Source organism: Guptibacillus hwajinpoensis (assembly GCF_001039475.1).
In the GTDB taxonomy this organism is placed as follows: Bacteria; Bacillota; Bacilli; order Bacillales; family Guptibacillaceae; genus Guptibacillus; species Guptibacillus hwajinpoensis.
Genome location: NZ_LELK01000001.1, coordinates 1784182 through 1841852, shown reverse-complemented (window position 1 = coordinate 1841852; position 57671 = coordinate 1784182). Strand labels below are relative to the sequence as shown.

The following is a 57671-nucleotide window of genomic DNA, read 5'->3' as shown; positions in this document are numbered from 1 at the left end:
TTGCACTGGCTCCCAGTGGTATTTAACGAGTACGGCTTTGCCTTCTTTATTCACCCATTTATACGCGTGAACACCTGATCCTTGCATGTGACGGAAATTCGCTGGAATTCCCCAGGGTGAGAAGAGGAATGTAACCATGTGCATAGATTCTGGAGTTTGGCATAGAAAATCAAACATTCGCTCCATATCTTGAATATTTGTAACAGGGTCTGGCTTAAAGGAGTGGACCATATCAGGAAATTTTAAAGGATCACGAATGAAAAACACTTTTAAATTATTCCCAACTAAATCCCAGTTCCCGTCCTCCGTATAGAACTTCACAGCAAAACCTCTAGGATCTCGTAACGTTTCTGGAGAATGGTTGCCGTGGACGACTGTTGAGAATCTCACGAAGACGGGTGTTTGTTTACCTACCTCAGTAAATACCTTTGCGCGTGTGTAATTCGATATAGGCTCATTTCCTATTTTTCCATACGACTCGAAATACCCGTGAGCACCAGCACCCCTTGCATGAACAACACGTTCAGGCGTTCTTTCACGATCAAAATGACTGATTTTCTCAAGAAAGTCATAATTCTCAAGTGTTGTTGGACCACGATTGCCTACCGTTCTCACATTTTGATTGTCAGTGACTGGGTGTCCCTGTCGATTGGTTAAAGTCTCATCTGATTCATGTTCTTCATTTAACTGTTCATCTTTCATGATTGACCTCCTTTGCATACTCGCTACAAGTTATTCCCAATATAAATTGGCGTATTCAGATAGATGAGTTAAAATTTGGGAAGAAGGAATACGATGATTAGATGGAAGGGCGCATGGATTTTGGAGGAGGTTTCTACATGCACAATAAAAAGAGTAAATTGATTATTATGATGAGTTTGCTTGTTAGCTTAACGGCAGTCAGCGTGACAGTGATTTATTACATTGCTAGTGGAGGTGGGGTGCTTTATAGCGATGTTGCGATATCAATGGGTGTTGGGGCGGCATTTGTAATCTTCTATTCTCTGAAATTAAAAGGAAGACAGTCTAATAAGAGTTAGTGCTGTTTCATCACAAAAAAAGGCGCCCGGCATTTTGCTGGACGCTTTTTCTTCAGTTTTCCAATAAAGAGAGAAATTGCTTCAATGGTGGTGAAATCCATTTTTTCTGCTGATACACAACCTGAGTATAGACTTTAATGGTATTTTGATGAAATGGGAGCGCCACAACATTGCCGTTACGAACGTCTCGTTCAACGGCAATTCTAGGTAGCAGTGCGATGCCAAGGTCATCTGCGACACATTGTTTAATCGCTTCTAAGCTACTGAACGAAATCACGGATTTGGCTTGTACCTCTTCTTCTTGCAATAGTTGTTCAAGGAGGACACGATAAGAGCAGCCTTCTTCCGTTAGAATGAGTGTTTCCGTTTCGAGTCTTTTTAACGTTACTTCATCTAGTTTCGTTAGTGGATGGTCGGGAGGCGCAATTAGCACCATTTCTTCCTGTCGAATCGGAATCGTTGTTAATTCAGGGTGATTTTGAAGACGATCCAGGAGAAGGGCAATATCGTAAGTACCATCCATTGTACCTTCTATTAAATTTGGACAAAGACCTGATTCTAACAAGATTCTCAATTCAGGATGCTGTTGCTTCAATGATTTAATGAAAGGAGTAATAAAATACGCTGCAAGAGATTCAACTGTACCGATTCGAACAGTTCCTTTTAAATTCGAATCACTCCTCATCTGTTCTTCAGCTTCGTCTGCTAGTTTAGTAATGCCTTTCACATAGTCATAAAGCTGTTCTCCTGATTGAGTTAATCTCATCTTTCTTCCAACACGTTCAAAAAGCTTAACCTGGTAGTGCTCTTCAAGCTTTTTAATTTGTGTCGTTACGCTTGATTGGGCATAGCCAAGCTCTTCAGCCGTCTGGGTGTAGCTCCCCCATCTCACAACTTCTTTAAACGTATAGAAATAATTTAAGTCCATTATGCTCCTCCATCAATATTATTGATTATATGTATCGATAATTATAGATAACTTCAATGGTGTGTGCGGTGGTATACTGTATTTCAGAAGCACCGAAAAGAAATGGTTAAGTAATCGTTGCTGATAGCGCTATCCACAAAATAGTTCCTTATTCAGTAAAGCGCTTCTTAATACAGGGCTAGTGTCATTAGTATTATTGCGCTTTTTATTTCAATCACAAGCATTCATGCATATAGTAATGTAGGATTGCGATTTAGATGACATATAACCACGTTGTGGCAAAGTTATTTGCACGAGTGAAAACAAAACCGTCTGAGAAGAGATACTATTATTGGAGCAATCTATGGAATGATCTTAACACGACTACAGGAATAGAAACGAACTAACAGTTAAATCACATGCGGGTTTGTAAAGGAGAGGTCATACTTGAAAATCTTAGCTCTATTAGGAAGCACCCGACAAAATGGAAATTCACAATACCTGACTGAAAGAATTCTAGAAGGAACGGATCACACGATTGTGTCGCTTTCCGATAAACAAATTAATCCAATTATTGATAAAAGACATTCCGAAGGTGGTTTTTCACCAGTAGATGATGATTATGAAGAATTACTTCACTTGCTGTTAACCCATGATACGCTTATTTTTACCACACCTCTTTACTGGTACGGAATGACTGGACCGATGAAGAACTTCTTTGATCGGTGGTCCCAGTACTTACGAGATGAGAATCTTAATTTGAAAGAAGAACTAACGAAGAAACAAGCGTATGTGGTTGTAACTGGTGGCAGTAGTGCAAAAGTGAAAGGCCTACCACTCATTCAACAGTTTAACTACATTTTTGAATTCGTGAATATGGAGTTTGTCGACTACATTATTGGTAGTGGAGTAAAGCCTGGTGAAGTAAAAGAAGATATCATGGCACTTGAGAAAGCAGAACAGTGGAGACGAAACTTCGAATCCTTACAAAGATAATTTATAATCAAAAAAACGAGAGAACTAAGTGAGACTTAGTTCTCTCGTTTCTTTATACTTACTAACAGATAACATACACATCTGAGAATTGATCAACCCATAGACCTACAACGACGACAGGCAAGCACCAAGATCGGACTGTTTGGACGGATGCTTGAATATCTTTAAAATGTTGCTCGTCACTCACTGGATTTGCAGCACAATCATAATGTCCTACAACTACGATCACCTTTGAATGGTGAGCTTCTATCGAAATCACTGCATTCTTTCGTATCCTATCCAACTCAATATACGTCGCCTGAGATAACACTCGATCCATTCCAGGCTCTGTTATTAAATCTACATAATCTACACCAAAATGTCTTTTTAACCACTTTGTGACCGGTATTTGCGTTCTCCCATCAATGCAGTTTAAAGCAGTTCCGAATGTTTTTGTCATTGTGCACCTTCAGTTGTTTTCTATTAAATTATGAAGGTGCATAGAGATGAGTGAAAAGATTAAAAGTACATTATTCCATATGAGTTCAATGGATCTATGCTTTATAAATAAATGAAATAAAGGATGAAAAGAAAGCCTAGCGAATACATAATTGGATGAACTTGTTTCCAATCTTTTTTCGCAATCATTGCAAATGGGTAAAGAATGAAACCAAGTGCAATTCCTGTTGCCACGCTGAATGTAAGTGGCATCATGATGATCGTCACAAATGCTGGGATGACAATTTCTAAGCGATTCCAGTTAATGTGTTTTACCTCTGTAGCCATAAGAGCACCAACGATGATCAGTGCGGGTGCTGTGACTTCTGGTGTAATAACACCAAGAATTGGCGAGAAGAAGAGGGCGATAAAGAAACAAATTGAAATCACAACAGACGTAAATCCTGTTCGTCCACCCACTGCAACACCAGCTGACGATTCAACGAAAGAAGCAGTTGTGGATGTACCAAAGATCGCTCCGATGACGCCGGAAGTTGAGTCAGCAAGTAAAGCACGACCCGCGTTCGGAATTCGATTGTTCTTCATTAGACCAGCTTGACTCGCTACTGCAATCAGAGCACCAGCTGTGTCGAAGAAAGCAACGAATAAGAATGTGAAAATAACTGCAAGAATCTCCGGTGTAAAGATGTCACCAAGGTGCTGAAACACAACTCCAAATGTTGGCTCAAGGCTCGGAACCTGACCTACGATAGAAGTAGGAACCTGCACAAGTCCAATAATCATTCCAATGATCGTTGAGATGACAATACCATAGAAAATTCCTCCACGTATGCCTCTGATGAGCATCATTAATGTAATAATAAACCCGAAAGCAGAAAGGGCAGTGGTAGGTGTTGTAAGCTGTCCAATAGAGATGAAGGTAGCTTCATTACTTACGACAATCCCAGCATTCTTCAATCCAATGAAGGCAATGAAAAAGCCGATTCCACCTGCGATCGCATGTTTCAGGTCTTGCGGTATAACATTAATGATTTTCTCGCGAATTTTGAGTAAACTAAGAATCATAAAAATAATTCCTGCGATAAACACACCTGTTAGCGCAATTTCCCAATCAATCCCCATTCCAATTACGACTGAAAAGGTAAAGAATGAATTGAGTCCCATGCTCGGTGCAATACCGACTGGAAAATTAGCAAGTAGTCCGATTAGAAGTGAACCAACGATGGCTGACAAAGCGGTAGCTGTAAAGAGTGCCCCCTTATCAATTCCTGCTTCACTTAGGATAATCGGGTTAACGACAAGTATATAAGCCATAGATAGAAACGTCGTAATACCTGCGAGCGTCTCTTTTCTATAAGTCGTTTCTCTTTCCGTGAACTGGAAGAAATTTCTCATGATGTACCCTCCTGTTTTTCAACAAAAAAAGACTCCCGCTACAAGCCGGAGTCAAATCACAAGGAATATGAAGTATTCATCATTCCTTGTAGACAAGCCATTCTCGGTAGCTAGTAGAAACGTTCAGGCCATATTCCTGAACTTATACAAGGTGGAGCTTTTAGGTTAAATTTATAACGAGAATCATAACAGTCAACAAAAGGGTGGTCAATCTTTTCAAGTAATGTTCAAGTATTCAATGTTTTCAAATTTTCATTGGGAATGGATTGTATCTTTTAAAAGGCTCTATTCTAAAGACTATGTTAATGAACAGTGTTGATTTTTGGCTCATTTACGCCCTGTTGTGCCCAATCGTTTCGAGCAAATTCATTTGCTCAGACGATTGGGCACAACAGGGCGACCTTTCAGCTATGCTGAAAGGCGAGTGAAACTGAAGTTTCACTCGAATGAGCCAAAAATCGAGAAATCAACAATATGAGCTAACATTGCCATCTTTTTAAAAGAATTTTTTCTAAAAGATTGATGGATTTTAACGAATTCTTGTATTTAAAACCATACTCAGCTAATTGGAGCGGAAGGAGGCTCACCGCCCGCCCCGCGGAAAGCGAGCATCCTGTAGCGCACATCAACCACAATTTTAATTGCAACAATACCCACGAAAAAACCTTTTGAATGTAAAAAACTATGTAAAATGTAAAAAAATGAAATTAATACTGGGGTTTTGTGTTACTCTAAAAAAAAGACATACAAAAAGGGAGAGCGCTATGTTATTGCAGCGTCTTGAACATGAAATTAATAATTTGCGAATGGTGCTTTATGATCTTGGAAAAGAAGTAGATGATTATTCAAGTGGTAAAATCCTTCTTCTAAGTAAACGATTAGATGAGAAAATCATTCTTTACCAGAAGCTTAAAGACTGCAAACGAAAGCATGGATCACCAATATAGAACAAATAGAAGAGCTGCCTCATTCTGAGGCAGCTCTTCTATTTGTATTATTTATTCATATAGCGATCGATTTCCCACTGACTTACATTCAGAGAGTACTCAATCCATTCTTTTTCTTTTTCTTCAATGTAAACTTTTGAAGTGTGATCACCTAGTGCTTCCATAACAACTTTGTCTTCTTGAAGAGCTTTAATTGCTTCTTTCAAGTTCGTTGGAAGTGTTGGAACGTCTTCCGTTGATACTTCATATAAGTTACGTGTTTCTGGTGCTCCAGCATCAAGCTCATGACGAATTCCTTCAAGTCCTGCGTGAATAACAGCAGCAAGAGTTAGGTAAGGGTTAGCTGTTGGATCCGGGTTACGGATTTCGAAACGAGTACCCATTCCACGAGTTGTCGGAACGCGAATCATACAGCTACGGTTAGAGTGAGACCAAGCAACACTTACAGGTGCTTCATAGCCAGGAACGAGACGCTTATAAGAGTTAACGTTCGGGTTGGTAATCGCTGCAAGTCCATTTGCATGAGAAAGGATACCAGCCATAAATTGTTTCATTGTTGTTGAAATGCCTTCGGGATCGTTCTCATCGAAAAATGCACTTTCGCCATTTGTGAAAAGGGAAAGGTGGCAATGCATACCAGATCCGTTTTCGCCTGCGATTGGCTTCGGCATAAATGTTGCATGATAGTCATGGCCAGTTGCAACATCTTTTACAACGTTTTTAAACGTCTGGATGTTATCAGCTGCTTTAATAACACTATCAAAACGGAAGTTAATTTCATGCTGTCCCTGTGCTACTTCGTGGTGGGAAGCTTCCATTTGGAATCCAAATTTCTTAAGCGTACGTACGATATCACGACGAACTTGATCACCTTTATCTTTAGGTGATGCATCGAAGTAACCAGCACGGTCATTCATTTTACGAATTGGGTAACCTTCTTTATCTAATTTAAATAGGAAGAATTCAGGCTCTGGACCAACGTTAACGGTATAACCCATGTCTTCCGCTTCTTTCATAGCTCTTTTTAGGATGTAGCGTGGGTCGCCTTCGAATGGCTCGCCATCTGGTGTATGAATGTCACAAACAAAGCGAGCGATACAATCCTGATCAACAGCGTCTGGAAGAACTTTAAATGTTTCAAGATCAGGGAAAAGGTACATATCACTTTCCTGAATATCAGAGAAGCCTGCAATGGAAGAGCTGTCAAACATAGCTTCGTTATTCATAACGCTTTCCAATTCTTCAATTGGTAGTTCTACGTTTTTCGTTTCGCCAAGCATGTCAGTAAATTCAAGGCGAATAAATTCGACTTTCTTTTCTTTTGCTTCCTTCATGATGTCTTGTTGAATACTATTCTTCGTTAGAGTCATGGATTAAATAACCTCACCTTTAATTTTTTTTGTTAGTGTTCATTCTAATGATATTCACAGATAATTGTGTTTTTATGTAAGGATACCTAACATAAAACTTTATAACAAAAATCGTTAAATGATTATGTGAGTATTAATAACCTTACAACCTTCAGGATAAACCACTTTTTGATTTGAAAATATTTCTATCTTATAAAGAAAACGCTACCACAACCCGCTCTTATAGTATTCCTTAAATTTTATTTTTTAGAAAGAATATAGACAACTAGTAGAGATAATGCTAAGCTTCTAAATGATAATGAATCTCAATATCACTTAGGGGGTATATACATTGAAAAAAAATAGAATGAAAACACAACTCATTCTATTGTTCATGTTCGTTCTTATTTTAGGAGCATGTGCAAATGAAGAATCGAACGGAGAAAGTAAATCCGGTCAAAATGATTCAGGGAGTGATATGAAGACATTTACATTGCCGGATGGTCAGGAATTCGAAATTCCTACTAATCCTGAACGTATTGTAGCAACGGATTACGTTGGTTATTTCCTAGCGCTTGGGATTACGCCAGTAGGAGCTCCAGATCAATTTGTTCTTGATAATCCTTATCTTGCTGAAGAACAAATTAAAGACATAGAAGATATAGGGACGCCACCATCCGTTGAGAAAGTAACGTCGCTAAATCCAGATTTGATTGTCGTTACAGATCAGGAACAATATGATCTTCTTTCCAAAATTGCGCCGACTGTTCTTATGCCATTTGGAGCATATGACTCACTTGACGAAGAAGTAACGGCAATGGGAGAAATTGTTGGTAAGGAAGCCGAAGCAAAAGGGTGGATCGAACAATTTGACGAAAAGGCTGCAGCCGCTCGTGAAGAACTAGACGGTGTGATTAGTGAAGATGAGACGGTTGGTATTTATGAAGTACAAACGAAGGATTTCTACGTTTTCGGTGATAACTTCGGCCGTGGTGGTCAAGTAATTTATGATGCGCTTCAGTTAAAAGCACCTGAAAAGATTCAAAAGGAAGTAATCGAAGGTGACAACTGGAAACAGATTTCACTAGAAGTATTACCTGAATATGCAGCAGATCACATGTTTTATACCGAGTATGCCGCTGAGGATAATCAAGATGTGTTGAAAGAGACAAAGGAAAGTGCTCTATGGCAGAATCTTGAGGCTGTGAAGAATGATCAACTTTATGAAATGAAGTTCGAGGACATGTATTACTATGATCCAATTGCAGTCGAAGGACAGCTTGATTTAATCGTAGATAAATTAAAAGGAAAATAAGAAGTCCTGGCGCTTTGCGCCGGGGTTTCTTTTAAAATGACTCTTTTCGTAAACATTGTTGCTATAGCGGGTTAATTTCCGCTCTAATCACTAAGTGTGGTCTTATTCAATATTTGTCGAGCAAATTCATTTGCTCAGACGATTGGTCACCACAGGGCGACCTTTCACTCGAATGAGCCAAAAATCGAGAAATCAACAATATGAGCTAACATAGCCTTTGAAAAGAGCCTTTACAATACATAAACTAAGGGGTAGTCACATGTTAAAGAAAGTTGAGCCGATGGCAAATAAAATAGAAGATCAGCTAGCTGTTCAATCAAGACCTATCACGGCTGTGCTCATTCTAGTTGCAGGAAGTGCGGCTCTCATTCTAAGTCTTGGACTATCAATCGCGTTAGGTGCTGCGGATATTCAGTTGATGACGGTCTGGCAGGCGGTTTTTCAATTTGATCCAACGTCAACAGAACATTCGATTATTCGAGAATTTAGGATGCCCCGTTCTGTTGCTGACATATTAATTGGTGCAAGTTTTGCTGTAGCCGGTGCCATCATGCAAGGGGTCACTCGTAATCCACTTGCTGACTCTGGGTTACTTGGATTGAATGCAGGTGCAACGTTAATGATTGCCCTCAGTTTTGCTTTCTTTCCAGGTCTCTCTTATACCAATCTTATGTTTTTTTCATTCATAGGAGCTGGGATTGGTGCCACACTGGTTTTTGGTATCAGCTCATTATCAAGAAATGGTCTTTCTCCAGTCCGGCTCGTGCTTGCTGGTGCTGCTGTTAGTGCTCTTTTCACAGCGGTTAGTGAAGGGATTGCGATTCATTTTCAACTTTCGCAAGATCTTGCCTTCTGGTTTGCTGGAGGAACGGCAGGTCTGAAATGGCCCCAAATTCAAATTCTACTTCCTTGGATCATCATAGCACTTGTTGTTGCGCTGTTTCTTTCCAAATCGATTTCATTGTTAAGTCTTGGAGAAGATGTCGCAGTGGGGCTAGGACAGCGTACGAAAGTAATCAAGGCTCTATCCGCTATTGTTGTACTTGTGCTTGCTGGTGCTGCTGTATCCGCCGTTGGTCCGATTGGATTTGTAGGGCTCGTGATTCCTCATATTGCGAGGTTTCTTGTTGGTGTTGACTACCGTTGGATTGTTCCATGTTCAGCTGTTCTCGGAGGATTGTTCATGATCATCGCTGACATGGGAGCGAGATTGGTAAACGCACCTTATGAAACGCCAATTGGTGCTATATTTGCACTTGTTGGTGTCCCGTTCTTTCTCTTTGTGGCGAGGCGTGAAGGGAGGGAACTATAATGAATCTTGATTCTTTATTTGATGTTCAGCGGAAAAGAAACCGTCATCGTTATCTTATTATAGGAATCTTCTTCTTTCTAATCGTCGTCACCTTCTTTATTAGTCTTAACACTGGACTAACCAAATTAAGTCCTTTAGAGGTATTGAAGACGTTAGTAGGAAGTGGAACAGAGCAGCAATCGTTGATTCTATTTGAGTTTCGTTTGCCTCGAATTGTGATCGCCGTTCTCGTCGGTGCTGGGCTTGCTCTATCAGGCTGCATTTTGCAGGGCATTTCTCGTAATGCTCTCGCTGATCCTGGGATACTCGGTATTAATAGTGGCGCGGCATTAATGGTTGTTGTGTTTATCTCTTTCTTTCCGAAAACCACGGATGCGCCTATTCTCTTAATGCCATTCCTTGCATTAATTGGTGGTTGTGCAACGGCGATTGTCATCTATGCACTTTCTTATAGTAAAAGAGAAGGGTTAATGCCTCAGCGTTTGATTCTAAATGGAATCGCGGTCGCAGCGGGTATTAGTGCACTCATTACAATTCTAACGCTTCGAATGGACCCTTTTGATTATCAGTTCATAGCCGTTTGGCTTGCAGGTAAAATATGGGGAACAACTTGGATTCATGTGCTCACGTTAGTGCCATGGGTGATCGTGTTGTTTACGTTCATTTTCTACAAAGCTAGAATGCTTGATGGATTGAATTTCGGTGAAAAGCTTGCGATTGGAATGGGTGTGAAAGTAGAGAAAGAGCGATTCTTGCTGCTTGGTGCATCGGTTGCGCTTGCGTCAGCCTGCGTATCGGTAAGTGGTGGAATCGGGTTTGTTGGACTTGTTGGTCCTCATCTTGCACGCCAATTTGTTGGAAATGATCATCGTTTCCTTCTACCATTATCAGCTCTCGCTGGTGGCCTTATCCTTTTAGTCGCTGATACGATTGGCAGAACTATCCTCGCACCATCTGAAATTCACGCTGGTATTATGGTGGCAATTATAGGCGCACCTTACTTTTTATATTTACTTGCTAGAGCAAAAGCTTAGGAGGGTAATGATATGGAGAAGAACGAAATGTATGACGTGACGATTATCGGAGGAGGTCCTATCGGTTTATTTACCGCATTTTATAGTGGTATGCGGGAACTGAAGACGAAAGTCATTGAATACCTTCCGCAAGTTGGTGGAAAAGTGACCTACTTCTATCCAGAGAAAGTTCTAAGAGATATTGGGGCGCTTCCTGCTATCTCTGGGAGCGACTTAATTAAGCAACTTAAAGAACAGGCTAGTACGTTTAGTCCCGAAATGGTGTTCGGTGAACGAGTAGACGATCTTGAGCGAGCCGAGGACGGAACGTATGTCTTAACGAGTCACAATGGACAACGCCATTTTACAAAAACGGTGATTCTAGCAATAGGTCACGGCACCCTTGGTGTGAAGAAGTTGCCTATAGTTGGTGCTAATCATTTTGAAGGGAAGAATCTCCACTATGCAGTTGATCGAGTGGAGAACTTCAGAGGCAAGCACGTTCTTATTTCTGGAGGAGGCGATTCAGCGATTGATTGGGCGAATCGTCTCGAACCGATTGCAGAAAAAGTGACGATTGTTCACAGACGCGAAGCGTTTAGTGGACATGAGAGTAGTATCACAGAGATGAACAATTCAGAAACACATGTTAAATGTTCATGCTATGTATCGGACCTGATTGGTAAAGATCATATAGAGAAAGTCGTTTTGACTCATGTAGATACCGGAGAAAAAGAAGAAGTTGAAATAGATGCGCTACTTGTGAACCATGGCTTTGACCTTGATTTAGGCGGAATTCAGAATTGGGGTATGACAACGAGCGATGGAAAGGTTGTGACCGATGCGAAAATGGAAACGAGTATTCCTGGCATTTTTGCAGCCGGAGATATCGTGACCTATCCACATCGATTAACGCTAATTGCCGGAGGTCTTGCGGAAGGACCAAAAGCACTTAATAGTGCAAAAGCCTTTCTCGATCCTGATGCAGAAGCTATGGCGATGTATTCGACGCATCATAAAGAATTTGTAGAAGCATAAGCGAAAGGAATGAGCGCGGTGATTCAAACAGAGGACCTTAGGATTGGATATCAAGAGAATATCATTGTTGATCAGTTAAATCTGACGATACCAGAAGGAGAAATAACCGCTCTTGTTGGAGCAAATGGATCAGGAAAATCAACGATTCTTAAAACGCTCTCCAGATTAATGAAGCCTAAAAGCGGAACGGTGTACCTTGATGGACGTGCCATTCATGAGCAGAAAACACGCGATCTAGCAAAGGAGTTAGCTATTCTACCTCAGAATCCTACGGCTCCAGAAGGGCTAACAGTGCTTGAGCTTGTCACATACGGTCGCTTTCCACATCAGAAAGGATTAAAGGCCTTAACGATAGAAGATAAAGAGAAGATTGCCTGGGCAATTGAGAAAACTGGAATTGGAGAGTTTGCCAACCGTCCGATTGATCAACTTTCTGGTGGTCAACGTCAGCGCGCATGGATTGCGATGGCGCTTGCGCAGGATACGAAAATTCTTTTTCTAGATGAGCCGACAACTTTTCTAGATATGGCGCATCAGCTTGAAGTGCTCGAGCTCCTCCAAAGGCTAAACCTTCAGGAGAAACGAACGATTGTAATGGTGGTTCATGATCTAAATCATGCTAGTCGATATGCTGATCATATGGTGGCGATCAAAAAAGGGAAAGTGAAGAAAAAGGGAACTCCATTGGAAGTAATGAAATCAGACGTTCTTGAAGACGTTTTTGGCGTACGAAGTGATATCATTTATGATCCGCGCTCAGGTCAGCCCCTATGCTTGCCATATGGATTATGTAATGAATTAGATTATGCTGTGACAACTTGACTGGTCTGTTCCACTAGATGGAACAGACTTTTCTTTTTTGGACTCTTTTCTAATAGATTGTTGCCTTTGCATCAATAATTGAATAAAAAACAACATTTAGCTGATTGGAGCGGAAGGATGCTCGACTCCTGCGGGACTAGCGGGACAGGTGAGACCCCGCAGGAGCGTTAGCGACGAGAAGGCTCACTGCCCGCCCCGCGGAAAGCGAGCATCCTGGAGCGGAAATCACCGCACTAATATAACAACAATCTCTACGAAAGGAGCATTTTTTTAGAGGATCATTTTCGTAACTAGCGAATGAATAGATAGAATGTAGCGAGTTTAAATGAAGAGGAGAGGTGGCGTACATATGATTAAAGAAATGATTTCCGGAGAAGAGTTGGCTGAGGCTTTTCAGGTTATGAAAGAACTCAGAACGCATCTAGACACGAACGAATTCCTAGCGCTCGTTGAAGAAGCTCGTGAAAAAGATATGTACCGCATCTATGCTCTTTACGAAGAGGAACGAATCGTAGCTGTAACGGGTTTTAAACCAATGATTACGCTCTACAATGGAAGATCTGTTTGGGTGTGCGATCTTGTCACAAGTCACGAGCATCGTTCGAAGGGATACGGTAAGAAACTTCTTTCTTTCATAGAAGAGTGGGCTAAAGAACGAGGGTATGAATCAGTAGGACTTTCTTCTGGGCTTCAACGAAAAGATGCGCATCGTTTTTACGAAGAGAAGATGTCATATAAACGGGTTAGTTATTCCTTTAAAAAAGAGCTAAAGCGCAGTGTTGATAAATAGAAGGTAGCCTTTCTCAAGTGCTATACTTGATCCAAGACAAACTAAAGGATGTGCACGACTGTGAGAAAACTTGGTCAAACGGACTATAAGATATCACCTATTGGACTTGGAACGTGGCAATTTAGTCAAGGAAGTGGACTAATTGGAAGCTATTTCTCTACAATATCCGAAAAAGACATGGACGCTATCGTGAAAATGAGCCTTGATGGTGGCATTAATTGGTTTGATACAGCCGAAGCCTATGGCAAAGGGAAGTCAGAAGAAGCCCTTGCTGGCGCATTGAATCGCCTTGATATCCCTGAGGACAAGGCGCTAATCGCAACCAAATGGTGGCCACTCCTAAGGACGGCTTCTTCTATTACAGGAACGATTGAAACTAGAAAAAAGGCATTAAAAGGTAGACGTATTGACCTTCATCAAATACATCAGCCTTTCTCTTTTTCTTCTCCTGAGAAAGAAATGAAAGAGATGGCGTCCCTTTTCAATCAGGGAGAAATTGGTGCAATTGGTGTTAGTAATTTCAACCGAAATAAAATGGATCGTGCCATTCAAGAACTAAACAAACACGGTGCAAGTCTTGCTTCGAACCAGATGAAATATAGCTTGTTGGATCGTCGCATAGAAACGAACGGCGTAATGGATCTTGCGAAGCAACATAGCGTTACCATTATTGCGTACTCTCCACTTGAGCAAGGCATTCTAACAGGGAAGTTTCACCAAAACCCTGACCTTATTGCGAATCTTTCTGGACCAAGAAAGCACATGTCTCAATTCAAGCCTCAAGGATTAGCCAAAACGTTGCCGTTAATCAATTTACTTAAGGAAATTGGTGCTTCGTATGGAGTTGGCGCAGGCCAGGTTGCCCTAAACTGGCTCATTCATTTTCACGGAGATACAGTCGTTGCGATTCCAGGTGCATCGAAGTTAAAACATGCAGAGGACAATGTGAAAGTTCTCGGATTTGAGTTAACACAAGAAGAATTGAAGAGAATTGATGAAGCATCACGCAAAGTAGCGAAGATGTGAGGAGAAACCGTACCTGATCAGGTGCGGTTTTTTCTATTTAGGCATGAAACATTTCGACATAGTGGACGTATATATACTATCTAAAGGGAGTGAGAGGTATGGCGAATAGGCCTAAGGTAATAATTGAAAAGACCATATTTCAGAAGATTTTTGATGTAGCTAGTCTTCTTTTTCTACTAGCTAGTTTTGGGTATGTCTTGGTATATTGGTCTATACTACCTGAACAAGTACCGATCCATTTCAATGCAGTGGGCGATCCTAATAATTGGGGTCCTAGTAGTATGCTTATTGTTCTCCCTTTTATCGGTACGGTACTGTGGATTGGATTGTCCATTTTGGAGCGCTATCCACATGTGTATAATTATATTGTGAAAATCACAGAAGCAAATGCTGCGTTTCAGTATCGGAGTGCAGTTGCACTGATCCATTTCTTGAAGAATACAATTGCCATTCTGTTTGCCTTTCTTACAAGAGAATGCTTCTTAATTGGTAGTGGAGAGCAGGAAGCTCTATCAACTGGTTTAATGCCACTGTTCTTAATTCTACTTTTTGGAGCTGTAGTATTGTATATCATTCAATCCATTCGGTGGAAATAAGTGAACCAGTTAATCGATTGAATAACTAAAGCGCATACAAGCATAGGTATTGTGTTTTTTGTAATGATTTAGTTGAAATTCAGGTGAAAATCAGCAAGAATTGACCGTTTGTGTATGGTATAGTGGAGAGGAAGTTGAAACTAAATACATACGTATGATAATCATACGCAATCGATAAACGAACGATAAAGGAGCTACGCTATGCTACGCCATGAAGAAGATGTGAAAGTGTTCGCTTTGAACTCAAATCCAGAGTTGGCTCAAGAAATTGTTGAGGCACTTGGAATTAAAGCTGGGAATTGTTCCGTTAAGCGCTTCAGTGACGGGGAAATTCACATGAATGTTGAGGAAAGCATCCGTGGTTGCGATACCTATCTTGTTCAGTCTATTGCTGGATCAGGAAACGACTACCTCATGGAACTCTTAATCATGATTGATGCGTTGAAACGAGCATCTGCTAAAACCGTTAATGTTGTATTACCTTACTACGGTTATGCAAGACAAGATAGAAAAACAGGGCCGAGACAACCAATTACTGCTAAGCTTATTGCTAATATGCTTGAGCGTGCTGGTGCAACTCGCGTTCTAACGGTTGATTTACATGCGAATCAAATTGAAGGCTTTTTCAATATTCCAGTTGATCAAGTATCAGGAATCCCAATTCTTGCAGAATACTTTGAGAACAAGAATCTTGATGACATTATTGTTGTTGCACCTGACAACAGTAGTGCATTACGTGCTCGTAAGCTCGGTTCCCTTCTCGATGTACCAATTGCACTCATTGACCGACGCTCATACGATACAGGTGAACCATCCACTGTTAATGTCATAGGCGACGTCGAAGGCAAAACTGCCATTATTATTGATGACATGATCGACACAGGGCGAAACGTAGCGTTTACTTCTCGAATTCTTGAGGAGCATGGTGTGAAAGAAGTGTACGCAACATTCACACATGCTGTTCTTTCTGGGAATGCAACAGAAGAAATCGCTGAATCAAACATTAAGGAAGTTGTTGTTACAAATACAATTGCTTTACCAGAGTCAGATGATATGGATAAAATTACAGTGTTATCTATGGCACCATTGCTCGCTAAAGCTATTCAGGTTGTACAAGAGAAGCTTTCAATTAGTACTATTCGATAAGCTTGTCTGAAGAGCTCCCTACTAGGGGGCTTTTTTCGTGAGATAACTGATCCATTTATTTATTTTCTTCGTTAGCTAAGTAGAGATAGAGAACGGAGGAGAGGAATACAATGAGAAATGTTTCAATGATGATTGGATTGGTTTTTCTATTAGCCCTAGCTGCTTGTTCAGGAGCAGCAGAGAATTCATCAAGTAATAATCAAATGACGAATGAGGCAAGTAATGAACAGGTGAGCGATAGTAAGAACTCGACTGAGGCAGGTGATGCGATGGAAAGTTCTGATGAAGAAGGCGAGAAAGAAGACAAAATGTCTGAGCCTGCATTAGAAATCGCTATTACAGAAGAAAGCTCAGATGAAGAGGGGGATCACGGCGATCACCACGCAGCAGACCTAGACATTATGTTAGATGCTGATGAGATGGATTCAACGCTTCTTACGACTTCAGTGAAAGAAGAGATGCAAGCTCTTACAGAAGCTAATGTACGTTTTGAATACTGGAAAGAAGGAGAAGATCAGCATACTTACACGGACGCGGAAGAGAACGATGAAGGTATGTATGATGGAAAAGTAGAGATCTCTGAACCAGGAACGTATATGCTTAAAGTTCACGTAGAGAAGGATGAAGATCTTCATACTCATCAGGCATTTGTCTTGGATGTGAAAGAAAAATAACAGAGAAGACTTGAGTTGGGGGCAACGATCGGTATAGAAAGAGCTCACTAACAAGAAAAAAGGCGGCGCAGTGGATAATTTCATGGCGCCGCCTTTCGACAATTATTGAGCTTATTCGGGTGGTGACAGGCACTATCTCTACTTTTTCAATACCCTGTCAATTGCGTGTGCTACGCCGTGTTCAGTATAGTCCTTTGTAATCCAGTCCGCTGCTTCTTTCACGCGATCTTGTGCGTTACCCATCGCAACCCCGAAGCCAGCTTCGCGAATCATCGCGATATCGTTCATGCTATCGCCGACAGCCATGACGTTGTCCATTGAAAGATCAAGCCACTTACAAACCTTCATTAGCGCAGCTGCTTTGTTGACGCCAGCCGGATTAATTTCTAGATTCGTTGGACTAGAATTCGTTACCTCTAGCGCCTCGTTTGCCATTACTTCATCTGTAATAACTTTGCGGATGGCATCATCTTGAATATCAAAACCAAACTTCAACCAGCTATAGTCATCAATTTCTTTCTCGAACGGTTTCTTCGTATTGAAAACACCTTCTGTTGTAGACGACCAGAAATACACATCGTGCTTCATTTTCAGTTCCCAAAGTCGTTTTACAAGGTCATTCGTAAGGTGCGTACTATCTACAAGATTTAACTCCTTGTCAAACACCTGTCCACCATTCACGGTAACTAAATAAGCGGAATGCCCAAGTTGTTCTGCAATGTCACGGCAGAACGGCAGGGAACGACCTGTACTTAAAACAACATGGATCCCTTGATCCTTCGCACGCTTCACTGCATCTTCATTTTCTTTCGAAACATCTCCATCATGATTGACGAGTGTTCCGTCCATATCTAAAGCAATTAGTTTAATATCTTTATCCATCTCTACCACTCCTATTTTTCGCTCCCTCTATTCTAATACAAAGTGAAGGAAATCTGTAGTCGTAGAGTTTTATTAATGCTGGATCATTTAGGAAAAGAAGGTAAGGACCAGTGTAATACCTAGAAAAAAACCTTTATATTGAAGTTGACTTCGATTCCTAGTCAAATCCAACATAAAGGATCTTAAATTCGCATATTGACTTTAGTATTTGCTCATTTCAATTGTTCCCGCTTGAAAATTTCGTTCCAAGATAATGGACTTGTTCTTTTTAACTGAGAATACAGCGGACTCTTTGACAGGTTGTAAAACGATGTTATCAATCACTGCGGTTTCTCCGTTTGCCTTTAGCGTTAACGTATGTTTTCCTTCTTCAAGATGGGAAGTTTCTCCAACCTTAATGAGGGTAAGGTAACTATCATCAGTGGAATTTGAGACGAGAATGCGCCCAACATTCTCTCCATCAAGGTGTACGTTAAGAAAGTTTTCGTGTTTTAGAGAATGTTTCTTTTCAATTGCTGCATATACAAGGTATTTACCCTTTTCGAGACTAATTTCTTTCTTGATTGCTTCTTCGTCCTCTAATAATACAAGATCACCACTATAAAGGGCATCACCAGTCCATGGACTTTCAGGTTTAATAATCTCAGGAGACCCGTTTGCAGCTGTAAAGGTTTCTGCTTCAATAATTGACTTCGTAAATCGAGTGAGAGTACGAGCATTTAGGTATTTATTAGCTTTATTATTACTTGTTATAGCTTGCATCGCAAACAAAGCTTCAATAGTAGATTCGGCACCAGAGTTATAATTCACTTTCCCAGTGTCTCCATTAATGCCGTCGTAACCTCTACCTGTTTCAGGATCGTACATGGCAAAATTAGCATCGTTATTCCCGGTAAACCAGGAAGCTGCAAGGCCTGCATAACGAGCGTATTTCGTTTCGTTTGTTGCCTTATACGTTTCCATGAAACCTTGAACAATCATATTAACTCCGTAAGCAATTTGTTCATCTTTTGTTGGTGTAGGAGCCATTTCTTTAATCATACCTGTGACAAGGAGATGTGTGAAAAGATTGTCGGCTTCATCCTTTGCAGATTGAACCCATTCTGGCTTATTTAATACCTTACCAGCTTTCGCAAGTGCAAAGGATTGACTACTTCCCCATGCGTGCCATAGGGTAGGAGAACCATCCCAGCCTAGATGCGCGCTAAATGGGTATGTATCAAAATCACCATATTGATAGTGAGATAACCCAGTCCCTAGTTTAAGCATAGAGTCTTTTACACTTTCTTTTGGTTTAATCGAATAATATTCAGATAAACCGAGTAAAGCATTAGACATAGCATCAAAGCCAGTAATCCATCTAGGCACTTGTACACCATGGACCCAATCGTATTCTCCATAAGTATCGTTTATCTCATTTTGGAGTGCCTCGTTTCCCAATAAGAAGTGATCTTCTAATTGCAGTGCATAGTCGGAGTCTACCTTTTCAAATACTTTGTATCCATAACCAAGAGCCCACATGCCTCTTGCTGCCCACCAGTCAAACGATTTTTTACTTGTAGGACCATCTGTGTTTATTGATAAATCTTCATATATAAAGTTATAAAATTCACCATCTTCAGCTTGCATGTACATGACAAAATTAAGTAATTTCCTTGCTTTCTCTAGGGATGCTTGGTTTTTATTGTTTTCATAGTCAGTTAAATACACAATTGCTGCACGCGCAACATCATCTACAGCGGCAATTCCTTCACCTGAAGCATCTACCCAGTCATAATCAGGATATTCTGAATAAATGTGTGTAATCAGCATTTCTGTTCCATCAATAGTAACCTCTTCGTTCAACGAATCAAGATGAGATAGATTGATAATCGATTCTTTTCCATTTGCTTGTTTAGCAAGTGTTGGAGCACCGTAACTGATCAAAAGTACAAACGTTACTAATAAACTAATTACCTGTTTCATTTAATCATTCCCTTCATTATTTTGAATACGCTTTCAATTTTAACATTACAGTATAGAGTTAAAAAGAATTACTTACATTACAAAAAAGTATATTGATATATTTACACAAAAAAACCATGCCGCTTTTGAGTGAGACATGGTTTTCTTTATTAACAAAGTTATTCTATTCGTCATAATAATCACTTAGGTGATTCGCTCTTACGCTTGATTTCTGGCGCTATGTTCGTTGACTCACCTTCTACAAGCTTAGCGGGCAATAGTGTTTCCTGAAATGGCTCATTACAGTTTTCTGCTCTCCAAAATAATTTTTCGACAGCTTTTCTTCCAAACAATTTCAAATCGATATCCATTGATGTAATTCTTGGCGATGAAAGTTTTGACAGCTGGCCGTTATCAAAGCTACAGATAGAGGCTTCTGTAGGAACGTTTACCCCATATAACTTTAATCCCGAGTTCACTAAATACCCAAGACCATCATTCACACAAAACCATGCAGTAGGTTGGACGGGAACTTGTCTAATAAAGTTGTTAATTACTTCATCTTCTTCGAGTGCATTTGTAAAAAGATATTCTTCTTTTGGTTCTACTCCGTAATCTTTCAATGCTAGCAAGTAACCTTCAAGGCGTTCTTGGTAACTTGGGGAAAAGTTTATATTTCCTACATATGCGATATTCTTATGGCCCAATTCTAATAGATGTTGAACAGCAGTATAAGCACCGAATCTATTATTCGTTAGAATAGAATCTGCTTGAATAGCTGGATGATGGTGGTCAATTAAAACAGTCGGAATACCTGTGGCAAGGACTTTATTAATGTAGTCATTGTTTAAGTGAGAGAGGATCAGAATGCCCTCAACCGAATGGTCTTCTATAAAAGAAGGTAAAGTTAGATTCTCATTAGCATGCTTGTTAACAGATTGAAGCAATAAACTTTTATTTCGTTTTTGAACTTCTTCTTCTACAGAAAGAAATATTTCTCCAAAGAAACTCTTCATAGAAAAAGCGAAATCTGATGCAATTAAGGCTATATTCCCTGTTTTTGTATCAGGTTGTCTCGAATGGGTTTTAGGTGTATAGCTATAACCTAACTCATCTGCAACTTTATAAACTTCTTTCCTTGTATGTTCACTAACGCCAGGTTTACCAGTTAGCGCTTGAGAGACCGAGTTCTTAGTAATGTTTAAGCGATCAGCTATGTCTTGCATAGTGACTCTTTTGCCCATAAACAGTTCAACCTTTCATGTGTATATTCCAATTAGTAATTAAGTAACGTTACATATAAATATACGTTAATCCTTAGTATTTAGCAATATTTATAAGGGTTCTTACGGTTAATAGTAATTAATAATCAGTGTTGACATTACAAAATGCGAATGTATAATTAGTTGTAACGTTAATTACAAATTCTGATTATAATGAATTTTACAAGATTACTAAGATCAGTTTTTTGCAAAACCTCGATTCAAATACGTCGAGGATTATTTATTTTCAATTATGTAAAGGTTTTCATTTTGGTTGGTAAGCTAGAGTAGCAAGGAATGGTAAGGAACTAATCAAAAATAATGACTCGGGGGAGACAACAAACAAATGAATGTAAAACGTTTTGAAGAAAATCCACTCATTACACCAGAAGATGTGAAACCATTTCACGATAACCATGAGGTCATAGGGGTGTTTAATGCTGGTGTAGCAGAGTATGACGGTGAAACACTATTACTCCTTAGGGTTGCTGAAAGACCGATAAGTGAGGATCCAAAGAGGGTGAAAGCCCCTGTAATTGAATTCACAAACGGAGAGGGTAAACTGCGATTGGTAGAGTTACATATAGAAGATTCTCAGTATGACTTCTCAGATCCTAGATCAGTACTTTACAGTTCAGACAATCGTGCAGCTTATCTGACATCCCTATCTTATATCCGTATCGCTCGAAGCAAAAATGGTCGTCAATTCACAATTGATGATGAACCATTCATCTATCCGGAAACTGAAAGGGAAGCATGGGGTGTTGAAGATCCGAGAGTGACGCAGATTCAAGATACTTACTATATACAATATAGTGCTGTTTCGCCTGAGGGCATAGGCGTGGGACTCATTTCAACCAAGGACTTTTCAACCTATGAACGTCATGGATTAATGCTCCATCCTGAGAACAAAGATGTTTCCATTTTTCCTGAGAAAATCAACGGTAAGTATTATACCCTTCATCGCCCAGTACCAAAAGGGATTGGTCAACCTGAAATATGGCTCGCAGAATCTGACAATCTCTTATATTGGGGCAATCACCAATATCTTTTGGGGTTGAGTCAAGATGGATGGGACAACGGACGGATTGGTGGTGGAGCCATTCCTTTTAGAACGGATAAAGGATGGCTAGAAATTTATCATGCAGCAGATAAAAACAATCGCTATTGTTTAGGAGCTGTTCTCTTAGATAGTGATAATCCTGCTAAAGTTTTAGCAAAGACGGAAGAGCCAATTCTATCACCAGAAGCTAAATATGAAGTGGATGGATTTTTTGGGAACGTAGTCTTTACTTGTGGAGTAACTGTACAGGGGGATAATGTAAGAATCTATTATGGCGCATCAGATACTTCAATGGCTGCCGCAGATCTTAGTCTTAAGGAAATTCTCTCAAATCTAACTTACGTATAACTTGTTCGAGAAAGGAGGGATTCACCGTGTTTACTGTTCAATCACTACTAGATGATTATCAAAAAAGAACGACATTAGAAGGAGCAGAGAAATTAATCTTTACTGGCATCGGTGACAGAGATGTTTATAATATTACGGCTCCTTTTGAAAATGAAGGTGAATGGATCATTGCAGGACGTGTGGAAGCAAGGGATACAGAGCATTCAGAAGTTGTGTTTTTTGTAGAAAAGAACAATGTCTGGACTCCAAAAGAAGACTTGAGAACATACCAGCTACAAGATCCATTTCTCTGCTTTATCCATGGACAACTGGTGTTTGGCGGAGTAGAAATTTTTCCACATCCAGAAAATCATAACGCTCTCTCATGGAGGACTGTCTTTTACAAAGGGGATAACCTGAGTAAGATGGAACGGTTTACTACAGGTCCTGATGGGATGAAGGATATTCGGTTAATTGAATTAACTAATGGAACGATCGGGGTGTTTACGCGTCCTCAGGGTGAAAAAGGCGGGCGTGGAAAAATTGGTTTCACAGCTATTGATAACCTAGACGAACTACAAAGTGAAACGATAGCAAATGCTTCACTAATCCAAGAACATTTTGTCGAGGATGAGTGGGGAGGAGCAAACGAAGTTCACCTCCTTGCCAATGGAGAAATCGGGATACTTGGTCATATTGCCCGTTTTGATCACGAAGGCAGTCGTCACTACTATCCAATTACATGTCATTATGATCCTACATTAAATAGGATCACTAACATGGAGATTATTGCAACGCGTGACGATTTTCCGGAAGGCCCCGCTAAAAGGACTGATTTACAGGACGTCCTCTTCAGCGGAGGGTTAATTCGTAAAGAGAATGGTCAAGCAGTCCTTTATGTAGGCGTTAGTGATGCTGAAGCCCATAGAGTGACACTTACTGATCCTTTTGCAAAATATGAAAAAGATAGCATGATCAATTAAAAGGGGGAAAAGGAAATGAAGAAGTTCTCGATGCGTTTTATTATGCTGATGGTAATTGTTTCTATTGTTGCTTCAGGGTGTCAATCAAGTAATAGTGGTGGAGGTAGTGGAACTGAAGATGGAATTGTAACCATCAATTTCTGGGCTGCTACAAACCCTTCACAACAAGCTTTCTGGACTGATATGGCTGACAAGTATATGAAAGAAAACGATGAAGTGAAAATTGAAGTGTCACCAATGCCTGAGAGTCCTTCTTCAGAAGCAGGAATTCAGTCAGCCATTGCAGCTGGAAATGCTCCTACAATTTCAGAAAATATTTCACGTGGGTTTGCAGCTCAATTAGCGGCGAGTAGCGCAATTGTCCCATTAAGTGAGTTCGAAGGATACGAAGATTTAATCAAAAGTCGCGAAATGACAGAGACGGTCTCAACCTGGAAGTTCTCTGATGATAATCAATATGTTTTGCCGATCTACTCCAATGCGATGTTATTTGGATGGAGAATCGATATTTTGAACGAACTAGGGTTTGATGCACCACCAGAGACTTATAGTGAAGTACTTGAAGTTGGTAAGAAGATGAAAGAACAAGATCCTGAGAAATTCTTGTGGGCAAGAGCAGACTTAGTAAAACCAACATGGTGGGCAAGGTGGTTTGATTTCTTCATGGTGTATAATGCTGCATCTGAAGGAAACAAATTTGTAGAAGGTAGTGAATTTACGGCAGGCGATAAGGCTGGAATTGAAACGCTGGAATTCTTTAAGAACCTTAACGAAAATGAATTGTTGCTAACTCGAGATGCGACGGACCCATTTGAAACGGGACAGGCTATCATGAGGGATATTGGTCCGTGGACATTTCCTTATTGGGCAGACAAATTTCCAGAAATGAAAATGGGTGAAAACTTCGAGCTTTCAATGCCACCAGTACCGGACGATGTTGATCCTGCAAATTCAAAAACGTTCGCTGATTCAAAAGGGCTCTCCATCTATGCTTCTGCATCTAAAGAACAACAACAGGCTGCATTTGATTTTATTACATGGGTTTATAGTGATGCGGAAAACGATATGAAATGGTTTGAAGAAACGAATCTGCCTCCTGCACGTGATGATTTATCAACAAACGATACTTTTAAAGCGTACTTTGATAAGAACCCACAGTTAGTTATTTATGCAGAAAACATTCCGAATGCTGTACCTCCAATCGACAATGAGAAAACAGTTGAAGTTCAAGAGTTGATTGGTAAAGAAGCTTTGATCCCTGTACTAAATGGAGAGAAAGAACCTAAAGCTGCATGGAACGATATGAAAGAGGCTATTAATGGAGAGTTGAAGTAGTATGAATAAAAGTAATGCAAGGTTAGGCTGGCTTTTTGCCAGCCCCTACCTTATCTATTCACTGATCTTCTTCCTGTTTCCTTTATTGTGGGCGACATATCTAGCATTCACTAACTGGAATTTAATTGCTCCTGATTACGAGTTTGTCGGAATCCAAAACTTTATACAGGCATTCTTTACAGACACGGTTAGAGCTGCTTTCTTTGTAACGTATAAATTCCTTGCGATGTTTGTTCCAATTGTTGTAGCAGGAGCTCTTTTTCTTGCAGTTCTTATTCATTCACTTCCTAAATTTAAAGGGTTGTTTTCCGTTGCCTTCTTTCTTCCGTATCTTGCATCAGGAGTAGCGTCGGCAATTGTTGTCAACGGGATTCTTTCTTATAACAGTCCATTTAATATCTGGTTAAGAGGAACGTTCGGGCTTGATATTGACTGGTTAGGATCTGCCATTCTTGCACCGCTAATTATTGCACTAATGATGGCATGGAAATTTGCAGGTTATTATGCCCTTCTATTTGTAGCTGGTCTTGAGAGTATTCCGAAAGAGATCTATGAAGCTTCTGCAATCGACGGAGCAGTAGGCTGGAAGCGATTCTGGCATATAACGCTTCCAATGTTATATCCTTCATTTTATACAGTTACAATACTTGCAGTAGGCTTAATGTTCGGGATCTTCACTGAGCCCTATGTCCTGACCGGCGGTGGTCCAGATCTTGCGACACATACATGGCAACTTGAAATTTATAGTCAGGCATTCGAGCGGTTGAATGCAGGATTTGGTACAGCGATTGCTGTCATTAACTCAGTTGTAACGTTTGGATCAATCTTAGTGTTTCGAAAGATTCTAGAGAAATGGGGTGCCAAACATGGTTGGGAATAAACCACTGAAAACAACATTGCTCTATATCTTAGCTTTTAGTGTTCTGATTGTCATGGTATCTCCCTATCTCTTTATGGTACTTGGATCACTTTCTCCTTGGGATGAAGTAGATCGTAGAATTATACCTACTGAGCTCACGTTAAGGTCTTATGAATGGTTGTTTTTTGGAGGGGAGGGTGTTCTTGCAAGACCCTGGCTTCGAGCCCTTTTTAACAGTCTTTTCGTAACGCTATCCTCAACGGTTCTAATGATGGCAACCGCAATTCTTGTTGGTTACTCACTTGCAAAATTGAAATTTAGAGGAAACCGACTAATTAATAACGTGATCTTGTTCCAAATGTTCTATCCAGCCGTTATTCTTTTAATTCCTCTTTTTCTAATCATTCGTTACCTTGGTTTGTACGACACGTACTGGGCAATGATTCTACCAAAAGCTGTAAACTTATGGGCGATCTTCATGTACACGAATTTCTTCCGTAGCTTACCGGATGAACTGCTGGAAGCAGCGAAAATGGACGGAGCAAGCCAACTGAAAATTGTTTGGAAAGTTGTCTTGCCAATGTCCAAATCGATCACTACGATCATCTTCTTATTCCTCTTCATGGAGCGATGGGTGGAGTTACTATGGGATATGCTCGTAGTGAATAGTGAGAACATGTTAACGCTTAACGTTTTATTGGCTCAAATGTTCGGCCCGTATGGAGGATATCCTGGACCGATGTATGCTGCATCTGTATTGCTGACAATGCCAATTCTTGTGTTATTTATCATTTTCAGTAAGAACTTTAAAAATGGAATGCAGTTTGTATTGAAATGAGATTTAAGAAGGGGGGTCAGACAAGTGTCTGACCCCCTTCTAGTTTCCAATAAATTATCTGAATTTCTCTAAATAAGTTTTACCACAATTCATTCGTGGAACGTTCAGTATGGACTGTTCATATCACCCCGTTTGGTGAGGCAGTTGCCTCAATATGAGGAAAACATATGATCCAAAGAGGTGAGAGTAAATGAATCCGGAACAGATAGGGTTCGCGTTATTGTATTTAGGAGTGTTTCTACTTATAGGTAAGATCATTCGATTGAAAGTAAAGGTTCTACAAAATTTATTTCTGCCATCATCTATTATTGGCGGTTTCGTCGCATTGTTAGTAGGACCACAGGTACTAGGTAAAATCATGACGCAATTTGTGGGTGAAGATCATTTTCTAGCAAGTGGAATCATGACAGGCACAATCATTGAAGTGTGGTCAGCATTACCAGGTTTAATGATTAACGTCGTATTTGCTTCATTATTCTTAGGAGCAACGATGCCGAAGCTTCGCGATATATGGGAGTTCGGTGGCCCTCAGCTCTCCTTAGGTTGGGCAATTGGCTGGGGCCAATACGTGATTGGCTTACTTGTTGCAATCTTTATTCTGACGCCATTCTTTGATATTCCTGCAATGGCAGGGGCGCTGATCGAAGTCGCGTTTGAAGGGGGACATGGTACTGCTGCAGGTATGGCTAGCACATTCGAAGAGCTTGGTTTCGAAGAAGCTTTTGACCTAGCTATTGGTCTCGCAACGGTAGGTGTTCTTTCTGGTGTCGTATTTGGTATTATCCTAATCAACTGGGGTGTTCGTAGAGGGAAAACGAAGATCATTAAAGATGTTAATGGCTTTTCCGAGCTTCGTAAGCAAGGGATTATGGAATACCAGAATCGAGAACCGGCTGGTAAAATGACAACACGTCCTGAATCGATTGAGCCACTTTCGTTTCATCTAGCGATTGTTATGCTTGCGATCTTAATCGGTTGGTTAATCCTTCAAGGACTTATCGGACTTGAAGCCATCACGATCACAAATTGGACAGGATCAAGCTTCATGAAATACATTCCGCTATTCCCTATCGCTATGTTTGGCGGTATTATACTACAAGTATTCTTTAGCAAAAAGGATAAATACAACCTGGTTGATCGTAGAATGATTAACCGTATTCAAGGACTTGCGCTTGATGTTTTAATCATTACGGCGATTGCGACTGTGTCACTAGATGTAATCGGTGAATACCTCGTTCCATTCTTAATTCTTGCGGTTGCAGGAATATCATGGAACTTGTTTGGCTTTCTCACGCTCGCTCCGAAAATCATTCCAGACTACTGGTTTGAGCGAGGAATTGGTGATTTTGGTCAATCAATGGGTGTAACGGCTACAGGATTGCTACTGATGCGTATTGTAGATCCTAACAACGAATCACCAGCATTTGAAGCGTTCGGCTATAAGCAGCTTGTTTATGAACCATTCTTAGGTGGTGGATTAGTCACAGCACTTTCTGTGCCGTTCATCGTACAATTTGGGGCTGTCCCTAGTTTAATCTTCGCTATAATTATGGTGATTATCGGTATATTGTCTGGTCTGTTTTACTTTGGTAAAGGGAAGCACATGAAATCATAGGTACGGAAAACGAGTATACCATCGATGGTATACTCGTTTTTTTATATGGAAAAGGTTATTTTCTACTAGTCGGAAAGAGGACTATATTAGGATTTCAAGTCACCTGAGGAAGGATAGACTTAAGGTATTAAATTAAAGCAAAAAGGGGTGACTTTATGAAGAGCTTTCTGCTCCTTATTGGAATCTGCTTGACCATTTCAAGTTCATCACTCATAGCCAGTCATGCAAGTGCAACATCCTCTCCTTCAATGGAAAAAGATCACCATAAGGTGGATGTCTCATCCTACTTCAGAGATCATGAAGGAACGTTTATTTTACGCGATCTGAAGAAAGGTAAAACCTACATCTATAACGAAGAACAAGCAAACAAGAGACAGACTCCAGAATCGACATTCAAAGTGGTCAATGCTTTAATTGGTCTTCAACTAGGAGCCGTTCGTGACGAGTATGACGTCAAGCGATGGGATGGTGTTGAGAGGGCATTCGACATTTGGAATCAAGATCATACGCTAGGCTCTGGAATGCGCTACTCAGTCATCTGGTACTATCAGGATATGGCGCGTGATATTGGAGCCACCCATATGGATGAGTGGCTAAAGAAACTATCATATGGGAATAAAGATAGCAGCGGTGGAATTGATAACTTCTGGCTAGATAGCTCGCTCGAAATCAGTCCCTTGGAACAGGTGGATTTCATCGAGAAATTAGTGAAGGAGGAGCTTCCATTTGATCAAACGATTATGAAAACCGTAAAACGAATGATGATTCAAGAGGAGACAAACGGATATACACTCTTTGGAAAAACAGGTACCCGCTTATCGGATAGTGGTCTTGGGTGGTTCGTTGGGTATATTGAAACAGGTGATCGTTCGTATGTGTTTGCGACAAAGGTAGACGGTTCAGGGACGGAAGCCAAAACGATCACAATGGACATATTGAAAGAATATGGGTTTATGACAGAGTAAACCTGATTGAGAAACAGGGGTCCTTGATGGATCCCTGTTTCTTCATTTATAGCTTTTTTCCTGAAACCGAAACGGTTTGATACTGTCGAGATAGAGGCCCTGTTACCAATTTAACTTCTTGAAAGTTAGCCTCCTCCATCAATGGAATTAGTTTGTAGTGAATCATTGTATTTATACCTTCCCACATTTCTCCTTTTTTTCCGTTGCAAAGTGTAATCACAACTGATCCATCTGGTGTTAGCACTCTATGAATCTCTGCAACAGCTAGGGCTAAGTCATCCCAGAAATAAATGGAATGAATGCTAACTACTTTAGAGAACTTGTTATCTTTAAAAGGTAAGTTGTGCACATTACCAAAGACTACTTGAGCCCGCTCATTATTGATCTCTTTCTTATTACGTATCGTAGCTGATTGAATGAGCGTTTTTGAGAGATCTAATCCTATAACTTTATCAACGTTAAGTGTGCTTAAAAGAAGCTTCATAGCGTATCCTGCACCGCATCCGATTTCCAGTACGTTTTCATCTTTCTGAAGATGTAATTGTTTAATCGTCCAAACCGTTTCAATACGATGCTGTCTTACCATCTTCTCTCCAATAAACGACCCTAGCCATCCCTTAGGATTTCCGTATTGCCCATCAATGATGCTTCTTGCCCTCGTTATAAGTCTCATCCTGAACCTTCTTTCATCGATAAATATTAAGCGCTAGTAGAAGTGTAATGAGATCCCAATAATTAAACAATATAATAAAGGATATAGTTACTATTAGTTATTTTAATAGATGAGGTGTTTATGTGGAGATTAATCAACTGAAAGCATTTGACTATGTTGTTCGATTGGGATCATTCAGTAAAGCCGCAAGATATCTAGACGTTTCACAGCCTACAGTAAGTTTACGAGTCAAAGAGCTTGAAAAAAGCATAGGGGGTTCATTATTTGAACGAGTCGGGAAAAGGATGGAGCTTACAGAACTTGGCGAGGGATTTCTTCCATACGCTCGCCAAGCTTTAGATGTTCTTGTCATAGGAGCAGAGAGGGCTCAATCCATTAAAAAAGGGACGAGGGGGCAAATCACAATAGGTACTTTACCAACTTTTACAACAGGTTTGTTCTCATCTACACTATCCAGGATGTACGATTCATATCCAGAGATTGACCTTTTCATACATACTGGACATAATCAACAGATCATCGAGATGTTGTATGACGGATTTATTAAAATGGGTCTAATTACGTACCCTTTTTTCAATAGTGATTTAAAACTGCTTCACTTGATTAAGGAACGTCTATTATTAGTGGCTCATAAGGATCATCCGATTAGCAAGGTAGAGGAAAGAAGCTACACTGTAAAAGAAGTTTTTGAAAACAGTAAGCCTTATATTCTAACGGATTGGAGTGAAGGAAGTAAGCATTGGCAGAAAACGCATCTTTCCTATGGAATGGAAACGGTTGAACTACCACCAGCAACTGCATTAGATTTTGTTCGAAGAGGAAAGGGTGTTGCTCTCTTAACCCAATCACTAGTTCAAGATTTAATAGATAGCGGAACAATAGTGAAATTAGAGCCTTCTCATTTTCAGGAGATCAATCGATCGGTGGCGCTGGTTAGTCTAGAGTGTGAAACTTCATTACCGCCTTCAGCGAAACGTTTTCTGGAAATGATCCGTACATCTGCTCTTATGGAGTGAGAAACGCTAGATTAAAGGTTTATTAGGCGTTCAAGGTATTTACAATACAGAGATCCGTGACTAAAGTCCTGAATTAACCGACTATGACCGTATTTGTCATGGAATGTGTACATAGACCTTAATCCCTAGATCTAATGATTTAACTTAGCAAAAGAAGCGATTGTAAAAAAAAAAGTCCCTTTATTCAGGATTTATTAAGAAATAAAGTCCTTTTTCCCTAGACATAATTCGACTAATTTCTACCTTTTGGCCCCCGTAATTCTAGTATTCCTATGCTAGATTAAGAGATGTGCTAAAAACAACTTAGGGGGAAAAGGAATGAAAATTAAAGGGTTTGCATCATTAACTCTTGCAGTGTCACTTTTAATCGCTCCAGGATTAAGTGAAGCAAGTGGAACAACTACTTTAGATTCACAGGGGAATCAGGTTACAATTGACGGAATTCCAAAAGCAAAAACAGAGAGCAAAGAAAAGTTTGATAAGCCTGCTAAAGTGGAGCGTTCAACAGTAGTAGACGTATTGGATGAAAAAGGTAAGAAGCTTAGCGAAAAGAAAATAAATAAGAATGAAGTTAAGGCAGAAAAGAAAGCCGATAAAGCAGAGAAGAAAGCAGCAAAAGAAGATAAAAAGAACGGTAAAGCAACAGAAGGCGAACTTTGCATCCTATTCTGCGGTGGGGGAACAGACCCGGATCCAGATGATGGTGGCGGTTCAACTGACACCGCTAAAGTCGTAACAGTCTTGATCGCTGCTGATGAAGAATATCGTGCAGCGCATAGTGATTGGCAAACTTTGACTCAAAACATTGTTGAGAATGCAGATAACGCGTTCACTCGCGACCATAACATTGATTTCGAAATCAAAGCTCTTGGTCAGTGGAGCTCTCAAGGTGCAAACGCTTCTGAAATTCTTCAAGACATGGATCGCGATTGGAATGGCAACGGGTATGACTTTGTTGTAGGTTTCACGAAAGATCCTAACTTCAACTCAGGTGGTATTGCTTATGTATATCCTAGCTCACCTAATGGAAGTGCAGTTTCAGTTAACCTTGATCAAGGTGCAACAAACACTTGGCACGCTGCTCAACACGAATTCTCTCACAACTACGGTCTTGGGCATGATGCACAAGGTAGTGGCATTAAGTGCATTATGAACTACGACTATTCTTATAGCGTAGACTATTGGGATCAAGATCATGATAATGAGATCGAAGCTCACAAAAGCTGGTATGGTAATTAATAGTTGAAATGAATGTAGAAGGGTATCTCCGAAGGTTTCGGTGATACCCTTTTTTATATAACCAAAAAACATCTTGTGAAATATGTGTAAGGTAATAAAATGGCTTTTAAAAAGCCAAATAACTGGCTCAAATCTAGTAAAATAGTACAAAATTCGACCTTATTTATTAGAATCTTCTAAACTATTGTTTAAACTTTCTAAAAATCGGATAGAATAGAACTAACAGCATAGCAAACGTAGCAACGTTTCTATCAATTTGAATGGAGGAGTGCGAGATGGAGAATCGAAAAGTGTACCAGAATCAGATTTCGGAAAAGAGACAGGAAATGGTTGAACAGCTTATCGAACACATCAATGCTTCCACTATAGAACAAAGACAAGATCAACTTAAAAAAGAAATTGACGCATCCCTTGACCAACGTAACCGAGAGTTATTTATGGAACTAACTGACCGTCTTAACTCAATTCGATAAATAATAGGCATATATTCAAGACCGCTTGCTTATAATCTAGTAATCAAACACTCAGGAGGAGAAGTTGATGCTAGATTTAGCAGCGGTTTTTCATTTGGCGTTGGATTGGATGGTTGAGAATAAAGGCTATAGACTTCAGTCGGCTTTTTTATTCGGTTGTCTCAGTCTATCATTTGTTACCTATTTCTTCTGGTATGTAACAAAAGGGTTCAAGACTGCTTCTGAATGAGTTGCTATCATAGTGGATATCCGCGATATTCGAGATATATCCGCGGAAACTGAATTATATCCGCGAACTTAACAAAAAGACCCCCAAATGGGAGTCTTTAAAATGGAATAGTAATTGACTTGGCTTCTGTTAATGATTCTTTGTTCTCATCGAACACATCGCTTGTGTTTACTATTATTGATTTTAGCTTCTCAACGTCGGTCTCGTTAAGAACAAAGCCAAGCTGGCCGGCTTTCTCTTCACCTGGTCCTAAATTTCCGTATAAGTTCTCAAGATAAAAATCATCTTCAAATCCTTTTTTCTCACTACCTGTTTCAAGAAGAGAAACTGGGGCGAAGTTAACTGTTTGATCTGAAGTGTTTTTCACGTTAACGCGTAACTTCACATAATTAAACTGAGTTTCGTTATCTGAATAGCCGTGGAAGAAATCAACCAAATCGGGAGAAGGGGCGTAATCCATCACCTTCACATCTGAAATGGTTAACTCGACATCTCCAATTGAAATGGTTTCATCATATTTTGAGATCGCTTTTAACGTAATCATTCCGTCTTGGTCTTCTACTGTTTTACCAACTTCGGTTAGTGAGCTATCATCTGGAGCTTGTGGACTATCCATGATGCTTTTATCGGATTCGTTTATTGATGAATCTTTGTTCTGATTATCATTAGCTTCTGCGGTATTTGTTGAAGGCTCGTTTTGAGAAACTTTGCTTTGCCCTTCATTGTTTGCTGCGCAGCCGCCAAGCAAAAGAGAAGCCGATAAGAGAGTAACTACTACATATTTCAATGAAATGACCTCCATCATTGTGAAGAGAAATTCCCGCTGCCTTTCTAAAGCAGCGGGAGTATTTTTTATTTTGTGCTATTTACACGAGTCTTAGTCTTGATCCTCATCTTCATCTTCATCGTCGTGATCCTCGTGATCATCGTCGCCATGATCTTGCTCTTGCTTTGCATTCACTAGATCCATGATCATCTGACCAGTTTCAGTATTATCGTGAAGTCCGATAAAGTCTTCGGATTCTGGACCGTAAGCATAAACACTTACGTCAACGCCTGTGTGTCCACCTGTTGTCCAGCCAGTTCCAGAGCGTATGTCAAAGATTTTCTCAATTGCGTTGTCGATTTCAACTGTCTTCTTCGTCTTTGCTGCTTCTTTTACAGATGCAATTTCATCAGAAGTTAGTTCTAGGTCAATGTGTTTGTTTAAAGTTTCTTCTACATCAGCACCTTTAGCGATCTCGGCTGCCATGAAGTCAGGTGTCTTTTTCGCTGCTTTTAGTGGAGCTGGGTTCCATTGGTACTCACCGTCACGTCCCATAGCGAATCCGCCTGTAGAATGGTCTGCTGTCGCAACAACAAGTGTATTCTTGTCTTTCTTCGCAAATTCAATTGCTTTCTGGTAAGCCTTCTCGAAGTCTTCCATTTCACTCATCGCTGCAACCGCATCGTTATCATGACCTGCCCAGTCGATCTGGCTACCTTCAACCATTAGGAAGAAGCCATCATCGTCTTTTTTCAGGCGCTCAAGTGCAGCTTCTGTCATATCAGCAAGGGATGGCGTTTCATCAGTACGGTCAATCGCTTTGTCCAACCCTTTTGGCGCGAAAAGACCTAGAATTTGTTCGTTCTTATCTTTAGCTAGCTCTTCTTTCGAAGTTACGTAGCTATATCCGTCTTTTTGGAATTCTTCTGTTAGGTTACGATCCGAACGCTCGAAGTAAGAGGTACCTCCGCCAAGAAGAACATCTACTTTATGTTCGCCATCAATCAAATCATCATAGTAATCATCTGCAATATCATTGTAGTTATTACGAGATTCATCATGTGCACCAAATGATGCTGGAGTTGCATGGTTAATTTGAGATGTGGAAACAAGTCCAGTTGCTTTCTCGTTTTCCTTCGCTTCTTCAAGAACTGTTTTTACTTCTTTTTTGTCTATATCAACAGAAATAGCACCATTGTATGTTTTTACGCCTGCTGCCATTGCTGTTCCAGCTGCTGCAGAGTCTGTTACGGTTTCTTCATGATCCCATGAATATGTTTGTTGAGCACCAACTAGATGCTGATCAAAAGCTGTTTCTTCCATATACGGTGTAGATTTATCATCTTGATAAGAACGATAAGCTGTCGTATAAGCTGGTCCCATACCATCACCAATCAAGAAAATAACGTTCTCGATTTTGTTGTTATCTTTTTTTTCTTTATCAGATTTAGCTTCAATACCAGGGGCATTTCCAGCAAATCCTGCAACCGCTAGTGACGATATCACTGCGAAAGGAATCAGTTTTTTCTTAGCTTTTTTAACAAACATATATAAATCCTCCCGAATCGTTTTTGTTAAACTTACAAAACTCAGTGTAACGCGTAATCATTAATGCAATATTAATAGATTGTAACAGTAGTTTTAAAAAAAACGTGACGATGGTATTAGTCGTAACATAGCGAAGAATGGCGAATAATGGTACTTTTGTGCGATTCTATATGGGGTCATGAGAGGAAATACCTAGATGGATATGAATGAAACCTTGTATACGCTGGATTTATTAGAAGAACTACTAAATATGTGCACTAAAAAAAGAGTGGGTCTTAATACGTACTTTAGTCCTGTTTTTGAAGAGAGATTCTATGAAGCTCTTAATTATTATGCGAAACAGGGAATTATTGATAGAATTGTCATAATAGTAGAAATTGTATTCTAGGGAGGAAGAGAAAAATGGAATTGCTTTCGAATGAATCGGTGATTTATGATTTTAATAAAAACCACCGGCCAGTTAAAGTTGTGCCTGCTGGTGCTACGATTGAGATTGTTACTTATGATTGCTTTGAAAATCAGCTGCAATCAGAGGATACAAAAATCGACGGAATTGATTGGAATCGTGTTAATCCTGCGACTGGTCCTATTTATGTGAAAGATGCTTTACCTGGTGACGTATTAAAGGTAACGATAGAAAAGCTTGAAATAGGTGATCAAGGTGTAATGGTTGTAGGACCTGACCTTGGTGTAATGGGGCATCGCTTGAAAGAGATGGAATCAAAAATCATACCGATTAAAGATGGAAAAGCGCTATTCAATGACATTGAAATTCCGCTAAATCCGATGATCGGAGTAATTGGGGTAGCACCAGAGGGAGAGGGAATCTCTTGTGGAACACCAGGTGCTCATGGAGGAAATATGGATAACAAGATGATTACTGAAGGTGCGACGCTGTACTTCCCAGTATTTGCAGAAGGTGCTCTATTCGGCCTTGGTGATTTCCATGCGGCGATGGGAGATGGTGAAGTGAGCGTCTCAGGAATCGAGGTGCCTGGGAGAGCAACCGTGAAACTTGAGGTGATTAAGGGAGAACCTATGTCCCAACCTATGCTTGAGAATGACGGTGTCGTTACTCAGATTGCATCAGCAGAAACGCTCGATGAAGCAGTTCAACTAGCAACAGAGCTGATGATAGATCGAATTTGCGAGAGAACTGGTATGCCAATTGGTGAAGTTACAATGCTCATGAGTGCAATCGGACAGGTAGAAGTTTGCCAGGTCGTTGATCCGCTTATGACAGCAAGGTTCGTCGTTCCAAAATGGCTGGAAGAAAAACTAGGCGTGCGCCTCGTATAAATGTTCGACATCGTTTGACATAAAGCGGGTGGTGCCTGTCACTCGCGAATTTGGGAGGACGTTAATGCGGAGCAAACGGAGTGGTATAACTCTTTCGTTAGGAGGAATAGGATTAATTGTTCTTCTGTACGTCAGTATGAGCTGGATCTATCCATACGCAAGATATAGCCTGAATAAATCGATCACATATGATGCGGATTCTTATTTAGTAGAGGATTATGTGCAACAATTGAATGATCTTACTAACAATTATGAGACTCTTTCGAGTATTGATCCTACGCATGATCAGCTTCAATATCTTCTTCCAATGTACAATCAAGAATGGTTAATAAGCGAAGAGCCTATCAAAATGAACGAAGAGAATATTGATCAGATGGCATTCGAGGTGAAAGAGGCACGCAACTTATTGCTTAGTCTAGCATTTGAAGAAATCTATTTACCAAATGCAAAAGCGCAATTAAAGAGTTCGATTGAAGATAGCCTCGCAATTGAAGAGAGTATATACGAGTTAAGAGACTCCGAATCTCATTCAAGAGAAACATTACAAACTCAGTATCATAACCTTCATGGGATGTTTGAGAACAGCTTAAGAATGTTAGTAACATTCTATGAGCGGTATGATGAAGAGAAAGCTATGAACGAATAGTGTAATAAAGTTGCAAGGATAAAAGCGATGTCTCAATAGAGGCATCGCTTTTAACCATTTGTTAATCAGCCTTTATCGCCTGAAGGATTTCTCCCATCAAGCCTTCGAGTTGGTGAACGCCTAGATCGGTATTCATCATCATAACGATTCCTGTGCCCTCATATGGATTTGCGAGTAAAAGGGATTGGTAGCCTATTCCCCAACCAAGAGAAGAGATTTGAAGATTATCAGATTGTTCTAAGAAAACACCTAATCCTGTCCAAGGTGCGCAACCTTGTGGTGATAGCATTTCAATCAGTAATGTCATTGGAAGACCGAGCTTTCCCTCGTTATGTAGTGAGTTCATTCCTTCTATTAAGAGTGTGGCAAGATCGATTGGGGTTGACCATAGCCCGCTTGCAGCCGCGTACGGATAGATTGTGTAGAGATCATTAACTAGTTCACCTTTTTTATGGTGTCCACATGCTAGATTCGTTTGACGGTTATCGATTAATCTAGATATATACAGACTATTTTTCATTTGCAACGGTTCAAATATAAACTCTTCCATAAGCTGCGTAAATGGTTTCCCGCCCAGATCTTCAAGGATTTGCTCAATACAACAAAATCCTGCATCTGAATAATGAAAAGCGCTGAACGGTTTGGAAGTTACTTTAATTGGTTCATTACAATAGGATGTTTGCCCAGTTAATACCTCAAGTATAGTAGGTGTGGGACCTTGCTCTGCGCTCAAATTTTCGAAACTGCCTTCGGGATCAGTCATTCCTGATTGGTGGCAAAGGAGTGAGCGAAGCGTTACTTTTTCGTGCCTGTTATATTGATTGGTAGGGAGTTGCCACGTTTTCAAATAGTCATTTACATCTCGATCAAGAGAAACCATTCCTTGATCCACAAATTTTAACACCAGCATAGCTGTTGTGAATTTGCTTATTGAACAGGCATTGAAGATTGAATTTGGTAAAACATCTCGATCTGTACCGTATTCAAGAACTCCATATGTTTCTGTAGAGTGGATAACACGATTTCGCACAAATGCCATGCTAAGACCAGCCACTTTATGATGGCTCATTCGTTCAGGGATATTAATGGCTTTCAGATTCATAATACGTAAACTCCTTTTTGCATCCAAGTTAGATCAAGTGTAGAACCCATAAGTACTTTTTCGATTAAGACGACAAATATACCTCTATTCAAGAGCTCTCTATTGAATCATCAACACGAGAGGACTAAACTAGACCAGAGAACAAAAAGTGACAAAAACCGGGTGGTGCCTGTGAGGATAGGACTTTATTCCTGTGGTGCCAGGCACTTGTCGAATTATAGGAGGAATTGTGATGATACGTTTTGGTGTGATTGGAACGAATAAGATTACAGAGATGTTTCTTGAGGGAGCTAATGAGCTAGGTGAGTTTACACTTGCTGCAGTTTATTCTAGAACAGAGGAGAAGGCGAAGGAGTTTGCTTTGAAACACGGGGCAGAAGCAACGTTTACAAGTCTTGAGGAAATGGCAGCTAGTGATGTGATTGACGCTGTTTATATCGCCAGTCCAAATTCACTTCATGCAGAGCAATCGATTATTTTCATGAACGCAGGGAAGCATGTTCTTTGTGAGAAGCCAATGGCGTCAAACAAAGCAGAAGTAACTACAATGATTGAAGCGGCAAAGAAAAACGGAGTGCTTCTCATGGAAGCGATGAAATCAACTGTGATGCCGAATATGCAGATGGTGCATGAAAACCTACATAAGATCGGGAAGATTCGTCGATTCGTTGCAAATTATGGGCAATATTCGTCTCGGTACGATGCGTATAAAGAAGGAACGGTACTGAATGCCTTTAATCCTGAATTCTCGAACGGCTCTCTTATGGATATCGGGGTATACGGTGTTTACCCCGTTGTTTCAATGCTCGGTAAGCCAAACTCGATTAAAGCAGAAGGCGTGATGCTCGATTCTGGCGTAGATGGGGAAGGAAGTATTTTACTTGGATACGATGATAAAGAAGCCGTTATCATGTTTTCCAAAATCACAGACTCCCACATGCCATCTGAAATTCAAGGGGAGAACGGTAGCATTCTCATTGATAAGATTGGATCTCCGATGAACGTAACGATTCAGTATCGTGATGGTTCGGTAGAAGATTTAAGTCAGCCTCAACAGCACACGATGTTGTATGAAGCAAAAGAGTTTATCCGATTAATTCAATCTGGTAAGAAAGAATCGTACATTAACTCACATGAGAATTCACTTCATTCTATTGAAGTAATGGACGAGGCGCGAAAGCAAATCGGAGTCGTTTTTCCTGCAGATTATAGATAAATAGTCGTAAGCCTTTTCATCCATCCCGTTTGAATGAAGTTCAAACGGGTACGATATTAATAGATGACAACTATTGGAGGGATGAAATTGGCTAGTAAATATGGAGAAGTCGTACAAGAATCATTAAATGCACTACTAGAAGACGAATCTTTTTTACCTAATTTTAAAGAAGAAGAAAGAAAGAAAGCGTTCACTTCGCTCGAATCTATTCTTTCTACTCCGAATCAAATTCAGAAATCATTTCTCCGTGTTCCGCTTGAAAACGGTAAAGTTCTCAGGATTCCAGCATTCCGTGTTCAGCATAACAACGCTGTTGGGCCTTATAAGGGAGGAATTCGATTTCATGAGACAGTTAGAGAAGATGAAGTTATTAATCTTGCAACACTCATGACTTTGAAGAACACGCTTCATGATGTTCCATTTGGTGGTGGAAAAGGTGGCGTAGTGATTAATCCTCGTGAATTTACCGAAAAAGAATTACATACAATTTCAAAGAAGTACGTTCATAATTTCAGTGACATTCTTGGTCCTGATAAAGATATTCCAGCTCCTGATGTAGGAACAGGGGAAAGAGAAATGGATTGGATGATGGGAGAGTACAAAAGCATTCATCCCGGGCGTCCATACCGAGGAAGTTTTACAGGGAAAAGTCAGGTGAATGGCGGATCGTTAGGCAGAAGAGAAGCGACTGGTAAAGGTGTTTACTATACGCTACGTTACATGCTACATAATTTTGTGAACGAGAACGAAGAATGGTTTAAGAAGAATGAGAACCGATTTGCGAAAACAGCCTTAAACCATACGAATCGTCAGTTAACCGTTGGAATCCAGGGATTTGGTAACGTTGGTTCAGTAGCGGCTCTTGAATCGTATACGTGTAATTATCTTGATACGAAAGTGGTGGCTGTTAGTGATCGAAACGTTACGCTTTATAATGAAGAAGGCTTGGACATCAAAGCATTAATTGAATTTACGTCTCAACATGAAGGTGACCTGCCAACAACAGATGAAGCGCTCAGTCAGAGTAACATTAAAGCAGAAATTCAAGATCGAGAAGACGTGCTTTATCTTGACACAGATGTATTAATTCTTGCTGCACTTGAAGAGCAGATTCGTGAAGATAACGTCGACAAAGTCAAAGCACGTATGATTGTTGAAGGTGCAAATGGACCAGTTACGCTCGAAGCCGATCGGAAGTTAAGTGACGATGGCGTCCTAATTATTCCTGATATCCTTGCGAATGCTGGTGGTGTTATTGTTAGTTATTTCGAATGGTTGCAGGGCAGGGAGACGCAATTCTACAGTGAAGAAGAAGTGTTCACAATGCTGTTTAAGAAAATGAAGGAAACAATGGATAATATCTATCCACAATTCTTCAGCGACCCATTCCCATTAAGACAGAACTGCTATATTCACTCTGTCATGAAGTTATCAAATATCCTTTATCGTCATGGAAAATTGTATTAACATATTGAAAGCCATCCGCCTGATTCATGTAATCAGGCGGATGGCTTTTTAGTTTCTTCTTATTCAGAGGCGGTGATCTTCTCTTTAAATTTGTTCATTTTCTCCATCGTTTCATCAAGTAACTGATTCATCTTATCTGCATCAGGCTCATCTTTTTTCGATTCATCAATAAGCGGGTAAAGACTTTCTTCTATTGTCTTGTAATCGTCAGCATAATTTTCTTCGATTTGTGATTCTATTTCTTCCCAACTTGCATCGAGAGACATTCCCTGTTCATTGATTTTACCAAAGTCATCGCTTGTATTTTCAAGCGTGCTCTTCAGTTCTTCAAGATGTGTGAGAACAGTATCAATCCCTTCGTTCAAATTAGCGGACCCATCCTCTTCCATTCCACCATCGGTACTTGTGTCACCTGCACCTTCCTCACCAGCAGAATCCTCGGTCACGCTATTGTTATCCATCCCTGCATTACTAGCGTTATTCTCCGTTTGGTTACTGTTTTCCTCAGCACCATTCGTACCACAGCCAGCAAGTAGCGTCCCAGCCATTAAGCAACTTGCTAAAAGAATAGGTAATTTCTTTTCCAACATCATCCACTCCTTTCAAATTCAATTATTGGTTCACCTCGTTCGTTTTATTCAATTAAGCATGAAAATCAGCACAAAGATGAGGTGAAATGTGACAAATAGTTACATTTTTCGGGTGGTGACAGGCACCCGCGACCCGCGAATTCGAGATCCGCGAAGTTACTACTCACCTGCGGTTAACATAGTCCGGGTAATCGGTGATGATGCCGTCTACGCCAGCTTGAATAAGGGGTTCTACTGATGCTTCGTCTCTGACAGTCCACGTTTGGGCTAGCATACCGTTATCGTGAATGCGATTTACATAATCGGAAGTAATAAGCCATTTACCAGGATTAACATAGTCAGCAAAGCGAGAAACGTCACGTAGATTGTTATCGGACATGGTATAGCTTACAAGTACACCTGTTGGCACTGATGGGAGAATAGAGTGGAACGTCTCTACTGATTCATGATCAAACGATTGTAAGATGATTTTGTTGTTGTTTGGTTTGTCCATATTCCTCTTAGTAAGTTCAGCTGCAACGTTTTCTTCGATTCCAGGATAAAGAGATGGCGATTTAAGCTCAATCAAGATACCAGATTTTCCTCGATACGCATCAAGAACTTCACCAAGCGTAGGAAGCTTTTCTCCTGCAAATTCTTCTCCAAACCAACTACCTGCATCTAGCTGCTTAAGCTCTTCAAGTGTGAGATCTTTCACCATGCCAGAACCATCGGTTGTGCGTTCAACAGATGTATCATGAATCACAATGAGTTCTCCGTCTTTTGTCTGTTGAACATCGATCTCAATATAATCGGACTTCATTTTAACTGCTTTTTCAAATGCCGCCATCGTATTTTCTGGTGCATAACCTGAAGCACCTCGATGGGCAACGGTTTGGACGTACTGATCATTCTTATTTGCGGAAACCTCACCATCCGCTACGAAAAACAAGCTCATGATTAAAGTGACGATCAAGCTTAAAGGTAGTACCTTCTTCAAATGAATCTCTCCCTTCCTGTTGTCTCTACCACTCTATCGCGTCAATATTAAGTGCGAGTGAAGGTGAAGTAACCGATTATAAATTCTTCATGACAGAAAGTGAGTTCATATACCCTAAGTGCTTTACATTGTGTTCTACGCTGGCCAAAAGCACCATGAGAATAGTACTTAGTTAACTAGCTGAAAGAATTGTTTCAATATCCACACTCAGCTAATCGGAGCGGAAATTAACCACTATTCTTATAGCAAAAATGGCTACGCAAAGAGTTTTCAAAAAAAGGAATTCCGCCTTTTTTCTCGAATAAGTATGGTACTAAAAAGAGGTGATAGAGTGAAGAGAAGGGGTTTCTTCAAACATGTCTTGCTGTTGTCTCTATTCACTGTTTTCTGCTATTCGTATTGGGAGATGTCGTGGAAAGCGAGTCTTCTGCCGTCCCTTACTGACTGGAAGAGTCATCTTGTTTTCACACCGCGTTCAATCATAGCTTCCAAAGATATCTATGAGGTCGACATGTTTCTTTACGCTTTCAAAGTGGCGCCGCTTATCACAAGCCTTTGCTTTTTATCGCTTTTTGCTATTATTCTTATACTCATTCAATTTGTGAAAAAGCAGCTTGTCCACGTTAGTGAAAGCAAAGTCACAAGCTCATAGCAATCCGCAAGTGGGGCATTTGCCCCGCTTTTTTCATGTATTGTCATTCAATTTAATAAAATAATATACTTAAAATAAATGTTGACCTTGTGGTGTACCCCACAGTTTAAGATAGGGGTGGGAGTGAAAAGATGTACAAGATTAGTGATTTTTCTGAGATGACAGGATTAAGCAAAGAAACATTACGCTACTATGCAGAAGTTAAATTACTTGAACCAGCGTATATTGATCCAACGAACAACTATCGCTATTACGATGATGGAAGTTACTTCTTGGCAGTCCTATTAGTAAAGTTAAGAAGGTTAGGTTTTACGATACAAGAAATGGTCGGTGTAATGGAGGACGAGTCCTTTGCTAATTTAGAAAATCTATTGATACAAAAAAGAAAAAAGATACAAATGCAAATAGAAGATCTTCATCTTCAGGTTGAAGAGATTGATGATTTTCTTGCATCAGGGAAGGAGGAGGTTGAGTGATTAAGTGGAAGGAAGAAATCATTATTGAAGCGAACATTGAGAAAGTGTGGTCTTTGTTTTCAGATGAAAACATTAAAAGAATTATGCCGAAAGTGGAAGAACATCACTTAATTGAAAAAAGAGAAGATGAGGTTGGCGCAAAACATAAGCAAACCTATCGTGAAGGAAAGCGGTTGGAAACCTACATTGTAGAAACATTAGCATATGAAGATCTTGTGGATAAAAAGCTCAAAAAGATAAGTTTTGTTTTAGGAAAAGCCTTTGAAGTCACACTCACTTTTACATTGCTTAAAATAGATGATACCCACACGAAATTCATTTATGAAGGACAAAACAAAGGTGTTAATTTTGTTGGAAGAGCCATGTTGAAGCTAGGTAGTGAGAAGAGTAACTTAAAAGTGGTAAATGAGTTTATGGAAAGAGTTAATAAAGAAGCATTAGAAATTTAAGCTGTACACTTTCCTTCAGTTATGAAGGTGGAATGTTGAGAACGTATATAAAGATTAGAGCATGTCCCAGCGGGGATCTGCTCTTTTTTTTAGAAATAAAATGGTGATTATACACACCTATTTACACACAAAACATCTTCCTAATTGCTATCACAACAAGGGTCATAAGCATAGATGGAAAGTTTAGATTTATTCGACAAATAGTTACATAACTCGGGTGGTGACAGGCACTGGTTTCAAAATATATTCAACGGGGTATAATCATTCGGGTGCATTCGAGTTAATTCGGGTGGTGACAGGCACGCGCAGGGTGCGCAGATCGATTATTGTCGATTTAGATTTGCCTAGATTGGACATAGTAAAACAGACATAAGAATTTGAGGAGGCAAATCAGCTATGATTAGTATTATTGTTGGATTAGCACTCTTGATGCTGCTTGCATACATGGGCTGGTCAATTATATGGATCGCTCCACTAGTGTCGGGTATTGTGGCATTATTGAGCGGTATGGATATTCTACCTACATATACCGATACGTATATGGCAGGCTTTGTAGACTTCGCCAAAGCTTATTTTCCGATTTTCTTATTCGGGGCGATTTTTGGTAAGTTAATGGAGGACACAGGGGCGGCACAATCGGTTGCTTACAAAATTTCAAATCTAATAGGTGAGAAACGCGCCATTCTGGGTATGCTTCTATCAGCAGCCATTCTAACTTACGGCGGAGTTAGTCTATTCGTTGTCGTATTCGCTGTTTATCCATTAGCAGTTGCGATGTTCCGTCAAGCTAACGTATCTCGTAAACTTATCCCGTCTACATTTGTGCTCGGGGCTTTTACATTTACAATGACTGCTTTACCAGGTACACCACAAATACAAAACATAATCCCAATAAACACGTTTAAAACGTCTACGATGGCAGCTCCCATCCTAGGAATAGTTGCTGGATTAATCATGGCGGTTGGTGGCTATTTCTATCTGAAGTTCCGTGAGAAACAGCTAAACAAAAATGATGAGAAATTTACAGAGCCAAAAGGATCTAACGAAGTTAAAAGCATCAATGAGGAAGAGCTTCCTAACTGGATTCTTTCGGTTATTCCGCTTATTGCTGTCGTTATAACGCTAAACGCATTCGAAAACCTAAGCATTCTTATCGCACTTCTAATCGGTATTGTGCTCATCATGTTATTTAACTTTAAGAACTACAAACAGTTTATTAAAGCGATTAATGGCGGTGCTTCAGGATCTGTAATGGCAACGATCAATACGAGTGCTGCTGTTGGTTTTGGTTCTGTTGTAACAGCTTCACCGGGATTTGAAGCGGTAAAAGACCTTATCTTTGCGATACCACTTAGTCCTTATTTCTCAGAAGCATTCGCAGTTCAACTGCTCGCTATGATTACAGGTTCCGCATCAGGTGGTATGGGTATTGCTCTTGAAGCTCTTGGGCAAGAGTATTACAACATTGCAGTTAACAATAACATGAGTCTTGAAGCATTCCACCGAATCACGGCCGTTGCTTCAGGCGCTTCGATTCTGCCACATAACGGCGCCTTGCTAACACTATTCACCGTAACAGGATTAACGCATAAAGATTCGTATAAAGATGTTTTCGTCGTCGGTCTAATTATTCCGATGATAGCTACCATCGCAATTATTTTCCTTGCAATGATGGGAATTAATTAATTGAATTGGAATTGAAAAGAAAAAATCCCGTTTGATCTCGATATGAGATCGGCGGGGATTTTCTCATTTGTATAAGCTTACTGAGCTGTATAACCACCATCGATTACTGCAGCCTGTCCTGTAATGCTCTTTGCCTTTTCGCTAACGAGGAAGATTGAATAATCTGCTACTTCCTGTACCTGAATCAAACGTTTCTGTGGTACGAGAGGGTAAATAACTTGTTCTAACGCTTTCTCTTTCTCAATGTTACGGGTTTTGGCTAGATCCTCAAGCTGATTCTGTACTAGGGGAGTATCTACATATCCAGGACATATGGCATTCACTGTAATTCCGTGATCTGCTCCTTCAAGGGCCGTTACCTTAGTCAAACCGATAATGCCGTGTTTTGCACTGTTATAGCCAGCTTTACCTGCAAACCCAATAAGACCATTAATGGAAGCCATGTTAAGAATTCGACCATAGCCCTGTTCTTTCATAATTGGAAAAGCATGTTTAATTGCATAGAAAGGACCTTTTAGCATGATGTCTAGAATAAGACTAAACTTTTCGCTTGGAAACTCTTCAATTGGTGCAACGTGCTGAATACCAGCATTGTTCACGAGAATATCAATACGACCAAATTTCTTAACGGTTTCATCGATTGCATTCTTCACATCGTCTTCTTTTGCAACGTTAGCAATTACGCCTTCCGCGGTAAATCCCTGTGATGTTAGGCTTTCAACCGATTCCTTTAACGTATCTTCGTTGATGTCATTTAACATCACCTTCGCGCCAGCCTTTGCAAATTCTGTTGCTATTTCTAATCCTATTCCCTGACCAGAGCCAGTAATTAATGCACACTTACCTTCAAGCATTGCTGCATCCTCCTTAGATATCCATTATCAATTGTTAGGATACCCAAAACACTCCCAAGATATTTCGCCATTTGTCGACTTAAACCGGGTGGTGACAGGCACCCGCGAACCACAAACCGCACAACACACCAAAAAAAGCGCACCCTAAAGGGTGCGCCTCCATAGCTTATTTCTTGATGTTCTGATCCTTCGCCAATTCTCTTGCAACTTTTGGCGCTAGCCAAATCATTGGAAGGAGGAGAAGGGATACTGGAACTGCAGTTACGACGATAAAGTTCTGCAGCTGTGTAATACCGCTGTCGCCTGTAATCAATAGGATTACAGCAACACTACCCATCAGAATTGCCCAGAACACGCGAAGCCATCTCTTCGGATCGCCTTCACCTGTAACGGCCATTGCGATCGTGTAGGACATTGAATCACTTGTCGTTACAACGAATAGAATCGTTAGAAGTAAGAACAATGGTGAAATAATGTTTGCAAGCGGGAACTGCTCAGTAATTGCAAACATTGCTGCTGGGTTACCTGCTGCATTCAATGCTTCAGAAATAGATCCAGCGTTCGTTAGTTCAAAGAATATTCCAGATCCACCAAGAACGGTAAACCAGAACGTTGAAATGACTGGTGCGAAAATCGATACTGCAATGATAATGTCTCGAATAGTGCGTCCTCTTGAAATACGACTTACGAGAATTGCCATCATAGGACCATATCCAATGAACCAGCCCCAGAAGAAGACTGTCCAGAATGAAAGCCAACCAGTATCTGCACGGAACGTACTCATCGTTACAAATTCAGTAATGTAAACACCAAATCCTGAGATAAAGTGGTCTAGAATAAAACCACCAGGACCGAAGATCACGATAAAGACCATCAAACCAATTGCAAGACGGACATTAAAACTACTTAAGTACTGAATTCCTTTATAAAGACCTGTTATAGCTGAAATCGTTGATACTACAACAACCGCTAGAATGATTGAAAATTGTGTACTGAACTGATTCGGTATTCCGAAGATTTCCTGCAAACCATAGCTTGCCTGTAATCCTAAGAATCCAATCGGTCCAATTGTACCCGCTGCAACAGCGATAACAGAAAACGCATCAACGAGTGTTCCGAACCAGCTATTGCGAATTTTCTCACCGAAAATTGGGTATAGAAGCGTACGCGGTTTCATTGGCATGCCTCTATGGTAATGACCGTACATCATAACAACAGCACTAATTGTTCCAAGAATTGCCCACGCTAGGAAACCCCAGTGCATGAAACTTTGTGCAAGTGCTGTATCAACTGCACCTTGTGTACCTGCTTCGATCCCTTTCCCATCTTGAGAAGGAGGGACTGTTAAGAAGTGATACATCGGCTCAGCAGCTGCCCAGAACACACCGCCACCTGCAAGAAGTGTCGCCATAATAATGGACAACCACTTGTATAGGCTTAGTTCAGGCTTATCAATGCCACCTAGCTTGATTTTTCCATATTTCGAGAAAGCTAATCCAATTCCTACGAAGAAGGTTGCGAGCATCAATACTTGCCAGAAAGCTCCGAAATATTTCGCAGACCATGCAAAGCTTGAGCTTACGAGGTTTTCAACTAAAGATATATCGAAAAGTGCAAGAAATACGAAGAGCACAAGAACCCCACCGCTAATTCCAAAGACGGGCCAATCAATTCGCCCAGTTTCTTTATTTTTCATATTCGACTCCTTTGATCTCTTTTTAAACACAATTACTTACTCTACCACTACCATTAGTATGGTGTAAAGTGTTGGGGTTTAATCTGATAACTCACTTAATTCGGTGTGCTACCTACACACCTATCAGTATTTTCCATCATCTCCTTTTTATGTAGAATAAACACGAAATGCGTCGAAAAAGGGGTACGTAAATGAATACCCACTATTATGAAAAGAAAACAGGGAAGAAGCAATTCGCTGCTTCTTCCCTGTTTTCACGTATCTAAAATCCAACAAAAAATGGCTGGTTTTTAGCGTTTAAACAGCACTCAATTCGCTCTCTGAAGTTATTCCAAGTAACCATTTCTAGCGCAACATTTATTGGATAAAATCCTACTTCAAGACTTTCTGGTGAAGTGGCTAATTCTCCTCCGACCGCTTTTGCTAAAAACAAGTTATTGGAGATTGAAGCGGCAACATTCTGAAATACGCCACAGAACTTCACGATTTCAATGTCAACACCTGACTCTTCCTTTGCCTCTCTCTTAGCAGCCTCGATTATTGACTCCCCTTCTTCTACTTGCCCGCCTGGAATTTCCCAACCTCTACGTGGTCCCTTAATTAATAACATGTTATTTGCATCATCTAGAATCACGGAAGCAGCAGAAACAATGTGCTTAGGTGGATGATAAGAATGTGGTTCAGCAGTAGTGGTTAGAAAATCCTGCTTACTCTCATAATAGAGCTTTCCCAATTGCTTTTGTTGTTCTTGGGCTTTGAGATACAAGCTACTCGTTCTAATTTGCTTTTCAATGGTTTCATAATGACTGAAGCTATCGTATGCCCATATTGCTGTAATTTCATTGCGAGCTTCATTCGCCCATCTTCCAATTAGTTTTGCTCCATGTTTTAGTTGGTTTGGATAAAGGTAGGTATGGAAAAAATCATTGAATTCGTCCATTGTATTCGGATTAATTTTGTAAGTTTTCCGTCGATAAATCATTGGTTTATCCCTCGTTTCAGATCGTTAGTCTATAAACTTAATTATTACAATTACTCTATTTTTTTCACGTTAGTACAATGTGAGCGTGCATGTGAGGTAATCTAACTTGAAAGGGGGATTCTACAGAAGAGATGAAAAAATTCATTGTGAGATTATTTAACTTAGTTACAGATTTCTTCCAATTAGTGTATTAGTCTTACTAGTAATTAAATTAGTTGGAGGGAAAAAATGTTATCATCTAGCGTTGGTTACCTTTTGTTGTTCGTCTTTGGAATTTTCTTTGTGTCTATTACCCTTTTCATGCAGCGCAGAAAGAAGCAATCAATGACAGCAGAACAATATAGTACAGCTGGAAGAAGTATGGGGGTAGGTTTAACGAGTGCGTCGATTATTGCAGCATGGACATGGGCTGCTACGCTCATGATGTCATCTGCGACGGGATATCAATATGGAATTAGTGGACCTTATTGGTATGCAGCAGGAGCTTGTATTCAAGTATTATTATTTGCGATTGTTGCGATTACGTTAAAGCGAAGGGCACCGAATGCACATACTTTTCTTGAATTCATTGGGCAGCGTTTTGATCAAAAGAACCATCGTTTAATTATGATCTTTGCACTAATGACCAATATTCTTGTAACGGCTATGGTTATTCTCGGGGGTGCTATTGCCTTGAATTCGTTAACTGGAATGAACTTGTTTATAGCGGCCTTCTTAATTCCTTTAACCTTCACGATCTATACAATGATTGGTGGCTTAAAAGCATCATTCATCGCAGATTATTTTAACACCGTCATGATCTTTGTCATTCTAACGATCTTTGCGGTTGTCGTTTATACGAAATTTGGTATTACTCCTATATATGAAGGATTGCGTGATTTACCACCTTCATCTTCAATGCTAACGATGGCATCTGTATCAGGCCTTTTCTTCGGCATGATTAACATTATCGGAAACTTCGGTGCTGTTTTTGTTGACCAGGCTTACTGGCAGCGAGCGATTGCTAGTAAAGATAGTGCTACATCCAAAGCCTACATATTCGGTGGTCTAGCGTGGTTTTCGATTCCTTTTGCGATCGCAACATTTCTCGGTGTAAGTGCAGCAGGATTAGGTATAAATGTTGGTTCTCCAGATTCTGTAGCACCGGAAATGGCAGCTCATTTGTTAGGTAGTGTGGGATCCATCTTATTTCTTGCAATGTTGTTTATGGCTGTGATGTCGACAGGTGCTGCAGAGCTAACGGCAATCACCAATATCATTGTCACCGACATCTATCGTCATTCAATTAATCCAAAAGCGAGTAGCCAGAAACTCTTAAACGTCTCTCGAAAAGTAACGCTCAGTTTTGGCTTAATGATGGGTCTCATTTCTATTTTATTATTTTACGTAGGCATTAGCTTAAGTTTTGTTTACATGGCGATGGGCATTTTTGTAAGTGGTGCCGTTATTCCAGTCACGCTTGGACTTATGTGGAAAAAAGCGACGAATACGGGTACATTTTATGGAGCATTATTCGGATTCATCTTCGGTGTGACAGCCTGGATGACATCTGCTCAGTTGATTGTTGGAGAAATTACGGTGAATTCTCTAGGTCAGCTTCAGCCAATGTTTTTCGGTAATATCACGGTCTTTCTCGTTAGCGGCTTGATTTCAGTTGGGCATGGGTTAATCGCAAATGAGGAATTTGATTTTGATACGTTAAAAGATAAATTTAGAAGCTTTGATGATGAGGTTGAGGTTGAAGAACTTGAAGAAGAGGAGGAATTTGATTATGCAGGAAGAGCAGCTAAGTAATGACGCTAAGGTATGTATACGCTGGGCGCTCGGGCTAACGCTAGTCTTTATCATCATCTTTCCAGGGATTATGTTTGCAACAGGTTATGACTATAGCTTATCTTTCTTTAAAGGTTGGACATATGTGTCATTTGGCTGGCTGATTGTTGCAGGTCTTTTTATAGCCATCCGTCCAATTGTGGAGTTCTACCAACAAAAAGAGTAGAGGGGTTTTCAGATCGATTAACTTTTTAACACGCTTTTTTCCAAAAGGTTGTTGCTATATGAGTGATCTTTTAGAAAGGCTCTTTTCGTAGACATTGTTGCTATATGAGTGGGATAATTTCCGCTCCAGGATGCTCGCTTTCCGCGGGGCGGGCGGTGAGCCTCCTCGTCGCTAACGCTCCTGTGGGGGTCTCACCTGTCCCGCTAGTCCCGCAGGAGTCGAGCATCCTTCCGCTCCAATAAGAAGTGTGGTTAATTCAATAATTATTTCAGAAGCAACAATCTTTTAGAAAAGAGCCTTTAGAAAAGACCCTTTTAAACAGACGGCATTCAATTGAATGTCGTCTTTTCAGTTTCAACTCTTAAATATTGATTATATTATTACTATAATAAAGTGATTGTACGAAAAGTGATGAAGGAGAGAGCGTATGCCAAATTTGAAAAATCAGGTGATTCTAGTTACGGGAGGTAACCGTGGCCAAGGAATAGCGATCGCTGAACACCTAGCAGCATTAGGTGCGCGAGTGGTTATTGGGGCGCGTACATTTGAAAATGCTAAAGAAGCAGCCGAATCGATCGGAGTTGATCGTGCCTATCCAGTTGAGCTTGATGTGACAAAGGAATCAAATTGGAGAGCAGCGATGAACGAGATAGAAGATCAACTTGGTCGTCTTGATGGACTTATTAACAATGCGGGAATTTTGAAACGGAAAGCTTTTACGGAGTTGACGATAGAAGAGTATCAAGAATTAATCAATGTGAATCAACTAGGGGTTTTTCTAGGAATGCAGACGGTTATTCCCGTAATGGAAAAGCAAAAGAAAGGATCTATTGTGAACAATGTTTCCATCTCCGCATTTGCTCCGATTGGCTACTCAAGTGCATATGCAGCGACGAAAGCAGCGGTTGTTGCGATGTCGAAATCAGCCGCCATTGAACTAGGGCCAAAAGGTATTAGGGTTAACATGATTCATCCCGGTGGAGTTGAAACGAAGATGGCAACGCAGGGTGAAGGCGTTCCAGAATTCTATCATTCCATCCCATTAGGGCGTATTGGACAACCTGTTGAAATTGCAAGAGCGGCTGCTTTTCTTGTTTCAGACGAAAGTTCGTATTGCACTGGCACAGAAATGGTGGTAGATGGCGGAATGACGTTGGGTTCTGCAAACGTTTAATAGCACGCTAGATACCTTGAACTAGTTGGTATGTAAACTGAACTAACAAAGAGGAAAATTTGTACTGTTGATTTGTGCTACAAGGTTACGTTACAGTAGGTTACTGGGACTGAAATAGAATGTTCGGTCTTAAAAAGAAAAGCGATTAATGCGATAAGATCATAAAGGTACGTTAGATAGCAATTTTAAATACAAGTTGTTTCAAAACGAAATAAGTCTGTTTATAAAATAGGTAGAGACAATACTAAAACTATAAATTAGGTAGCAATGATCCGGACAACTAGTGTCGGACATAAGCCGAAAAGGAGAACGATTCCTTTTCGGCTTTTTTTTTGGTTAAAAAAGGGGGTGAGGTGAATAGAGAGGTACTTCAGGTGAAGAGTAGTAATAACTTTTAATACGCAAATCTCGATTGCATTTATATAAATCTGAATTGATTAACTGAACTAAATCGAAAAATAACGGAGGTTATCTATGTTTACATTTAGCGATATTCCAATGTTCTTTGTGAACTTCTTTATCATCTTACCGATCGTGACCTTTGTCCATGAAGCTGGACATGTGTTGGTTGCAAGGTTATTCGGTGGAAGAATTAAATTTAGTATCGGAACAGGGAAGAAAATTATTGATATCGGACCACTTGAAATTCGGAAAAGATACTTTATGGAAGGGTGGTGTCAGTACGACAAGTTATCGTACAACAAAACATGGGCACATGTCTTAATTTATTTTGCAGGTAGCGGATTTAACTTAATCCTAATGTTAATCATAAATTACCTTATTCTGACCGATGTTCTTCCTGAATCTTTAATATTTAGACAGTTTGTTTATTTCTCGTTCTATTTCGTTTTCTTTTCGTTAATGCCGTATAAGAATGATGACGGGAAACCTAGCGATGGCATGGCGATCTATGATGTTATTCGATATGGTAAAGCGGAAGACCCGATTGATTAACCTCTTCAAATCTTGTTCGACAATATCCAACAGAAAGCGGGTGGTGCCTGGCACCACCCGCTTTTTCTGTATGAACGGTGCTCTAGGCTAGAGCATATGGTGTAGGATGATGAAAGCATATAGAGGATTGATCTTGCTTATTGCTCTGAAGCGTAAGAGAGGGGAATTCCACTCAACTAAATAGACACTTTTCTCCAACTTCAGAGCCGTCACCTAAGGAGGTATTCCAGCAATGGCGAAAGGGAAAAAGCCAAACTTTCTCATTCTAATGGTCGATCAAGAACGTTATCCATCTGTATATGATAATAAAGAATTGAGAGAGTGGAGAAGAAAGAATTTAATTACACAAGAATTGTTAAAAGAAAATGGCTTCGAATTCAAGAAGCATTACGCTGGCAGTACAGCCTGTTCACCTAGCAGGACAACACTTTACACTGGTCAATATCCATCTCTTCACGGTGTGACACAAACAAGTGGGGCAGCGAAAACGCCCTTTGACCCAGATGTTTTCTGGCTAGATCGTAATACCGTTCCAACGATGGGGGATTACTTACGAACGGCAGGATACCGTACGTACTGGAAGGGGAAATGGCATGCATCTGAAGAAGATATTCTCATTCCTGGAACGAACAATGCGTTAGCAAGTTACACGTCTACAGGTGTACCGGATGAAGCGAATGTAGAACAGTATCTTAATGCTAGCCGGCTAGATGAATTTGGATTCAACGGTTGGGTGGGACCAGAGCCACATGGAACAAACCCTCGAAATTCAGCTTCATCTGCGGCGGTTGGGATCAGCGGGCGAGACGTTATTTATGCAGCAGAAGTTGTTGAATTAATTCAGTCTCTTGAAAAAGAAGAGTCTGATGCACCATGGATGATTATGAGTTCATTCATAAACCCTCATGACATTGCCCTATATGGCGTTTTTGCGGCGCAAAGCGGGTTATTCGATTTCAAGGTTGACCCAACTGTTCCATACATTCCGCCTGCACCTACTACTGGAGAATCGTTACGAACGAAGCCGACTGCTCAAAGAAGCTATCGCACCACGTACCCGAAAGCATTGCAACCGCTGATAAATGACGTGTTCTATCGGCAATTGTATTATTCTCTACAAAAGCAAGCAGATGACGAAATGCATAAAGTTTATAAAGCGCTACAAGCATCAACTTTCTACGAAAACACTGTTGTGATTTTTCTTTCGGATCACGGTGAACTATTAGGCGCGCACGGTCAGTTATATCAAAAATGGTACAACGCATACGAGGAGTCTATCCACGTTCCGCTGATTATCCATAGTCCTAAGCTTTTTAAAGGAAGACAAAGCACAACGATGTTAACGAGTCACGTTGATGTTGTGCCAACGATGTTAGGCCTCGCAGGAATCGATCCAAAAAAAGCACAAGAAAAACTAAGCGTTGATCATACAGAAGTCCATCCTCTGGTTGGGAGGGATCTTACGCCTCTCCTTAAAGGGAAAAGAAGATTTGATCGCGCGAATGAACCGCTTTATTTTATGACGGACGACGATGTAACGAGAGGATTAAACCAGGTAACTGTAACTGGCCAGCCATATGAATCGGTCGTTCAACCCAATCACATTGAAGCCGTGATCACGACGCTTCCTACTGGTAAAGACAAAAAGCATGAACTCTGGAAATTTTCTCGCTACTACGATAACCCTCAATTCTGGAGTAATCCCGGTGTACAGGATGTTGTTCTTCATGAAGACACCCCAGTGCCTCCTAATTCAGATGTCCAGTATTCTCATTGCGTGACAACAACCAAAACAACGCCATTACCTGATGAATTTGAATTATATAACTTATCCACTGACCCATTGGAAGAACGTAACTTAGCTGATCCCGCCTACCAAACACCAGAAACGATGAAAATACAAGAACGCTTAAGCGTATTACTTCAGGAGCAATGCAGTAAGAAAAGGTTGTCCCCAAGTAGTGGCAACGTTCCTGGAATGCCGTCTTGTGATTTCTAACTGGAAAAGCGTCCTCTCTTTGACGAGATAGGACGCTTTTTTTGCGTTCGGAAAATATTTTTTACATACATGCCCCTTTTTCCATTTTCAAAACGATATATAGGGTGAAAGGAGGTGATCAACATGGCATCATCATCACTCATGAACACGCAGCTTCGTATGGTTCTAGAAACTGGCGTTGATGTGAATGGTAAGTCGCTTTTCCGCAGCAAGAACTTTAACAACATGAAACCGTCCGCAACACCTGATGCGCTTTTCGCAGTAGCTCTTGCGCTAGCACCACTCCAGCAGCACAGCCTATTCGCAGTTGAGCGTAACGATTCATCTGATCTACAAGCGTAAAATCACTCAATCAATAAGAAAGGAGGTTAACCACTATGGCCAAAACTCTTGAACTTCAATTCGATACGCGTGACAACAAACCATTCTCGATCACCCTAAGCGATCCAGTTGAACCTGTTAATCCAGCCGCTATTGCAGCTGCAATGGAAGCGATCATCGCTCAGAACTGCTTCACAACAAGCGGTGGAGATGTGACAGCAAAGAAAGGCGCACGAATTGTTGAACGTAACGAAAATGAGATCGTCATTAGCTAATTGTAACGGGGAGGGGCGATTGTCCTTCCTTTTTCCTGCCGACATAAATAACCAAGGAGGGAAAAACGATGGAATCCTGGATGTCACTCATTAGCGACGTTGGCTTTCCGATTGTGGTGATGCTTTATCTACTTCACCGCATAGAAGAAAAGCTTGATACGTTGAATGACACAATTCTTCTACTACCGAAGCACCTTTCTTCACAGCGTGTAAACAAGAACATCATCTAGTTTCACAGTAGCTGAGGTTCAACAAATGGGTTGCCCCTTAGCTAACTATCTTTTCCTACATAATTCAAAATCGAATTTAATAGTGAACAACGGCTTCCAATCTACTATTTAAAAGAGACGATTGTGAGGTTTCTTAAGGTGTGCCGTTGATCAAAACGTGGAATGCCTACCACACGTTTCAAAATTAAACTTGTCAGGTGAGCTGAAGCCGATGCAGAAAATTCAGCGTTCTCAAATATTCATAGTTCCCGGTTTCTGTGTTGAGAAGCTATGGCGAGAACGGCCCTAACGGTTCGGTAAGGTAACCAGGCGTACTACGGTACGGGTAGCGGTAAGCAGATTAAGCACATTGGACTGGTTTGATGTGTAGAAAGCGCACTGTTGAAGAAATTCAAGCGTTCAAATCGGGTGATACGGTGGAAACCTAAGATGGTCTCAGTATACTTCAGTCTCATGGAACGGCTGCTTTTACAGCGCTGATGCTTTCTTGTCAGCGCTGTAAAGGAAGTCATTCTCTGTCCAATGTTTCCTATCCGATCTAGTACCTTCAGTGGTTAATGCGCATTAAAAGAAAAAACTGCATAACAAGCTCAAAGAGATTGATCTTGTAGATAGTAATACCAAAACAATAACAGTAGATAAATAAACAGGATAAGAAAGAAGCGATAGCGTTCTGGTGTAAGAGGAGGAGAGAGCGGATCAGATTTGGAGGTTTGCGAATCGACATAACATGACACAAATCGGGTGGTGACAGGCACTCGCGAACTAATAACCCAGAGCAAATTCATGACATAACGTTAGCAACGCTACATGACGAATTTGCGACAATTCTTACAACAGTGGAGTTAATAATAAAGTTTAACCACTAGAAAAGTTTTAGTGAGAACGTAACAAGGAATACATAACGAAGGGTTTACTAATGTACAGGAGGAAAAACAATGAATGTACTTAAAGAACAATATGATTGGATTATGCACACGAGGAAATTACTTTTTCATTTCTGTGAGAACGTGAATCAAGAAGATTATGTGAAAGAAATCGATGCGCTTGGTGGTAATTCAATGCGCGCTCTTCACCAGCATGCAGCAGAATGCTATTTCTACTGGTTAGGGAAAGTTGGCTTGAAGGATCCTGATTTCTCAGAACGCCCTGAACAAGCGAAAGACGTTAATGACATGAGGGAATTGTTTGATACAGTAGATCAGCTCGTTATTCGATTCCTAGATCGGTTTGAAGGACAAGAAGATGAGAAAATTAGTCGAACAGAAAACGTGGATAATGAAGAAAATGAGTTCTCTGTTTTATGGCTCTATACGCATACATCAACTCATGAATTCCATCATAAAGGCCAGATTGTTTGGCTAGCCCGTCATCTCGGATATGAACCGCCAGATACAGATCTTATTACAGCCGCCGATATCAATCGATTTTCAGCTTATCCTGAACAGCGATAGTCCATAACCACCCTATTTCATTAAATGGGGTGGTTATTTAGTTAATTTCTTCAAGCAGATCTTTTTTCTTTTACGTATAGTTTTGGAATAATGGTAACCAGTAAGAACAGAGGAGGATTTCTCATGGCATCTACAAAAGCATTATTTCAAACATTTAATTGTGAGAATTTAACACTACCCAATCGTACGGTGATGGCGCCAATGACGCGCGGCTTTTCACCAGATAATATACCTGGAGAAGATGTGGCAGCTTATTACCGCCGCAGAGCTGAAAATGAAGTAGGCTTAATCGTAACCGAAGGAACAGGAATTAATCATCCTGCATCCGTTTCAGGCGCAAGCATTCCTGT

General features: G+C 40.4%; 61 protein-coding genes, 2 pseudogenes and 1 riboswitch (2 of these 64 only partly in view). Of the genes and pseudogenes, 45 read left to right on the top strand and 18 right to left on the bottom strand.

From position 1 onward, the window contains the following. Positions 1 to 702, bottom strand: partial view of a catalase gene (locus AB986_RS09240; protein ID WP_048310543.1) — the start only. The gene continues 867 nt to the left of window position 1, outside the view; only the first 702 of its 1569 coding nucleotides appear in the window; the start codon lies at positions 700 to 702; the stop codon falls past the left edge of the window. 137 nt (positions 703 to 839) lie between these two features. On the opposite strand from AB986_RS09240, the gene AB986_RS09235 reads away from it, so the two are divergent. After that, a complete protein-coding gene (locus AB986_RS09235) occupies positions 840 to 1040 on the top strand; it encodes a hypothetical protein (RefSeq protein ID WP_048310542.1) in 201 nt (66 codons plus the stop codon). Positions 1041 to 1092: 52 nt separating this feature from the next. Here the strand turns inward: AB986_RS09235 and AB986_RS09230 are convergent, their stop codons facing one another. After that, positions 1093 to 1968, bottom strand: a complete 876-nt coding sequence (locus tag AB986_RS09230) for a LysR family transcriptional regulator (RefSeq protein ID WP_048310541.1) — start codon at positions 1966 to 1968, stop codon at positions 1093 to 1095. 257 nt (positions 1969 to 2225) lie between these two features. Here AB986_RS09230 and AB986_RS22845 point away from each other — a divergent pair, with 257 nt between their 5' ends. Then, on the top strand, positions 2226 to 2354 hold the full coding sequence (locus AB986_RS22845; RefSeq protein ID WP_269082691.1) for a hypothetical protein: 129 nt from the start codon (positions 2226 to 2228) through the stop codon (positions 2352 to 2354). A 40-nt stretch (positions 2355 to 2394) separates the two neighbouring features. Next, the gene (locus AB986_RS09225) at positions 2395 to 2943 is read left to right on the top strand and encodes a flavodoxin family protein (protein WP_048310540.1); all 549 of its coding nucleotides are present in this window, start codon (positions 2395 to 2397) and stop codon (positions 2941 to 2943) included. 61 nt (positions 2944 to 3004) lie between these two features. Here the strand turns inward: AB986_RS09225 and AB986_RS09220 are convergent, their stop codons facing one another. Then, the gene (locus tag AB986_RS09220) at positions 3005 to 3382 is read right to left on the bottom strand and encodes a carbonic anhydrase (RefSeq protein ID WP_048310539.1); all 378 of its coding nucleotides are present in this window, start codon (positions 3380 to 3382) and stop codon (positions 3005 to 3007) included. 101 nt (positions 3383 to 3483) lie between these two features. Further along, positions 3484 to 4776, bottom strand: a complete 1293-nt coding sequence (locus tag AB986_RS09215) for an NCS2 family permease (RefSeq protein ID WP_048310538.1) — start codon at positions 4774 to 4776, stop codon at positions 3484 to 3486. A 69-nt stretch (positions 4777 to 4845) separates the two neighbouring features. Beyond that, a riboswitch (purine riboswitch) is annotated at positions 4846 to 4946 on the bottom strand. A 594-nt stretch (positions 4947 to 5540) separates the two neighbouring features. Here AB986_RS09215 and AB986_RS09210 point away from each other — a divergent pair. Next, positions 5541 to 5723 (top strand): aspartyl-phosphate phosphatase Spo0E family protein, encoded by a 183-nt coding sequence (locus AB986_RS09210; RefSeq protein WP_048310537.1) that lies wholly within the window; start codon positions 5541 to 5543, stop codon positions 5721 to 5723. Positions 5724 to 5770: 47 nt separating this feature from the next. Here AB986_RS09210 and glnA read toward each other — a convergent pair whose 3' ends face one another. Next, positions 5771 to 7093: a type I glutamate--ammonia ligase gene (gene glnA / locus AB986_RS09205; RefSeq protein ID WP_048310536.1), complete on the bottom strand. Its 1323-nt coding sequence runs from the start codon at positions 7091 to 7093 to the stop codon at positions 5771 to 5773. Between the two features lie 331 nt (positions 7094 to 7424). Here glnA and AB986_RS09200 point away from each other — a divergent pair, with 331 nt between their 5' ends. From AB986_RS09200 to AB986_RS21135, 10 genes are all read left to right on the top strand, one after another. After that, positions 7425 to 8387 carry an iron-hydroxamate ABC transporter substrate-binding protein gene (locus tag AB986_RS09200; RefSeq protein WP_236690336.1) on the top strand — a complete coding sequence of 321 codons (963 nt, stop codon included), beginning with the start codon at positions 7425 to 7427 and terminating at the stop codon, positions 8385 to 8387. Between the two features lie 259 nt (positions 8388 to 8646). Next, the gene (locus AB986_RS09195; protein WP_048310535.1) at positions 8647 to 9699 is read left to right on the top strand and encodes a FecCD family ABC transporter permease; all 1053 of its coding nucleotides are present in this window, start codon (positions 8647 to 8649) and stop codon (positions 9697 to 9699) included. Continuing rightward, entirely contained in the window at positions 9699 to 10733 is a 1035-nt protein-coding gene (locus AB986_RS09190) for a FecCD family ABC transporter permease (RefSeq protein WP_048310534.1), read from the top strand. The genes AB986_RS09195 and AB986_RS09190 overlap by 1 nt, the downstream gene beginning before the upstream one ends. A gap of 12 nt (positions 10734 to 10745) precedes the next feature. After that, positions 10746 to 11750, top strand: a complete 1005-nt coding sequence (locus AB986_RS09185) for an NAD(P)/FAD-dependent oxidoreductase (RefSeq protein WP_048310533.1) — start codon at positions 10746 to 10748, stop codon at positions 11748 to 11750. An 18-nt stretch (positions 11751 to 11768) separates the two neighbouring features. Continuing rightward, complete coding sequence (locus AB986_RS09180; RefSeq protein ID WP_236690335.1) at positions 11769 to 12572, top strand: ABC transporter ATP-binding protein; 804 nt, start codon at positions 11769 to 11771, stop codon at positions 12570 to 12572. Between the two features lie 349 nt (positions 12573 to 12921). Then, positions 12922 to 13362: a GNAT family N-acetyltransferase gene (locus AB986_RS09175; protein WP_048310531.1), complete on the top strand. Its 441-nt coding sequence runs from the start codon at positions 12922 to 12924 to the stop codon at positions 13360 to 13362. A gap of 60 nt (positions 13363 to 13422) precedes the next feature. Continuing rightward, positions 13423 to 14388 carry an aldo/keto reductase gene (locus AB986_RS09170; RefSeq protein ID WP_321212285.1) on the top strand — a complete coding sequence of 322 codons (966 nt, stop codon included), beginning with the start codon at positions 13423 to 13425 and terminating at the stop codon, positions 14386 to 14388. Between the two features lie 98 nt (positions 14389 to 14486). Next, entirely contained in the window at positions 14487 to 14984 is a 498-nt protein-coding gene (locus AB986_RS09165; protein ID WP_048310529.1) for a DUF1648 domain-containing protein, read from the top strand. A 201-nt stretch (positions 14985 to 15185) separates the two neighbouring features. After that, positions 15186 to 16130, top strand: coding sequence for a ribose-phosphate diphosphokinase (locus tag AB986_RS09160; protein ID WP_048310528.1), 945 nt, complete (start codon positions 15186 to 15188; stop codon positions 16128 to 16130). Between the two features lie 110 nt (positions 16131 to 16240). Further along, positions 16241 to 16804, top strand: coding sequence for a FixH family protein (locus AB986_RS21135; RefSeq protein WP_053216100.1), 564 nt, complete (start codon positions 16241 to 16243; stop codon positions 16802 to 16804). A gap of 138 nt (positions 16805 to 16942) precedes the next feature. Here the strand turns inward: AB986_RS21135 and AB986_RS09150 are convergent, their stop codons facing one another. The 3 genes from AB986_RS09150 to AB986_RS09140 all read right to left on the bottom strand — a co-directional run bounded on the left by AB986_RS09150 (position 16943) and on the right by AB986_RS09140 (position 20874). Next, positions 16943 to 17701: a Cof-type HAD-IIB family hydrolase gene (locus tag AB986_RS09150; protein ID WP_407921920.1), complete on the bottom strand. Its 759-nt coding sequence runs from the start codon at positions 17699 to 17701 to the stop codon at positions 16943 to 16945. Positions 17702 to 17887: 186 nt separating this feature from the next. Then, a complete protein-coding gene (locus tag AB986_RS09145; protein WP_053216099.1) occupies positions 17888 to 19651 on the bottom strand; it encodes a hypothetical protein in 1764 nt (587 codons plus the stop codon). A gap of 179 nt (positions 19652 to 19830) precedes the next feature. After that, a complete protein-coding gene (locus AB986_RS09140; RefSeq protein ID WP_048310526.1) occupies positions 19831 to 20874 on the bottom strand; it encodes a LacI family DNA-binding transcriptional regulator in 1044 nt (347 codons plus the stop codon). Between the two features lie 364 nt (positions 20875 to 21238). On the opposite strand from AB986_RS09140, the gene AB986_RS09135 reads away from it, so the two are divergent. The 7 genes from AB986_RS09135 (at position 21239) to blaOXA (ending at position 28877) form a co-directional block, all read left to right on the top strand. Then, positions 21239 to 22303 (top strand): BtaManbiosPhlase, encoded by a 1065-nt coding sequence (locus tag AB986_RS09135; RefSeq protein ID WP_048310525.1) that lies wholly within the window; start codon positions 21239 to 21241, stop codon positions 22301 to 22303. A gap of 26 nt (positions 22304 to 22329) precedes the next feature. After that, positions 22330 to 23265: an MTP-1 family protein gene (locus AB986_RS09130; protein WP_084006468.1), complete on the top strand. Its 936-nt coding sequence runs from the start codon at positions 22330 to 22332 to the stop codon at positions 23263 to 23265. A 15-nt stretch (positions 23266 to 23280) separates the two neighbouring features. Beyond that, the gene (locus AB986_RS09125) at positions 23281 to 24600 is read left to right on the top strand and encodes an extracellular solute-binding protein (protein WP_048310523.1); all 1320 of its coding nucleotides are present in this window, start codon (positions 23281 to 23283) and stop codon (positions 24598 to 24600) included. A 1-nt stretch (position 24601) separates the two neighbouring features. Then, positions 24602 to 25480: a carbohydrate ABC transporter permease gene (locus tag AB986_RS09120; protein ID WP_048310522.1), complete on the top strand. Its 879-nt coding sequence runs from the start codon at positions 24602 to 24604 to the stop codon at positions 25478 to 25480. Continuing rightward, the gene (locus tag AB986_RS09115; RefSeq protein ID WP_048310521.1) at positions 25467 to 26297 is read left to right on the top strand and encodes a carbohydrate ABC transporter permease; all 831 of its coding nucleotides are present in this window, start codon (positions 25467 to 25469) and stop codon (positions 26295 to 26297) included. The genes AB986_RS09120 and AB986_RS09115 overlap by 14 nt, the downstream gene beginning before the upstream one ends. 190 nt (positions 26298 to 26487) lie before the next feature. Next, complete coding sequence (locus AB986_RS09110; RefSeq protein WP_048310520.1) at positions 26488 to 27912, top strand: sodium/glutamate symporter; 1425 nt, start codon at positions 26488 to 26490, stop codon at positions 27910 to 27912. Positions 27913 to 28067: 155 nt separating this feature from the next. Next, positions 28068 to 28877 (top strand): class D beta-lactamase, encoded by an 810-nt coding sequence (gene blaOXA / locus AB986_RS09105; RefSeq protein WP_048310519.1) that lies wholly within the window; start codon positions 28068 to 28070, stop codon positions 28875 to 28877. Between the two features lie 46 nt (positions 28878 to 28923). Here the strand turns inward: blaOXA and AB986_RS09100 are convergent, their stop codons facing one another. Beyond that, positions 28924 to 29550: a class I SAM-dependent methyltransferase gene (locus tag AB986_RS09100; protein ID WP_048310518.1), complete on the bottom strand. Its 627-nt coding sequence runs from the start codon at positions 29548 to 29550 to the stop codon at positions 28924 to 28926. A gap of 122 nt (positions 29551 to 29672) precedes the next feature. Here AB986_RS09100 and AB986_RS09095 point away from each other — a divergent pair, with 122 nt between their 5' ends. The 4 genes from AB986_RS09095 to AB986_RS22340 all read left to right on the top strand — a co-directional run bounded on the left by AB986_RS09095 (position 29673) and on the right by AB986_RS22340 (position 32507). After that, complete coding sequence (locus AB986_RS09095) at positions 29673 to 30566, top strand: LysR family transcriptional regulator (RefSeq protein WP_048310517.1); 894 nt, start codon at positions 29673 to 29675, stop codon at positions 30564 to 30566. A 318-nt stretch (positions 30567 to 30884) separates the two neighbouring features. Continuing rightward, positions 30885 to 31805 (top strand): zinc-dependent metalloprotease, encoded by a 921-nt coding sequence (locus AB986_RS09090; protein WP_048310516.1) that lies wholly within the window; start codon positions 30885 to 30887, stop codon positions 31803 to 31805. Positions 31806 to 32080: 275 nt separating this feature from the next. Next, positions 32081 to 32278 (top strand): IDEAL domain-containing protein, encoded by a 198-nt coding sequence (locus tag AB986_RS09085; protein WP_048310515.1) that lies wholly within the window; start codon positions 32081 to 32083, stop codon positions 32276 to 32278. 67 nt (positions 32279 to 32345) lie between these two features. After that, entirely contained in the window at positions 32346 to 32507 is a 162-nt protein-coding gene (locus AB986_RS22340; RefSeq protein ID WP_161797356.1) for a hypothetical protein, read from the top strand. Positions 32508 to 32604: 97 nt separating this feature from the next. Here the strand turns inward: AB986_RS22340 and AB986_RS09080 are convergent, their stop codons facing one another. Next, a complete protein-coding gene (locus AB986_RS09080; protein ID WP_053216098.1) occupies positions 32605 to 33294 on the bottom strand; it encodes a DUF4352 domain-containing protein in 690 nt (229 codons plus the stop codon). Between the two features lie 90 nt (positions 33295 to 33384). After that, positions 33385 to 34821: an alkaline phosphatase gene (locus AB986_RS09075; protein WP_048310514.1), complete on the bottom strand. Its 1437-nt coding sequence runs from the start codon at positions 34819 to 34821 to the stop codon at positions 33385 to 33387. A gap of 196 nt (positions 34822 to 35017) precedes the next feature. Here AB986_RS09075 and AB986_RS22705 point away from each other — a divergent pair, with 196 nt between their 5' ends. From AB986_RS22705 to AB986_RS09060, 3 genes are all read left to right on the top strand, one after another. Beyond that, the gene (locus AB986_RS22705) at positions 35018 to 35209 is read left to right on the top strand and encodes a hypothetical protein (RefSeq protein WP_048310513.1); all 192 of its coding nucleotides are present in this window, start codon (positions 35018 to 35020) and stop codon (positions 35207 to 35209) included. A 14-nt stretch (positions 35210 to 35223) separates the two neighbouring features. Beyond that, positions 35224 to 36120 (top strand): acetamidase/formamidase family protein, encoded by an 897-nt coding sequence (locus tag AB986_RS09065; RefSeq protein WP_048310512.1) that lies wholly within the window; start codon positions 35224 to 35226, stop codon positions 36118 to 36120. A 64-nt stretch (positions 36121 to 36184) separates the two neighbouring features. After that, positions 36185 to 36766 (top strand): hypothetical protein, encoded by a 582-nt coding sequence (locus AB986_RS09060; RefSeq protein WP_048310511.1) that lies wholly within the window; start codon positions 36185 to 36187, stop codon positions 36764 to 36766. Between the two features lie 61 nt (positions 36767 to 36827). On the opposite strand, the gene AB986_RS09055 is transcribed toward AB986_RS09060, so the two are convergent. Next, entirely contained in the window at positions 36828 to 37868 is a 1041-nt protein-coding gene (locus tag AB986_RS09055) for a serine hydrolase domain-containing protein (protein ID WP_048310510.1), read from the bottom strand. Positions 37869 to 38100: 232 nt separating this feature from the next. Between AB986_RS09055 and AB986_RS09050 the strand changes: the two genes are divergently transcribed. Beyond that, positions 38101 to 39084, top strand: a complete 984-nt coding sequence (locus tag AB986_RS09050) for a Gfo/Idh/MocA family protein (RefSeq protein ID WP_048310509.1) — start codon at positions 38101 to 38103, stop codon at positions 39082 to 39084. Positions 39085 to 39171: 87 nt separating this feature from the next. Then, positions 39172 to 40551 (top strand): Glu/Leu/Phe/Val family dehydrogenase, encoded by a 1380-nt coding sequence (locus tag AB986_RS09045; RefSeq protein ID WP_236690334.1) that lies wholly within the window; start codon positions 39172 to 39174, stop codon positions 40549 to 40551. 59 nt (positions 40552 to 40610) lie between these two features. Here the strand turns inward: AB986_RS09045 and AB986_RS09040 are convergent, their stop codons facing one another. Beyond that, positions 40611 to 41138, bottom strand: coding sequence for a hypothetical protein (locus tag AB986_RS09040; protein WP_152670950.1), 528 nt, complete (start codon positions 41136 to 41138; stop codon positions 40611 to 40613). Positions 41139 to 41304: 166 nt separating this feature from the next. Next, complete coding sequence (locus AB986_RS09035) at positions 41305 to 42120, bottom strand: glycerophosphodiester phosphodiesterase (RefSeq protein ID WP_236690333.1); 816 nt, start codon at positions 42118 to 42120, stop codon at positions 41305 to 41307. A 331-nt stretch (positions 42121 to 42451) separates the two neighbouring features. On the opposite strand from AB986_RS09035, the gene AB986_RS09030 reads away from it, so the two are divergent. The 4 genes from AB986_RS09030 (at position 42452) to AB986_RS09015 (ending at position 45383) form a co-directional block, all read left to right on the top strand. Beyond that, positions 42452 to 42772: a DUF4306 domain-containing protein gene (locus AB986_RS09030; RefSeq protein ID WP_053216097.1), complete on the top strand. Its 321-nt coding sequence runs from the start codon at positions 42452 to 42454 to the stop codon at positions 42770 to 42772. A gap of 131 nt (positions 42773 to 42903) precedes the next feature. Beyond that, positions 42904 to 43248 (top strand): MerR family transcriptional regulator, encoded by a 345-nt coding sequence (locus AB986_RS09025; RefSeq protein WP_048310506.1) that lies wholly within the window; start codon positions 42904 to 42906, stop codon positions 43246 to 43248. Then, positions 43245 to 43697 (top strand): SRPBCC family protein, encoded by a 453-nt coding sequence (locus AB986_RS09020; RefSeq protein ID WP_048310505.1) that lies wholly within the window; start codon positions 43245 to 43247, stop codon positions 43695 to 43697. The genes AB986_RS09025 and AB986_RS09020 overlap by 4 nt, the downstream gene beginning before the upstream one ends. Positions 43698 to 44093: 396 nt before the next feature. Then, positions 44094 to 45383 carry a GntP family permease gene (locus tag AB986_RS09015; protein ID WP_201779260.1) on the top strand — a complete coding sequence of 430 codons (1290 nt, stop codon included), beginning with the start codon at positions 44094 to 44096 and terminating at the stop codon, positions 45381 to 45383. Positions 45384 to 45460: 77 nt separating this feature from the next. Here AB986_RS09015 and AB986_RS09010 read toward each other — a convergent pair whose 3' ends face one another. The 4 genes and pseudogenes from AB986_RS09010 to AB986_RS22840 form a co-directional block, all read right to left on the bottom strand. After that, complete coding sequence (locus AB986_RS09010; RefSeq protein WP_048310504.1) at positions 45461 to 46237, bottom strand: 3-hydroxybutyrate dehydrogenase; 777 nt, start codon at positions 46235 to 46237, stop codon at positions 45461 to 45463. 166 nt (positions 46238 to 46403) lie between these two features. Further along, the gene (locus AB986_RS09005; RefSeq protein ID WP_048310503.1) at positions 46404 to 47933 is read right to left on the bottom strand and encodes a BCCT family transporter; all 1530 of its coding nucleotides are present in this window, start codon (positions 47931 to 47933) and stop codon (positions 46404 to 46406) included. 262 nt (positions 47934 to 48195) lie between these two features. Then, positions 48196 to 48585: an NUDIX hydrolase gene (locus AB986_RS22700; protein ID WP_269082693.1), complete on the bottom strand. Its 390-nt coding sequence runs from the start codon at positions 48583 to 48585 to the stop codon at positions 48196 to 48198. A 120-nt stretch (positions 48586 to 48705) separates the two neighbouring features. Further along, positions 48706 to 48915: pseudogene (locus tag AB986_RS22840) on the bottom strand (NIPSNAP family protein); the annotation flags it as partial. A gap of 228 nt (positions 48916 to 49143) precedes the next feature. Here AB986_RS22840 and AB986_RS08995 point away from each other — a divergent pair. The 11 genes and pseudogenes from AB986_RS08995 to AB986_RS08950 form a co-directional block, all read left to right on the top strand. After that, positions 49144 to 50709 carry a sodium:solute symporter family protein gene (locus AB986_RS08995; protein WP_048310502.1) on the top strand — a complete coding sequence of 522 codons (1566 nt, stop codon included), beginning with the start codon at positions 49144 to 49146 and terminating at the stop codon, positions 50707 to 50709. Continuing rightward, entirely contained in the window at positions 50687 to 50914 is a 228-nt protein-coding gene (locus AB986_RS08990) for a hypothetical protein (RefSeq protein WP_048310501.1), read from the top strand. The genes AB986_RS08995 and AB986_RS08990 overlap by 23 nt, the downstream gene beginning before the upstream one ends. A gap of 427 nt (positions 50915 to 51341) precedes the next feature. After that, positions 51342 to 52088 carry an SDR family NAD(P)-dependent oxidoreductase gene (locus tag AB986_RS08985; RefSeq protein WP_048310500.1) on the top strand — a complete coding sequence of 249 codons (747 nt, stop codon included), beginning with the start codon at positions 51342 to 51344 and terminating at the stop codon, positions 52086 to 52088. Positions 52089 to 52562: 474 nt separating this feature from the next. Continuing rightward, complete coding sequence (locus AB986_RS08980) at positions 52563 to 53042, top strand: site-2 protease family protein (RefSeq protein ID WP_048310499.1); 480 nt, start codon at positions 52563 to 52565, stop codon at positions 53040 to 53042. Positions 53043 to 53274: 232 nt separating this feature from the next. Next, entirely contained in the window at positions 53275 to 55041 is a 1767-nt protein-coding gene (locus tag AB986_RS08975; protein ID WP_048310498.1) for a sulfatase family protein, read from the top strand. A 123-nt stretch (positions 55042 to 55164) separates the two neighbouring features. After that, positions 55165 to 55383 carry a DUF1659 domain-containing protein gene (locus AB986_RS08970; RefSeq protein WP_048310497.1) on the top strand — a complete coding sequence of 73 codons (219 nt, stop codon included), beginning with the start codon at positions 55165 to 55167 and terminating at the stop codon, positions 55381 to 55383. 35 nt (positions 55384 to 55418) lie between these two features. After that, positions 55419 to 55637: a DUF2922 domain-containing protein gene (locus tag AB986_RS08965; protein WP_048310496.1), complete on the top strand. Its 219-nt coding sequence runs from the start codon at positions 55419 to 55421 to the stop codon at positions 55635 to 55637. Between the two features lie 68 nt (positions 55638 to 55705). Next, complete coding sequence (locus AB986_RS08960) at positions 55706 to 55867, top strand: YvrJ family protein (RefSeq protein ID WP_048310495.1); 162 nt, start codon at positions 55706 to 55708, stop codon at positions 55865 to 55867. Positions 55868 to 56643: 776 nt separating this feature from the next. After that, positions 56644 to 56736, top strand: a pseudogene (locus AB986_RS22975) (cysteine hydrolase); the annotation flags it as partial. Positions 56737 to 56805: 69 nt separating this feature from the next. After that, a complete protein-coding gene (locus AB986_RS08955; RefSeq protein ID WP_048310494.1) occupies positions 56806 to 57321 on the top strand; it encodes a DinB family protein in 516 nt (171 codons plus the stop codon). A 123-nt stretch (positions 57322 to 57444) separates the two neighbouring features. Then, positions 57445 to 57671, top strand: the start of a protein-coding gene (locus AB986_RS08950) for an NADH:flavin oxidoreductase (RefSeq protein WP_048310493.1). The gene runs 865 nt beyond the window's last position; 227 of the gene's 1092 nt are visible here — the first part of the coding sequence; the start codon lies at positions 57445 to 57447; the stop codon falls past the right edge of the window.

What these genes read in the sequence shown, in the direction of transcription:
- AB986_RS08960 (WP_048310495.1), top strand. Translation starts at nt 55,706, where the DNA reads ATGGAATCCTGGATGTCACTCATTAGCGACGTTGGCTTTCCGATTGTG.
- AB986_RS22340 (WP_161797356.1), top strand. Translation starts at nt 32,346, where the DNA reads ATGCTAGATTTAGCAGCGGTTTTTCATTTGGCGTTGGATTGGATGGTT.
- AB986_RS09060 (WP_048310511.1), top strand. Translation starts at nt 36,185, where the DNA reads ATGCGGAGCAAACGGAGTGGTATAACTCTTTCGTTAGGAGGAATAGGA.
- AB986_RS09140 (WP_048310526.1), bottom strand. Translation starts at nt 20,874, where the DNA reads ATGGGCAAAAGAGTCACTATGCAAGACATAGCTGATCGCTTAAACATT.
- AB986_RS09115 (WP_048310521.1), top strand. Translation starts at nt 25,467, where the DNA reads ATGGTTGGGAATAAACCACTGAAAACAACATTGCTCTATATCTTAGCT.
- AB986_RS09110 (WP_048310520.1), top strand. Translation starts at nt 26,488, where the DNA reads ATGAATCCGGAACAGATAGGGTTCGCGTTATTGTATTTAGGAGTGTTT.
- AB986_RS08985 (WP_048310500.1), top strand. Translation starts at nt 51,342, where the DNA reads ATGCCAAATTTGAAAAATCAGGTGATTCTAGTTACGGGAGGTAACCGT.
- AB986_RS09160 (WP_048310528.1), top strand. Translation starts at nt 15,186, where the DNA reads ATGCTACGCCATGAAGAAGATGTGAAAGTGTTCGCTTTGAACTCAAAT.
- AB986_RS09165 (WP_048310529.1), top strand. Translation starts at nt 14,487, where the DNA reads ATGGCGAATAGGCCTAAGGTAATAATTGAAAAGACCATATTTCAGAAG.
- AB986_RS09100 (WP_048310518.1), bottom strand. Translation starts at nt 29,550, where the DNA reads ATGAGACTTATAACGAGGGCAAGAAGCATCATTGATGGGCAATACGGA.
- AB986_RS08955 (WP_048310494.1), top strand. Translation starts at nt 56,806, where the DNA reads ATGAATGTACTTAAAGAACAATATGATTGGATTATGCACACGAGGAAA.
- AB986_RS09210 (WP_048310537.1), top strand. Translation starts at nt 5,541, where the DNA reads ATGTTATTGCAGCGTCTTGAACATGAAATTAATAATTTGCGAATGGTG.
- AB986_RS09215 (WP_048310538.1), bottom strand. Translation starts at nt 4,776, where the DNA reads ATGAGAAATTTCTTCCAGTTCACGGAAAGAGAAACGACTTATAGAAAA.
- AB986_RS09075 (WP_048310514.1), bottom strand. Translation starts at nt 34,821, where the DNA reads ATGTTTGTTAAAAAAGCTAAGAAAAAACTGATTCCTTTCGCAGTGATA.
- AB986_RS09065 (WP_048310512.1), top strand. Translation starts at nt 35,224, where the DNA reads ATGGAATTGCTTTCGAATGAATCGGTGATTTATGATTTTAATAAAAAC.
- AB986_RS09010 (WP_048310504.1), bottom strand. Translation starts at nt 46,237, where the DNA reads ATGCTTGAAGGTAAGTGTGCATTAATTACTGGCTCTGGTCAGGGAATA.
- AB986_RS22845 (WP_269082691.1), top strand. Translation starts at nt 2,226, where the DNA reads ATGACATATAACCACGTTGTGGCAAAGTTATTTGCACGAGTGAAAACA.
- AB986_RS09185 (WP_048310533.1), top strand. Translation starts at nt 10,746, where the DNA reads ATGGAGAAGAACGAAATGTATGACGTGACGATTATCGGAGGAGGTCCT.
- AB986_RS09005 (WP_048310503.1), bottom strand. Translation starts at nt 47,933, where the DNA reads ATGAAAAATAAAGAAACTGGGCGAATTGATTGGCCCGTCTTTGGAATT.
- AB986_RS21135 (WP_053216100.1), top strand. Translation starts at nt 16,241, where the DNA reads ATGAGAAATGTTTCAATGATGATTGGATTGGTTTTTCTATTAGCCCTA.
- AB986_RS09190 (WP_048310534.1), top strand. Translation starts at nt 9,699, where the DNA reads ATGAATCTTGATTCTTTATTTGATGTTCAGCGGAAAAGAAACCGTCAT.
- AB986_RS09090 (WP_048310516.1), top strand. Translation starts at nt 30,885, where the DNA reads ATGAAAATTAAAGGGTTTGCATCATTAACTCTTGCAGTGTCACTTTTA.
- AB986_RS09125 (WP_048310523.1), top strand. Translation starts at nt 23,281, where the DNA reads ATGAAGAAGTTCTCGATGCGTTTTATTATGCTGATGGTAATTGTTTCT.
- AB986_RS09015 (WP_201779260.1), top strand. Translation starts at nt 44,094, where the DNA reads ATGATTAGTATTATTGTTGGATTAGCACTCTTGATGCTGCTTGCATAC.
- AB986_RS09220 (WP_048310539.1), bottom strand. Translation starts at nt 3,382, where the DNA reads ATGACAAAAACATTCGGAACTGCTTTAAACTGCATTGATGGGAGAACG.
- AB986_RS09025 (WP_048310506.1), top strand. Translation starts at nt 42,904, where the DNA reads ATGTACAAGATTAGTGATTTTTCTGAGATGACAGGATTAAGCAAAGAA.
- glnA (WP_048310536.1), bottom strand. Translation starts at nt 7,093, where the DNA reads ATGACTCTAACGAAGAATAGTATTCAACAAGACATCATGAAGGAAGCA.
- AB986_RS09085 (WP_048310515.1), top strand. Translation starts at nt 32,081, where the DNA reads ATGGAGAATCGAAAAGTGTACCAGAATCAGATTTCGGAAAAGAGACAG.
- AB986_RS09175 (WP_048310531.1), top strand. Translation starts at nt 12,922, where the DNA reads ATGATTAAAGAAATGATTTCCGGAGAAGAGTTGGCTGAGGCTTTTCAG.
- AB986_RS08965 (WP_048310496.1), top strand. Translation starts at nt 55,419, where the DNA reads ATGGCCAAAACTCTTGAACTTCAATTCGATACGCGTGACAACAAACCA.
- AB986_RS08990 (WP_048310501.1), top strand. Translation starts at nt 50,687, where the DNA reads ATGCAGGAAGAGCAGCTAAGTAATGACGCTAAGGTATGTATACGCTGG.
- AB986_RS09050 (WP_048310509.1), top strand. Translation starts at nt 38,101, where the DNA reads ATGATACGTTTTGGTGTGATTGGAACGAATAAGATTACAGAGATGTTT.
- AB986_RS09145 (WP_053216099.1), bottom strand. Translation starts at nt 19,651, where the DNA reads ATGAAACAGGTAATTAGTTTATTAGTAACGTTTGTACTTTTGATCAGT.
- AB986_RS22705 (WP_048310513.1), top strand. Translation starts at nt 35,018, where the DNA reads ATGGATATGAATGAAACCTTGTATACGCTGGATTTATTAGAAGAACTA.
- AB986_RS09230 (WP_048310541.1), bottom strand. Translation starts at nt 1,968, where the DNA reads ATGGACTTAAATTATTTCTATACGTTTAAAGAAGTTGTGAGATGGGGG.
- AB986_RS08970 (WP_048310497.1), top strand. Translation starts at nt 55,165, where the DNA reads ATGGCATCATCATCACTCATGAACACGCAGCTTCGTATGGTTCTAGAA.
- AB986_RS09120 (WP_048310522.1), top strand. Translation starts at nt 24,602, where the DNA reads ATGAATAAAAGTAATGCAAGGTTAGGCTGGCTTTTTGCCAGCCCCTAC.
- AB986_RS09195 (WP_048310535.1), top strand. Translation starts at nt 8,647, where the DNA reads ATGTTAAAGAAAGTTGAGCCGATGGCAAATAAAATAGAAGATCAGCTA.
- AB986_RS08980 (WP_048310499.1), top strand. Translation starts at nt 52,563, where the DNA reads ATGTTTACATTTAGCGATATTCCAATGTTCTTTGTGAACTTCTTTATC.
- AB986_RS09055 (WP_048310510.1), bottom strand. Translation starts at nt 37,868, where the DNA reads ATGAATCTGAAAGCCATTAATATCCCTGAACGAATGAGCCATCATAAA.
- AB986_RS08995 (WP_048310502.1), top strand. Translation starts at nt 49,144, where the DNA reads ATGTTATCATCTAGCGTTGGTTACCTTTTGTTGTTCGTCTTTGGAATT.
- blaOXA (WP_048310519.1), top strand. Translation starts at nt 28,068, where the DNA reads ATGAAGAGCTTTCTGCTCCTTATTGGAATCTGCTTGACCATTTCAAGT.
- AB986_RS08975 (WP_048310498.1), top strand. Translation starts at nt 53,275, where the DNA reads ATGGCGAAAGGGAAAAAGCCAAACTTTCTCATTCTAATGGTCGATCAA.
- AB986_RS09235 (WP_048310542.1), top strand. Translation starts at nt 840, where the DNA reads ATGCACAATAAAAAGAGTAAATTGATTATTATGATGAGTTTGCTTGTT.
- AB986_RS09135 (WP_048310525.1), top strand. Translation starts at nt 21,239, where the DNA reads ATGAATGTAAAACGTTTTGAAGAAAATCCACTCATTACACCAGAAGAT.